This is a genomic window from Paucihalobacter sp., from assembly GCF_036825875.1.
Lineage (GTDB): Bacteria > Bacteroidota > Bacteroidia > Flavobacteriales > Flavobacteriaceae > Paucihalobacter.
The window spans coordinates 1-57,671 of the sequence record NZ_DAISXK010000016.1; the positions used below are offsets into that span (position 1 = coordinate 1).

The following is a 57,671-nucleotide window of genomic DNA, read 5'->3' on the forward strand; positions in this document are numbered from 1 at the left end:
TAAAACCCTTTTTAACTACTTTCCAAACCTTTCTCTTGATTTTTTTTAAGGTTTTTTATTATTGTTTTTAATAATCTTATTTACAATAGATTAAGGTCTAAAAATAATTTAAATATTTATTCAAATTTATATTTACACTATACATATATAATGTAATGCTAAAATAGCATGGTTTAATGCAATATTTCTAAACGATTAATATTGTAGAGCTACATTAATCATATTATATTTACACCCAAAATATTATCATATTATGATTGACATAACCCTGCCAGACGGTGCTATAAAATCAGTTGAACTTGGAAGCTCGCCTTTAGATGTTGCCAAATCCATAAGTGAAGGACTTGCGCGCAATATTATTTCTGCTAAATACAATAATACTATTGTAGAAGTATCAACTCCATTAACAGAAAATGGAACACTAACTTTATATACATGGGAACAAGCGGAAGGCAAAAAGGCCTTTTGGCATTCTTCTGCACATGTCTTGGCCCAGGCCTTAGAAGAACTATATGGAAATATTAAACTTACCATAGGCCCTGCAATTGACAATGGTTTTTATTATGATGTTGATTTTGGTGAACAGACCATATCAGAAAAGGATTTTGCCGACATTGAATCGAAAATGCTTGAAATTGCCAGAGGAAAACACGAATTCTCAATGAGATCCGTCAGTAAAGCAGAAGCCTTGAATTACTACACAGAGCAAAATAACGACTATAAAGTTGAATTAATAAGTAACCTTGAAGACGGTTCTATAACTTTTTGTGATCATTCAACTTTTACAGATTTGTGCAGAGGTGGACATATACCAAATACTGGTTTAATAAAAGCAGTGAAAATAATGAGTGTTGCCGGCGCTTACTGGCGAGGTGATGAAAAAAATAAACAACTCACTAGAGTTTACGGTATTTCCTTTCCTAAACAAAAGGATTTAACTACCTATTTAGAACTCTTAGAGGAAGCAAAAAAACGCGATCATAGAAAATTAGGAAAAGAACTCGAACTCTTTACTTTCTCAAAAAAGGTAGGACAAGGCTTACCATTATGGTTGCCTAAAGGTGCAGCACTTAGAGAACGTCTAGAAAATTTTCTAAAAAAAGCACAAAAAAAGGCAGGTTACGAAATGGTTATTACGCCTCATATTGGTCAGAAAGAACTATATGTTACCTCTGGTCATTATGCTAAATATGGTGAAGACAGTTTTCAGCCTATAAAAACACCAGCCGAAGGTGAAGAATTTCTTTTAAAACCAATGAATTGTCCACACCATTGTGAGATATATAACAGTCGACCCTTTTCATATAAAGAACTACCAAAACGCTATGCTGAATTTGGTACCGTATATAGGTATGAGCAAAGTGGCGAGTTACACGGTTTGACCAGAGTGAGAGGCTTCACCCAAGATGATGCTCATATTTTCTGTACGCCAGATCAGTTAGATCAAGAATTTAAAAATGTAATTGACCTTGTACTATATGTATTCGGCTCTTTAGGCTTTGAAGATTTCACTGCGCAAGTTTCTTTACGTGACCCAGAAAAACCAGAAAAATACATCGGATCCGCTGAAAATTGGAAAAAAGCAGAACAAGCAATCTTAAAAGCAGCCAAAGAGAAAAATCTGAATTTTGTTATTGAGACTGGTGAAGCTGCTTTTTATGGGCCAAAGCTCGATTTTATGGTAAAGGACGTTTTAGGTAGAAATTGGCAGTTAGGTACAATCCAGGTTGATTATAATCTTCCTGAGAGATTTGATTTAACCTATAAAGGCAGCGACAATGAATTGCACCGACCAGTAATGATTCATCGTGCACCTTTTGGAAGTATGGAACGGTTTATTGCCATATTACTAGAACATTCCGGTGGAAATTTCCCATTGTGGCTCGTGCCTGAACAAGCCATTATTATATCAATTAGCGAGAAATTTGAAAAATACGCTGAAAAAGTTTTAAATTTGATGGAAAATGACGAAATTCGCGCCCTCGTAGATAATCGCAACGAAACAGTAGGTAAGAAAATTCGCGAAGCCGAAATGAATAAAATACCGTATATTGTAATTGTTGGCGAGAATGAAGAGACAGAAAATAAGTTATCTGTGAGAAAGCACGGAGGAGAAGATCTCGGCTTATTAAGCCTTGAAGAATTTTCGAATCTCATAAAGGAAGAAGTAAAAGGAAGTTTAAAAACTTTTGAAGTTTAAGTTTAATTTAAATATATAAGTCATAGCAATACGTAGAACAAGAGGTACTCGCGGAAGTAGAGAAATCAAAGAAGATGCGCACAGAATTAACTCTAAAATTAGAGTTGACGAAGTAAGATTAGTTGGAGAAAATATAGAAGTTGGTATTTACCCAATTAGAAAGGCATTGGAACTTGCCGATGAACAAGGATTGGATTTGGTTGAAATTTCACCAAATGCAAAACCTCCGGTTTGCAAAATAATGGATTACAAAAAATTCCTTTACGAGCAAAAAAAGCGGGAAAAAGTACTGAAAGCGAAAGCTACCAAGGTTGTGATTAAAGAAATTAGATTTGGACCACAAACCGATGATCACGATTACGAGTTTAAAAAGAAAAATGCTGAGAAATTCCTTAAGGATGGTGCAAAGTTAAAAGCTTTCGTGTTTTTTAAAGGACGTTCAATCATTTTTAAAGAACAAGGCCAGATATTATTATTAAGATTAGCTCAAGACCTTGAAGATGTCGGTAAAGTAGAACAACTTCCTAAATTAGAAGGAAAGCGCATGACCATGTTCATTGCACCTAAAAAAGTAAAATAAGCCCAAAGAAGCATTTAGCTTTAATGGATGAAAACAATAAGCGAAACGTAAATTAAATAAATAGGAGAAATGCCTAAAATGAAAACTAAATCAAGTGCTAAGAAACGTTTCAAACTAACTGGCACGGGTAAAATTAAAAGAAAGCACGCTTTTAAAAGTCATATCTTGACTAAAAAATCTAAAAAGCGTAAGCTTGCTTTGACACATGATACATTAGTACATGAGTCTGATGAAAATAATGTTAAAATCATGTTACGTTTAAAGTAACATCGTTTTAATATTGGTTAAAACAATTTATAAACCCTGGAGTTAGGCAGTAAAAGAGTTATGAGTTTTGAGTGATGAATGACGAGGTTTGAATAAAACCGTTAGTTCAAAACAAAAAAATAAAATTAACCGCCTACTACAAAAAACAATTAAAATTATGCCAAGATCAGTAAATTCAGTTGCGAAAAGAGCCAGAAGAAAAAAGGTTCTAAAGCAAGCTAAAGGCTACTTCGGAAGACGTAAAAACGTTTGGACAGTAGCAAAAAATGCGGTAGACAAAGCGATGTTGTATTCGTACAGAGACCGCAGAAACAAAAAGAGATCATTTCGTGCTTTATGGATTATGCGTATTAATGCTGGTGCAAGACTACACGGAATGTCTTATTCAAAGTTTATGGGAAAACTTAAAGCTAACAATGTTGACTTGAACCGTAAGGTTTTAGCCGATTTAGCAATGAACCACCCAGAAGCTTTTGAAGCAATAGTTAACAAAGTTAAGTAAGGCTTTTAGCCTAATAATAACCACATTTCGCTTAGAAAATCCGATTCTTTATAGAGTCGGATTTTTTTTGTGCATTAGTGATTGCAGCAAGATCCTTTTTATTTTAAAAAAAACAAAAAGATATGGCGGAAAGCACAACCCCACCAACTTTCAAAAAAGTTGGGGGTAACGCCCTAAAATTAAAATTTATGTCTTTTGCTTTTTCTTTTTAGCCGCTGGAAACAAAACATTGTTTAATATAAGTCTGTAGCCAGGTGAAGTTGGATGCAGATCCAATTCTGTTTTTGGGTCTCCTACTCTATGAGTGTAATCTTCGGGATCATGACCGCCGTAGAAGGTAAAAAAACCTTTACCCTTTATGCCATGGATGTATCTTGCTTCACCACTAGATTTATTTTCTCCCATAACCAACACGTTCGATTTAATTTCGTCACGCGTAAAAGAAGTTGTTTGACCCATAAAACCTTTGACTAAGGCTGTGTGGTTTTGAGTAAGCATGGTTGGAATTGGATCCCATTTGGCTGAGTATTCCATTAAGGAAAAATAATCGGTCATTTTTGGTACTTGTCTTTTCTGAGTCATATCTATAGACGAAAACTCATATACATTTGGATTTCGCTCTAATGTGAAATTGGTAAAGGCAAACGTTTTATTATAATCTATTTTATTTTGATATCCGGGATCGGAGCCATCACCATCAAACATTGGTTCGCAAATATCAACACCTTCGGCGGCTAAAGCAATATCAAAACTATCCGTTGCAGAACACATCGCAAACATAAATCCACCACCCACAACATAATCTCTAATTTTTAGAGCTACAGCTAATTTTGCTTGCGAAACTTTTTCGTAACCCAATTTTTGGGCCAAGGCTTCTGCTTCTCTTTTTTCTTCAATATACCAAGCAGCCGAACGATATGCTCTGTAAAACTTTCCGTATTGACCTGTAAAATCTTCGTGATGTAAATGAAGCCAATCATAGAGCAACAACTCGTCGTTTAGAACTTCTTCGTCATAAATGGTTTCGTATGGGATTTCGGCGTAAGTTAGGACTAAAGTTACAGCATCATCCCAGGGAACATCCGATTTTGGAGTGTAAACCGCTATTTTTGGGGCCTTTTCTAATATAACGGCTTCCATGTTTTGGGATGGACTATCTATCAGTTCCAGAATTTCATTTGCTTTTGAATCAGAAATTAATTCATATGAAACGCCTCTTATTTTACATTCGCGTTCGATACTTTCAATATGCGGTAACAAAAATGAACCACCGCGATAATTGAGTAACCATTTTACTTTTAATTCTCTCTCTAAGGTCCAATATGTAATGCCATAAGCCTTTAAATGGTTTGCTTGACTATCTGCATCCATTGGGATTAGCAAATAAGATGCATGCATTTTGGTAATCATGAATACAGCAAAAATTAATAGTACTTTCTTTATCATATTATACTTTTTCAGAATTACATTTAGTTATACTCAATTATATAGAAATAATATTTGCTGGTGAACTACTTGTGTAAAATAGTTAAATATATAAATATTATAACAGGACAGTTCGTAATTTATTATTACTTTAAGAAGAATCACCAAAAAACACGACTTTAAGTGCTGTTATTTAGCGGTAATATTTAAGGGATTTTTTGTGGATTTATTGCCATTTAGTAACGTGGCAATTATCTTTGTAGATTCAAACTGTTCAGCAATTATTTTGATAAAAACAGTAATAGGAATAGCCATTATTAAACCTGCAATACCCCATATATAGCCCCAAAACATTAGCATGATTAAAATTGCAATTACATTTATAGAGAATGATTTACCCATAAAAATTGGCTCTAGAATAGCGCCAAATAACACCTGTACAGCTGTAATTGTTAGTATGAAGAACAATAAAGTTGAATAAACGTCCATTTCTACAAACGCGAAAAAGGCCAAGAGTATAACCGAAATAAAAGAACCAACCATTTGAACAAAATTGATTAGAAAGGCAAACAATCCCCAAAACAAAGGAAAACTAACTCCAAAAAAATAGCATGCCAAACCGATTCCGATTCCAGTGAAGAGACTTACGGAGAACTTCACCTTGATAAAGGTTATTAAATCTTTTTCAATTTTAATAAAGGTTTTAATGGAAGTTCGTTCTTGTTTTAATATAGTTTGATTCATTAATTTTTGAATATTAATAGATTCTACTAACCATAAAACCACAAAGAACGTGGTCATCAAAGCTCTTGTCAAAACATTATTAATAACACCTAGAGTCGTAGCTATACTACCTTGACCTATATATTCTTCAAAGGTATTTCTATTGATTTGAACATTCAATCCAAAAACTGTTTCTAAATAATCTGTGAATTGATGTAATTTCACACTGGCATTTTGCAAAAACCCATCTTTAGTAGCAACTATCTCTCTACTTGTAAGTTGAATAAGTTCAACACCTAATTTAATAGCAGCAAAAACAATTAATAAAACGATTACAACACTCACATATTTTGGCACATTTCGTTTATTAAGCCAACGCATAATAGGCAAAAATAGCAATGCAATAAACATAGAAGAAAAAAGCGGTACAAAAATAAACGCCAGTTGTTTTAGTATTATAAACATAACTGGAACTGCTATTATCAGCAAAAGAATATTAGTTGTACGGCGTTCTTGAAGCATTAAATTAAATATTTCAGTAAAAATAATTCAAAAAGCCGAAAATGAAATGATTAAAATCTAATATTAAGATTAATTTCACGTTATCAGAAAGGAACATCGTTTTCATTGTTTCCGAATGCCTCATCTGCTGATGGCAAATTATCAGGTTTAAAGGTGTCATCGTTTGCGGCAGCGTTCATTTTAGAATGAAACTCTCCGAATGGCGTTTCAAAATCATCCAAATTATCAAATTTACCTAAATGACCAATAAACTTCATTCTGATATTATCAAGCCCACCATTACGATGTTTGGCCACAATAAATTCAGCCTGGCCCTCCGTTGGCGAGCGTTCATCATCATCCCATTCATCAATTTTATAATATTCGGGACGATAGATAAACGAAACAATATCGGCATCTTGCTCAATAGCGCCCGATTCTCTTAAATCGGAAAGTAAAGGTCTTTTACTACCACCACGTGTTTCAACAGCACGCGACAACTGAGATAAGGCAATAACAGGTAGTTCAAGTTCTTTAGCCAAAGCTTTTAGGTTACGAGAAATTGTTGATATCTCTTGTTCTCGGTTTCCGCCTTTTTGGCTGCCTCCAGCAGTCATTAATTGCAAATAATCCACCACAATTAGTTTAATTCCGTATTGTGAAGACAATCGTCTAGCCTTTGCGCGCAAATCAAAAATAGATAATGACGGTGTGTCATCTATATAAAGCGGCGCTTGTTCTAAAGCTTTTACCTTAACGTTTAATTGTTCCCATTCATGTTTTTCAAGTCTACCGGTACGTAGTTTTTCTGAAGACAGTCCTGTTTCACTTGAAATTAAACGAGTTATAAGCTGAACTGAAGACATCTCTAATGAAAAAAAAGCCACTGGAATATTTGCATTCACAGCTATGTTTCGTGCCATAGACAAGGTTAATGCAGTTTTACCCATACCAGGTCTTGCTGCTATAATCACCAAGTCGCTTGGCTGCCAACCAGACGTTAATTTATCTAATTTATCAAAGCCTGACGGAATACCACTCAAACCTTCTTTATTAGCAATTTCTTCAATTTTTTTCTTGGCTTGAATTACTAAACTTTGGGCTGTTTCGGTTGATTTTTTGACATTGCCTTGCGTTACTTCGTATAATTTAGCTTCGGCATTATCTAATAAATCGAAAACATCTTTAGTTTCATCGTAAGCTTCTTCAATAATTTCGCTTGAAATTTTAATTAAACTTCGCTGGATGAATTTTTGTAAAATAATACGTGCATGAAATTCAATATGCGCAGAAGATGATACACGTTGGGTTAAAGAAATAAGGTAAAAATCGCCTCCGACGGTATCTAATTTTAAATCTTTTTTTAATTGGCTAGAAACGGTTAATAAGTCAACTGGTTGGCTATCTTGAAAGAGTTTATATATCGCTTCAAAAATATGTTGATGGGCTTCTTTATAGAATGCTTCTGGACTTAAAATATCAATAACTTCATCAACGCCTTTTTTATCAATCATCATTGCCCCAAGAACAACTTCTTCTAAATCAATAGCTTGAGGTGGTATTTTGCCTTTCTCTAAACTTATAAGCGTGCTTTTATCAACTTTATATGCAGGGGTTGGATTGGTTTGTTTCATAACAGCGAAAGTAATTAAAAGGTATCGATAAAAGGTACATAAAAATATTTAGAATCTCAACAGGTCATCAACATTTCAACTGTTAATAACTCCAATATATTGTTGATAAGCATAAAAAAAACCGAAATAAACTATTTCGATTTTTATATATCGTTAATTGAGTTTGAATTAACCTTTAAACACACCCATATTTTCATATTTATCCATACGTTGTTTAACCAAATCCTTTGGTGATAATTTATTTAGCACCTCAAAAGATTTCAGAATGGCTTTTTGAACGGATAAAAAAGTTGTTTCTCTGTCGGTATGAGCACCGCCAAGTGGTTCTTTAATGATTTCATCTACCAACTTTAGTTTTTTCATATCAGGGGCTGTCAATTTTAAAGCTTCGGCTGCCTGTTCTTTATATTCCCAGCTTCGCCATAGGATCGATGAACACGATTCAGGAGAAATAACCGAATACCAAGTGTTTTCTAACATTAAAACGCGATCACCAACACCAATGCCTAAAGCACCACCTGAAGCACCTTCACCAATAATAACCGTAATAATTGGTACTTTCAGTCGGGTCATTTCTAAAATATTTCGCGCAATGGCTTCTCCTTGACCACGTTCCTCCGCTTCCAAACCTGGATAAGCACCAGGCGTATCTATTAATGTTAAAACTGGTATTCCAAATTTCTCAGCCGATTTCATCAATCGAAGTGCCTTGCGGTAACCCTCAGGGTTTGACATTCCGAAGTTTCTATATTGTCTAGTTTTTGTATTAAAACCCTTTTGCTGACCGACAATCATAAAAGACTGTTCACCTATTTTTCCTAAACCGCCAACCATGGCTTTGTCATCTTTTACACCTCTATCACCGTGAAGCTCAAGAAACGTTTCGCCACACAAAGCTCTTATATGATCCATTGTGTATGGCCGGTTCGGATGACGCGATAATTGAACGCGCTGCCAAGGCGTTAAGTTCTTATAAATTTGGGTTTTAGTCGCGATAAGTTTCTTTTCAATTTGCTGGCAGGTCTGGGTGACATCTACATCGCTTTCCTTACCTATCACTTGACATTTTGCTAGTTGCTCTTGTAATTCTTTAATGGGAAGTTCGAATTCTAAATACTCCATCAGAAACAAATTTTAGTTATAGTTAGTGCACAAAACTACAATTTTTTAGCGTTAATTCTTAAAATTTATAATGAACTTATCAAAACCAATTTCTACTTAAATTGTATGTAATTAAGCTAAAATGTTTATGCATTTACCTTAGAATAGCCAGTTCTTTTTGATTTCAATTTAGAATTTTTCAGGATGGCATCGGCAAGAACAATAAATAAAATTAATGCAACTCCTACATAAAAAAGCGGACTCATAATTTCCTTTTCTGGAAACAAAATAACGGCTAAAATTATCCCGTAAACGGGCTCGAGATTATAACTTAGTACCACCGTGTATGGACTGATAAAGCGCATAATATGAACAGAGCCTATAAAGGCATAAGCGGTACAGATTGAACCCAAAATAAAAAGAAAAATCCAATCGGATGTGCTTAATTTAAAATATTCAACCGAAAAACCACCTTTGAAAATTAAAAGAAACAGGCTTATAAAAATGATACCACTCAAAAATTCATAAATAGAAATTGTGGTGGCATTATACTTTTCAATAAATCTGCCATTAATTACTGCAAATAAGGACGATAAAAACGCCGAAATTATTCCTAGTATGATACCGTTTATATAACGCATTTCACTTCGGGTGATTAAAATTAAACCAACCACGACAAGCAGCCCAAATAAAATTTCGTAAAATCTAATTTTTCGTTTGAAAAATATCGGTTCAATGAAGGAGGCAAAAAATGCACCTGTTGAAAAGGTTGCGAGTGTTAATGATACATTGGATTGATTGATAGCTTCAAAAAAAGTAATCCAATGCAAGGCGATAATAATGCCGGCAACTGCAAATTTTAGGATGGTGGCTTTACTAAGTTGAATACTGGTTTTAGTAAGCCATGCAAACATCAGCATCAATATCACTGCAATAAGCATTCTAAACCATACAAGTGGAATGGAGCCAATGGTGATTAATTCACCCAAAATAGCAGTAAATCCAGCAATAAATACTAAAAAATGAAGATGTAAATAATGTTTTAGCTTATCGTTTGGCATTGTATAACAGATAAATAGCTAAAATACCAAAAACTACATTTGGAAGCCATACCGCCACTAGCGGTGGGAAATCTGATTGCTCCGCCATGACTCCAAATACCTTATCGAAAAATACAAAAATCATGGCTATGGATATACCGAAAGCCAGATTAACGCCCATTCCGCCACGTCGTTTTATTGATGAAACAGCCACAGCAATAATGGTCAGAATAAATACCGAAACGGGTAAACTCCATTTTTTATATTTAACCACTTCGTAACGTCCGATATTTGAGGAGCCACGTAACTTTTCCTTTTCTATAAAATCGTTCAATTCATTATAGCTCAATGTTTCAGCCATATAAGTTACGGGTGACAAATCGTCTAAATCAAAATCAAAAATAGTGTCTTTCCTTCTGGCTACTTCAATGATATCATTGCTTTCACCAACTCTACGTTTTACATATTGAATCAACCTAAAGGTGCTGTCTTCTTCATTGTATCTTATATTGTCGGCAAATATTTTATACTCCATCACATTTCCTTTAAAATGTTCTAAAGTAAAATTATAACCTGTTTTATTCAAAGCATCAAATCGACTTACATATATAATGTCATTTTCGTTGATTTGCCTGTAAATATTTTCGGTTTCTTGTACTTTTTTACCTTTTGAAAGGTATTCATATTTAAATTCATTAAATCCTTTACTGGCAATAGGTGCTAAAATTAAACCTAATAATAATGCAAAAGCAGATACAATACTAGCTCCTATTATGTAAGGCCTTAAAAATCTAGAAAATGACACGCCCGAACTAAGAAATGCTACAATTTCAGTATTATTTGCAAGTTTTGAAGTAAACCAAATCACCGATAAAAATAAAAATAGAGGAAACAATAAATTGGCAAAATATATCGTAAAGTTCAAATAGTAGTTAGCCACAGCACCAAATGGTGCTTCATTAGCCAGAATTTTTCCTATTTTTTCAGCTAAATCTACCGTTATTCCAATAGGAATAAAAAGCAGTAGCATCATTGTAAAGGTTAAAAGATATCGCTTTAATATGTACCAGTCTAAAATTTTCAATCCTTCTAAAAATTTTTAATTATAAATAAGCTTTGAGCTGAACATTTATTTTTCAAATTAAAGTCTTTTATCCATTTGTTTCACCATCATTTCTTTCCACACTTTAAAATCACCGGCAATAATATGCTTTCTCGCTTCACGAACCAACCAAAGATAAAATCCTAAATTATGAATGGTAGCAATTTGCTTACCGAGTAATTCATTTACTGTAAATAAATGACGTAAATAAGCTTTAGAATATTCTAAATCCACAAAAGTAATATCCATTTCATCAATTGGTGAAAAATCGTCGGCCCATTTTTTATTGTTGATGTTGATGGTTCCGTGCGCTGTAAACAACATACCATTCCTGGCATTCCGCGTTGGCATCACGCAATCAAACATATCTACACCTAACGCTATATTTTCTAAAATATTGATAGGTGTGCCAACGCCCATAAGGTACCTTGGTTTTTCTTGTGGTAAAATATCGCAAACAACCTCGGTCATGGCGTACATTTCTTCCGTGGGCTCTCCTACCGATAAGCCTCCTATAGCGTTGCCTTCAGCATTTACCCCTGCAATATACTCGGCAGATTGCATACGCAAATCCTTATAAGTACTTCCTTGTACAATTGGGAAAAATGTTTGTTTATAATCGTATTTAAATGGCGTAATTTCAAGGTGTTTTAAACATCTTTCCAGCCAACGGTGGGTCATATGCATAGAACGCTTGGCGTAATTATAATAGCATGGATAGGGTGTACATTCATCAAAAGCCATGATGATATCGGCACCGATGGTTCGTTGAATTTCCATAACATTTTCGGGTGTAAAAACGTGATAACTCCCATCAATATGACTTTTGAATTTAACGCCTTCTTCCTTAATTTTTCTATTGGCAGATAAGGAGTACACTTGATAACCACCAGAATCGGTTAATATATTTCTATCCCAATTAATAAACTTGTGCAAACCACCGGCTTGTTCAAGAATATTGGTTTGTGGCCTAAGGTAAAGATGGTAGGTATTTCCTAAAATTATATCGGGATTAATGTCGTTTTTCAATTCTCTTTGGTGAACACCTTTTACAGTTCCAACGGTTCCAACTGGCATGAAAATAGGTGTTTCAATTTCACCGTGATCTGTGATTAATGTGCCCGCTCTTGCTTTAGTTTGTGCGTCTTTAGCTTTTATATTAAATATCATAATTTTTCTTCGCTCAATTGGCAAAGATAATTAACTAGAATGACTGGCGACGAGAAAAATTGAATTGTTAGCAAATGCTCGCAATTCGTTAATAACTGATAGAAATCTGTTTTTGTTTAGGGGTTTGAAAAACCTATTTTTGACCCATCTAATTTAAATAACAAATCATGCCCGATATTAAAGCATTAACGCTTCTTACCTCTCAAGTAAGAAGAGATATTTTAAGAATGGTTCACAAGGTAAATTCTGGTCATCCAGGCGGCTCACTTGGTTGTACGGAATTTTTTGTCGTACTCTATAAGGTTATTATGAATCATAAAAAAGAATTTAACATGGACGGTGTTGGTGAAGACCTATTCTTTTTATCAAACGGTCATATTTCACCGGTATTCTATAGCGTTTTAGCAAGAACTGGTTATTTTGAGGTTGAGGAGTTGAGTACTTTCAGACTGATTAACTCAAGACTTCAAGGCCATCCCACCACGTACGAAGGCTTACCTGGCGTAAGAATTGCTTCCGGGTCTTTAGGTCAAGGCATGTCGGTTGCTATTGGTGCAGCTCAAACCAAAAAGCTTAATAACGACTCTAGTTTGATATACAGTCTTCACGGTGATGGCGAACTACAAGAAGGCCAAAACTGGGAGGCGATCATGTATGCTGCTGGAAATAAAATTGATAATTTAATTGCTACTGTAGATTTAAACGGTCAGCAAATTGATGGCGCCACAGATGATGTATTACCTATGGGTAATATTAAAGAAAAATTTGAGGCTTTCGGTTGGGTTGTGGTTGAAATCAATGAAGGCAACAATATTGAAGCCATAATTGAAGGAATGAATCTTGCCAAATCTAAAACTAACCAACAAAAACCCGTTTGCGTCTTGTTAAAAACAATAATGGGCAATGGTGTAGATTTTATGATGCATACACATGCGTGGCATGGTAAAGCGCCAAACGACGAACAATTGGCGATAGGTTTAGCTCAAAATGAAGAAACTTTAGGTGATTATTAAAAACCGTTTTTGAATAAAGAATTAAGTAAAATTTAAAGATACCCATTTTCGTGGGCATATAGAATGAAAACATACACAAATACAGGAAATAAAGACACACGTTCAGGCTTCGGCGCTGGCTTAACAGAATTAGGACAAACCAATGACAATGTGGTAGCACTTTGTGCCGACTTAATTGGCTCATTAAAAATGGACGACTTCAAAAAAAATCATCCGGAGCGTTTTTTTCAGGTTGGTATCGCGGAAGCCAATATGATTGGCATTGCCGCTGGTATGACCATTGGTGGAAAAATTCCGTTCACAGGAACCTTTGCTAATTTTTCTACAGGTAGAGTTTACGACCAGATTAGACAAAGTGTAGCCTATTCCAACAAAAATGTGAAAATTTGTGCTTCTCACGCAGGTGTTACTTTAGGTGAAGACGGCGCTACGCATCAAATATTAGAAGATATTGGTTTAATGAAAATGTTGCCAGGAATGGTCGTCATTAATCCATGTGATTACAATCAAACTAAAGCTGCTACCAAAGCAATTGCGGATTATGTCGGACCCGTATATTTAAGATTTGGTAGACCAAGTGTACCAAACTTTACACCTGAAAATCAAACTTTTGAAATTGGAAAAGCATTACATCTAATCGAAGGTACTGACCTTACAATTCTAGCCACAGGTCATTTGGTTTGGGAAGCATTAGAAGCCGCAAAAGCACTTGATGCGCAAGGTATTTCTGCTGAAGTAATAAATATTCATACCATCAAACCTTTAGATGATCAAGCCATTATCAATTCAGTGCGTAAAACAGGTTGTGTGGTAACTTGTGAAGAACACAACTTTTTGGGTGGTTTAGGCGAAAGTGTAGCTAGAGTTCTTAGCGAAAATATACCAACGCCTCAAGAGTTTGTTGCTACCAAGGATACTTTTGGCGAATCCGGAACACCTGCCCAGTTAATGGACAAATATGGCTTAAATAGTAATGCAATAATTTCAGCAGCTAAAAAGGTGATATCCAGAAAATAAGTAAAGGCAATCTGCGTTATATATGTTAAACTGACTTAACTGAATTTATTTTAAGGTAGGATAAATATTAATTAAGCTGTTAAATACAAAACATAAATATGAGCAGAATAATTTTTTCTTTAGGATTAATAATGATTAGTTGCATTACATTAAATGCACAGAACGAAGGTGGATTTGGTATTAAAGGTGGTTTAAATTACAGCGGTAATGGAGATTTCTTTAATTCAGTAAGTTCAAATTCGGAAGACCCTGGTAATAACATTGGTTATCACGTAGGTATTTTCGGAAAAATAGGCAACAAGCTATATTTAAGGCCTGAGTTGGTTTACACCAAGATTAAAAGCGATTACGATAGTGGTGATTTAGACATCACCAAATTAGACTTACCAATATTGGTTGGTGTAAAAGTGGTTGGCCCTTTGCACATTTTCGCTGGCCCTTCATTACAATATCTCTTAAATACTGAATTTGAAGGTATAAGTATAGACGACATAGAAAATGACTTTTCTATTGGTTTCAACTTCGGAATTGGTTTAAGTTTTAATTCTTTCGGAATTGACTTACGCTACGAAAGAGGTTTTAATGAAAACGAAGGAACTTTTCTTGATAATAATTTAGGAATTGGTGGCAGAATAGATACGCGACCAGAACAACTTATACTCAGTTTATCCGTAAATTTACTTTAATAAAAAAAGCCACTCGAAAGTGGCTTTTTTTTTAGGAATTTTCAGGATATGTTGGATCTAAATAATCTGGTGTTTCATTACCGTTAGAATCTGGAAACACAATTGTACCGTCGGGATTGATAATGATTTCATCACGGGTTGGCACGCCGTCTCCATCATCATCAGGATCTAAATAATTTGGGATGCGGTCACCGTCTGTATCATCGTTAAATAAATTGAAATCTCCATCTAAATCTTCCATATACGAAGGAATACCATCGTTATCGTGGTCTAATACTTCGGTTTGGTATAATTCAAACTTAAAAATAAGATTGGAATAAACAGGAACTCCGAAAGGCGGTGTTGCAAAATAGGCCAATCCAGAAGGGATAAACATTACGCCAACTCCATAATCGAAGTATTGCACCGTGCCATCACCATTTATTGTGAATGAAGAAGCCACGTTGAACTTAGGCATAACTCTATTCCATCCTGGAACTACGTTTGTTAAATCGAAAACAACAGGGCTTGCAGAGCTATCAAAGACTGTTGCATTTTGTAAATTTCCAGAATAACGTACCCTTACATTATCTGAAAAATTAGGACGCGCTTCTCCTCCACCTTGATTTAAACTGAGTATATAATAAGTGTATTCTATGTCCCTAAAAGTAGTTGTGAATGCATCGACATTGCCCATTAACATTCTATTATTATCAGGATCAGGTAGCGCAAGGTAGTTGCCATCTTCATCTTTTGGCAATTCTGAAATGACAATATCATCAATCGTTAAATCTCCTTCGCCTTGTAAATCGCCCCAATTGTAATAATGCGTTTCAAAGTACCCTATTAAGGAGTCATTATCCGTCAATTGTTGCTCGGAACGGTCACGTTCTGGAACAGGAACAAAATCAGGATCATCAGGAGAACATCCTATTCCAATTACTAATATAGCAAGTGCTAAGACGGTAAATATTCTTTTCATTTTGTTCATTTTATACTGTTAGGCTAATGTTTTAGACAGAAACAGTGTCAATATTGCTTATTTTTGAGGGTGCAAGATACAATTTTATAATATTTTTGTATCATAAGATTAACGTAGTTTTTTATCTATTTTATATGCGTGTTGATAAATTTTTGTGGTGTGTTAGATATTTTAAAACAAGAAGTATCGCGACGGAAGCCGTGAAAAAAGGTCATGTTAAAATTAATGGTCAGGTGGTTAAACCCAGTAGAGAAGTTTATCCGCTTGATGAAATTGAGTTGAGAAAAGATCAGATCAATTATAAACTAAAGATTAACGATCTGCCAGAAAGCAGATTAGGTGCAAAGTTAGTAGATATTTATCGCACCGATATCACCCCAAAAGAATCATTTGAAGCTTTAGAATTATTAAAATATTCAAAAGATTACTACCGCAAAAAAGGCACGGGACGTCCAACCAAAAAAGACCGCAGAGACATTGAAGACTATAAAGAAGAAGACAAAGACGATGCAAAACTTTAACTCGCATTACTGGAACGAGCGCTACTCAAAAAATGAAACGGGATGGGATTTGGGTGTGATATCAACACCTCTTAAATCTTATATTGATCAGATTGAAAATAAAAGTTTGAGAATTTTAATTCTAGGTGCTGGGAACAGTTACGAAGCAGAATATCTTTGGTGTTTAGGATTCAAAAATATTTCTATTATAGATTTAGCGTCTAAACCTCTTGTGGAATTTAGAAACCGCTTGCCTGAATTTCCTTTTGAGCAAACTATTTTAGGTAATTTTTTTGATCTAAATGAAGCCTACGATTTGATTCTTGAACAAACTTTTTTTTGTGCTTTGTCTCCATCACAAAGAACTTTGTATGTTACCAAGTGTTCAGAATTACTTAATGTAAAAGGAAAACTTGCAGGTGTTTTATTCAATTTCGAATTGACCGAAATAGGACCACCATTTGGAGGAAGTGAAAGCGAATACCAAAGACTTTTTAGTTCGTACTTTGATTTAAAGACATTAGAGGTATGTTATAATTCAGAACCCTCAAGAAAAAACAAAGAACTCTTTTTTATATTTGAAAAAAAATAATTGATATGGGCAAAAGCAAACAAATAATATTGACACATGAGGCCATTGTTCACAAAATAAAACGCATTGCTTATCAAATTTACGAAGATAATGTTAACGAAAAAGATTTAATTTTAGCTGGTATTGAAGGCAATGGCTTATTACTTGCTGAAGAACTTAAAATAGTAATTGAAGAAATTTCTGGTATTAAGGTGCATCTTTGCCATGTTCAAATTGATAAAAAAAATCCTAGAAATCAAATAAAAACTTGTTTGCCAGAGGAATCGTACACAAATAAATCATTGGTATTAGTAGATGATGTGTTAAATTCTGGAAGCACACTTATTTATGGTATCAAGCATTTTTTAAATGTTCCCTTAAATCAATTTAAAACCGTTGTTTTGGTAAATAGAAATCATAAAAAATATCCGGTAAAAGCAGATTTTAAAGGAATTTCACTTTCAACCTCTATCAATGAGCATGTTGAAGTAGTACTAAATAAAGGGCAATTTGAGGCTTATTTAGTTTAGTATTTCTATGATATCAAGTGCTATTTGCTCTACACTTTTGCCATCAACTACAATTTTATGATGGGCTTGTTGATAGTAATAATTCCGCTCAAATAAATGTTTGCGAATAAAATCATTTAATCCGCTTTCGTTATTTAAATGATTTATTAAAGGTCTGGTTGAAATTTCTGAAGCCAAACGACCCGTGAGTGTATCCACTGAAGCCTTTAAATAAATAACCACATTGATAGATTCAATTAGTTTCTTCATATTATCACCATAGCAAGGTGTCCCACCGCCTAAGGAAACAACTGTTCTTTGAAGACCTAAAACTTCCTTAAGAAACAACTGTTCTTGAGTTCTGAAAAATAGCTCTCCTTTAGTTTTAAAAATATCAGAAATGGTTAAACCCAGCTGCTCTTCAATGTAATTATCAAGATCTAAATATTCAAATTTAAGTTTTCGGGCCAAATTTTTTCCGACAATCGACTTTCCAGAACCCATATATCCAACTAAAAAAACACTCATATTCACGTTCTTAAATATTCATAAATTTATGCTCAAAAATACTTGAAAAAAAACGAACAATTAATCAGGAAAAAACATTTGTATTATAAATTAATCGTTTTATATTTGCACCCTCGAAAGAGGAACCGACCTGGTAGCTCAGTTGGTAGAGCATCTCCCTTTTAAGGAGAGGGTCCTGGGTTCGAGCCCCAGCCAGGTCACTTAAAGTTAAGCGTTTGCTTAGCTTTTTTTTTATCTTTACTTCAGTTTTTATTGCGCACGTGGCGGAATTGGTAGACGCGTTAGGTTGAGGGCCTAATGACCGCTTAGGTTGTGGAAGTTCGAGTCTTCTCGTGCGCACTAATATCCTTTTATAAATTATTTATAAAATTTGTTAAACAAGTCCGTTATTGTTGAAAATAATGTAATTTTGTTTAACTTTTTTAATTCAACAATGAACAACGTTAAGAGTAAATTTAGCATAAAAGATCTAGAAAATCTAACGGGTATCAAAGCCCACACCATTCGCATTTGGGAAAAAAGATATAACTTACTGTCTCCCAGCAGAACAGATACCAATATTAGGTTTTACGAGCTTGCCGATTTTCAAAAATTACTTAACGTTAGCTACCTTAATAACAACGGTTATAAAATATCTAAAATTGCTACTTTAGATGAGAAAAAAATACCTGAATTGGTTAGACAAATTGCTGCAAAAAGTAATTTAGATAGTCATGCCATCAATTCGTTTAAATTGTCAATGCTTAATTTTGACCAAGTTTTGTTTTACAAAACTTACGAACGCTTAGAAAAAGAAAAATCATTTCGTGACATTTTTTTCACCATATTTATCCCGCTACTTACAGAACTCGGTTTACTTTGGCAAACTGATACCATCACACCTGCGCATGAACATTTTTTAACGTCCTTAATTCGTCAGAAAATATTAATTAATACCGAAAATATTCAGTCAAATTCCGAAACAAGTACCAGAACTTTCGTTTGTTATCTACCAGATAACGAAGTACATGAACTTGGTTTGATGTACATCAATTATGAAATTGTAGCTCACGGTCATCATTCAATATTTCTAGGTCAAAGTGTGCCGTTGGACAGCTTGGTTGACATTGTAAATTATTATGACGATGTAACCTTTGTGTCATACTTCACAGTTAAGCCCGAAAAAGAAGAAATTCACCAATATATAGAAGATGTGAAGAACAAATTACTGATTCACAATCATGTTAATTTTTATGTTTTAGGAAAGATGCTGACGGCATTAGATCTCGAAAAGCTTCCAAAAAACATCATAGCCTTTATGTCCATTGACCAACTAGTTAAAGATTTGTAAAAGTTTGATACACCTAATATTTTGTTCAACTTTTTGTTATTTTTGTTAGACATGAAAACATCAATAGCAATTATAGGTTCTGGTTTTTCGTCGTTATCTGCGGCATGTTATTTGGCTCAGCAAAACTTCGATGTTACCATATTTGAAAAAAACAGCACTACAGGTGGACGCGCCAGACAATTAATTAAAGATGGATTCACCTTCGATATTGGTCCAAGCTGGTATTGGATGCCTGATATTTTTGAAAAATTTTTCAACGACTTTGGTAAGTCCGTTAGTGACTATTATGTGCTTGACAAATTGAAGCCTGCCTACAAAATATTTTTCCATGACGAAATTATTACTATCGGAGATTGTATGGATAGTATTTGTAAAGAATTTGAACGTATAGAACCGGGAAGCTCAAAACCTTTAAGGGCGTTTATTTCAAAAGCCCAAGATAATTACAATATTGCAATAAATAAAATAGTTTTAAGACCTGGATTATCACCGTTAGAATTGGTAACTCCCGAAACAATCACGCGTGTAGACCAGTTTTTCAAAACGATCAGTTCTGAAGTTCGCAAAAATTTTAAAAACCCAAAACTAATTTCAACTTTAGAGTTTCCTGTTCTATTTTTAGGTGCAAAACCTAGCAACACACCCTCTTTTTATAGTTTTATGAATTTTGCTGATTTTGGACTAGGCACTTGGCATCCTAGAGGTGGCATGTACGAAATCATTAAAGCGATGACTAGCTTAGCAACCGAATTAGGAGTTAATATTAATACAAATAGCAATGTTGAAAAAATTGAGGTTGAAAGTGGTACAGCAAAAGCGATAAGAATAAATGGTGAAAGTTTAAATTTTGACGTTGTTTTAAGCGGCGCAGACTACCATCACTCTGAGACATTATTAGATTTAGAATACCGTCAATACTCTGAAGCATATTGGCAGAAGAAAACCTTCGCTCCATCCTCATTATTATTTTATGTTGGCTTTGATAAAAAGTTGCAAAACATAGAACATCATAATCTATTTTTTGATACCGATTTTGAACAGCATGCTGAGGAAATTTATGACAGTCCTAAATGGCCAGAAAATCCTCTTTTCTACGCAAATTTTCCATCTGTAACAGATAAAAGTATGGCACCTATAGATTGCGAAACAGGTTTTTTCCTTATCCCAATTGCGCCAAATCTCGACGATAATGAAAAGCTAAGGCAACAATATTTTGACATTATTATTAACAGATTTGAAAAACTTACAGCCCAAAATGTTAGAGGAAGTATTATATTTAAGGAATCATTCTGTGTTAATGATTTTATTGAACAATACAATTCCTACAAAGGAAATGCTTATGGCATGGCGAACACCTTGCTTCAAACGGCATTTTTAAGACCAAAATTAAAAAGTAAAAAGGTAGGTAATTTGTTTTTTACGGGGCAACTTACGGTTCCAGGACCAGGTGTACCACCATCGTTAATATCAGGGAAGTTAGTTTCAGAGTTGATAACAAAACAATTTAAACTAAATTAAAAAATTATATTGCTGCTAAAAGAAAAGATTTTAAGTCACAACTAATGAAAACACTATTCGATTCGGTTTCAAGACAATGTAGTAAGTTGGTCACCCAATCTTACAGCACGTCATTTTCTATGGCCACTAAGATGTTGTCTGAAACAATCAGGCAGGATATTTACAATATCTACGGCTTTGTAAGGTTTGCCGATGAAATAGTTGATACGTTTCACGACTTTGATAAAGAAATTTTATTTCAACGTTTTTCAGAGGATCTGGAATATGCCCTTGAGTATAAAATAAGCTTGAACCCTATTTTGAATTCATTTCAAGAAACATATCATAAATACAATATTGATAAACACCTTGTGGATGCTTTTATGAAAAGTATGCGTTTAGATTTACACAAACAAACATACCTAACTGAAGAAGAATACAGGGCATATATTTATGGTTCTGCCGACGTTGTAGGCTTGATGTGTTTAAAAGTTTTTGTAAAAGGTGATAATCAAAAATACGACGAATTGAAAGATGCCGCTATGAGTTTAGGCTCCGCTTTTCAAAAGGTTAACTTCTTGAGAGATTTAAAAGCAGATTTTGAAGATTTAAGCAGAACGTATTTTCCAAATACCGACCTTAATCATTTAGATGAGGCCGCAAAATCACTCATAATAAAAGATATTGAAGCAGATTTTGAAAAAGGTTTAGCTGGCATCAAAAATCTTCCTTTAGACGCGAAATTCGGTGTTTTTATGGCATATAGATATTACAGCAAACTGTTAGAAAAGCTTAAAAACACACCAGCTTTGGAAATTAAATCTACCCGAATTAGAGTTCCAAACTATAAAAAGGTTGAACTTCTTACTAGGAGTTATGTAAAATATCAATTAAATTTAATGTAAAATTGCAACATGCAAACAGTACTTTGGATAGTCATCTTTTTTAGCACGTTTTTAATAATGGAATTTAATGCGTGGTTTACTCATAAATATATTATGCATGGGTTTTTATGGACTTTACACCGAGACCACCATCACAAAGATCACAAAAGCTGGTTTGAACGTAACGATGCTTTTTTTATTTTTTATGCCGTTGTTAGTATGAGCTGTTGGTATTTTTGGTCTACCTATAGTTTGTGGTATTTCTTGCCCATTGGAATAGGTATCATGGCTTACGGTTTAGCTTATTTTATTGTTCATGATGTCTTTATTCACCAACGTTTTAAATGGCTTAGAAATATTGATAATGCCTATGCACGTGGCGTAAGACGTGCACATAAAATTCATCACAAACATTTGGGAAAAAACAAAGGTGAAAATTTCGGCATGCTGATTGTTCCTTTTAAATATTTCAAAAACTAATCTGAAATTAACTTTTCAAGTTCCTCTTTAAAATTGTCACTAAACCAATTAGCGGCACCAGTTTTATTAACCACTACTCTACCCTTTTTATCTATTACAAAAGTTCTTGGAATTGAAGTTACGTCAAATTCTGAAGGCAAATCAGTTACTGAATGATACACTGGGAAGTTATAATCGTTTTTCTCCTTGAATTTTAATAGAGTTTCGTTAGCTTCATCTGAAATATAAAGCAAAATTACTTTATCATCATAAGCCTCATACAGTTTGTTTAAACTTGGCATTTCAGCTATACATGGCGGGCACCAAGTCGCCCAAAAATTAACCAAGACTACCTTGTTTTTTGCATCGTTAAAATCAAATTGTTCGCCCCGATCATTTATTAATTGCCAATTATAGCTCTCTAAAACAACAGAATTTTTTGCAGATTTTACTGATGGACCAAACGCACCAACCACTTTGTGTAAGGCAATTTGAATTGGCATTCTAGTTTGTGGTACAATTAGTAATACTATTACAATTAAAAATATAATATTGCTAAGTCGTAATTTTTTCTTTTCTGGATTGTCTTTTACATTCATACCTTTGGGTTCTATAATTTCTTTAGACGCAATTTTCAATTTTAATATACACTTTACATAAAAAAAGCCCTTAACTGTAATTAAGAGCTTTTAGACATTTTTATTTAAATGCTTTTAAACTAACTATGCGTTATTTTGCCTTTTAATTAAATTTAAAGCCGATCCTTCCTTATACCAAGCAATTTGAGCTTCATTATAAGTATGATTTGTTACAATAATCTCCTTACTTCCATCCTTGTGCACCACTTCAATGGTAAGAGGTTTGTTTGGAGCAAATTTGTTTAAATCTAAAAAGTTGAAAGTATCATCTTCTTGAATTAATTCATAATCGCTTTCCTTCGCAAAGGTTAAACCCAACATACCTTGTTTTTTAAGATTAGTTTCGTGAATACGCGCGAAAGATTTTACCAATACAGCCGCGACACCTAAATGTCTTGGTTGCATAGCAGCATGCTCTCTTGAAGAACCTTCACCATAATTATGATCACCCACAACGATGGTTTTTATACCCGCTTTTTTGTATTCGCGCTGTACATCAGGAACACCACCATATTCGCCGGTAAGTTGGTTTTTTACAAAATTAGTTTGCTTATTATATGCGTTAACAGCACCAATTAAAGTGTTATTTGCAATATTATCTAAATGACCACGATAGCGTAACCAAGGGCCAGCCATAGAAATATGGTCGGTTGTACATTTTCCGAAAGCTTTTATCAATAATTTAGCACCTGTAATGGTATCTCCAAGTGGTAAAAAAGGCTCTAATAATTGCAGTCTTTCTGATTCTGTAGATACTTTAACAACTACGTCGCTTCCGTCTTCTTTCGGTGCTAAATAACCATTGTCTTTAACTTCGAAACCTTTTGGAGGTAATTCCCATCCAGTCGGCTCGTCTAACATTACTTCTTGACCGTCTTCGTTTATTAATTTATCCGTCATCGGATTAAAATCTAAACGCCCTGCAATGGCAATAGCAGCTGTAATTTCAGGAGAAGCTACAAATGCGTGCGTGTTTGGATTTCCATCAGCACGCTTGGCAAAATTTCTGTTGAAAGAGTGCACAATACTATTTTTTGGAGCATTTTTAGGATCGCTGTAGCGCGCCCATTGACCAATACAGGGTCCGCAAGCATTGGTGAAAATTGTAGCACCTAATTTTTCAAAAACTTGAAGAATCCCATCGCGATCGGCGGTGTATCTTACTTGTTCTGAACCTGGATTGATGCCAAATTCAGCTTTAGTTTTTAAGCCTTTATCTAATGCTTGTTGCGCAATTGAAGCCGCACGCGATAAATCTTCATAAGAAGAATTGGTACAAGAACCAATTAACCCCCATTCTACTTGCATTGGCCATTTGTTCGCTGTTGCTTTCTCTGTCATTGATTTACCAACCGTTGTGGATAAATCTGGGGTAAATGGTCCGTTTAATAAAGGTCCTAACTCTGATAAATTAATATCAATAACCTGATCAAAATATGCTTCTGGGTTTGCGTACACCTCAGGATCTGCTGTTAAATATTCTTTTACTTTATTAGCAGCGTCAGCAACATCTTCACGATCAGTTGCACGTAAATAACGCTCCATCGATTCGTCATATCCGAAGGTTGAAGTTGTAGCACCTATTTCGGCACCCATATTACAAATAGTACCTTTTCCAGTACAAGACATAGATGTAGCACCTGTACCAAAATATTCAACAATAGCTCCCGTTCCACCTTTAACGGTGAGAATCTCAGCCACTTTAAGAATTACATCTTTTGGGGCAGTCCATCCTGATAATTTTCCCGTTAATCTTACACCTATTAATTTTGGAAACTTCAGTTCCCAAGCCATTCCCGCCATTACATCTACAGCATCTGCACCACCAACCCCAATAGCAACCATACCAAGTCCACCAGCATTTACTGTATGAGAATCGGTACCTATCATCATTCCGCCAGGGAATGCATAATTTTCTAACACAACCTGATGAATGATACCTGCACCTGGTTTCCAAAAACCAATACCATACTTATTTGATACAGACTCTAAGAAATTAAATACCTCACTACTTACACTGTTGGCATGTTTTAAATCGGTTACTGCACCATCCTTAGCTTGAATTAAGTGATCACAATGTACAGTTGTTGGTACTGCAACTTTATCTTTTCCAGCTTGCATAAATTGCAATAACGCCATTTGCGCTGTAGCATCTTGACAAGCGATACGGTCTGGAGCAAAATCTACATAATCCTTTCCTCTTGTAAATGCCTTGTCGGTTACCCCATCCCAAAGATGTGAGTATAAAATTTTCTCTGAAAGTGTTAATGGTTTACCAACCACATTACGTGCTTTATCTACGCGTTCTGCAATTTGGCTATAAACCTCTTTTATCATGTCGATATCAAATGCCATATATTATAAGTTAGAGTTATTTTTTTAGTGTTGCAAAGGTACGAAATCCAAAATAAAATTTAAAATATGTAACGAAAACTAAATTTCATTGCATTATATTCAAATAATTATAGCTTATTGAAGTTAAATTAATGTATTTCGCATTTTTTAGGGTGTATATTTTTTAAATTGTCAAAATAAGGTGGTCAAGATTTTTCATTGTTACTACTTGTTAAGCAGTATATATGTTCAAAAAATCAATTTAATTAAGACTTTAATTTTGATATAACTAAAACAAGCTTTCGATTATATGTTCATCTGAAATACCTTCGGCTTCGGCTTTGTAATTTTTAATAATCCTATGTCTTAACACACTTTTAGCGATGGCTTGAATATTTTCAATATCAGGCGAAAATTTACCATTAATCGCTGCATGCGTTTTAGCCGCCAATATCAAATTTTGAGAAGCTCTTGGTCCGGCACCCCAATCAACGTATTCTTTTATAAGTTCAGTTTTATTCTTAGAATCAGGCCTTGTTTTACTTACCATTCTTACGGCATATTCTATAACGTTATCAGCGACAGGAATACGACGTATCACATTTTGAAAATCTATAATTTCTTGAGCATTAAAAAGTGGATTTACCTGAGCTTGAACATCGGTTGTAGTTGATTTAACCACTTGTACTTCTTCCTCAAAGGTTGGATATTCTAAATTAATGGCAAACATAAATCTGTCCAATTGTGCTTCAGGTAGAGGATATGTTCCTTCTTGTTCAATTGGGTTTTGAGTTGCCAGTACAAAATACGGATGGTCTAACTGATATCGATGCCCAGATACAGTAACTGAGCGCTCTTGCATTGCCTCAAGTAGTGCCGCTTGGGTTTTTGGAGGTGTTCTGTTAATTTCATCCGCCAAAATAATATTAGCAAAAATAGGTCCTTTGATAAATTTAAAGTGTCTGTTTTCGTCCAAAATTTCGCTCCCCAAAATATCACTAGGCATTAGATCTGGCGTAAACTGAATGCGTTTAAAGTTTAAACCTAAGGCATGCGAAATCGTATTTACCATTAAGGTTTTTGCCAAGCCTGGAACACCAATAAGTAAAGCATGACCTCCTGAAAAAATTGCAATTAATATTTGATCTACAACCTCTTCCTGACCAATGATTATCTTTGAAATTTCCTTTTTTAGCTCGTTATATTTTTTTACAAATTGTTCAATTATGACAACGTCAGACATAAATTATTTATTTTTTAACCAATTTCCAGTATAGTCACATTTTCTATGATCACCGTTAATTTTGATATAAGTATCAGTTATTTTTTCATCTTGCCATTTAGCTATTGCGTCTAATTGTTTTTCTTGAAGCGCTAAACGTTTGATTTTTAGGTAGTCTTTTGAGAAATCGGCATCATGTTCATCAATTCTATTGGTCACCATTAAAATTTTAAACTTGATTTCGTTTATTCTGTCTTCGTCTTGTAATACAGGACTCACCTCGTCATCTTTTAAGTTTTGAATTTCGGTATACATTTGTGTATCCATTTTAGTCAACTCAAAATTAAAATCCTGTGTCATTGGATTGATTAACTTTCCGCCTTCGAATTTGGTTTCGGTCTCATCGCTATATTCTAGCGCCGCTTCTGCGAAAGTTAGTTCCCCACTAATAATGCGTTGGCGCGCAGTTTCAATTTTGTCTTTAGCTGCCTTTATGGCGTCGGGCGTTAATTTTGGACGCAATAAGATATGTCTAACATCAATTTCTTGACCACGTTCTTTTTCCTTAAAAATAATGTGGTAACCAAAATCTGTTTTAAAAGGTTCAGAAATTTCTCCCTCTTGCAAGGAAAATGCAACGTCTCTAAACTCTTTGACCATTTGTGGACGCTTTCGATTCAGAATATACTTTCCTCCTGATCTTTTTGAAGCAACGTCATCCGTGTACAAAACTACCTTAGAAGTAAAACTAGCGCCGTTATCTTCAACGTCGGCCTTAAATTGTTTTAATTGATTAATGGCTTTTTCTACTTCTTCGTCAGTTACTTTAGGTATCACAACAATTTGAGCTACATGTAATTCTGTTCCAAATCGCGGTCTTTCATCTTTAGGGATATCATTGAAAAACTGTCGAACCTCTTCAGGTGTAACTTCAATATCGTCAACAATTTTACGTTGCATATCAACTGAAAGCTTCATGTTTTTATTAATTTCAACCATTTCTTCGCGAAGTTCAGCTTCGGATGATTTATTGTAAAATTTTAAAAGTTCATCGATGGTTCCACCAGATTGTGCCAAAAAACTCTCGATTTGCTGATCAACACCAGAGCGAATTTCTAACTCATTTATCATGATACTATCTTGAATGGCGTGGTGTGCGTAAAGTTTATCCTCCATAAGTTTGCCAAAAAGTTCACATCTGGTAAAATCTTTAACAGAACCTCCAGCAGCTCTAATTTGAGCGTATTCCTTATCAATATCAGAATCGAGTAAAATAAAATCTCCAATAACGGCAGCCACACCGTCAATTTTTTGTTTAGATGTGTTTCTTACAGTATCAACTAATACCTCCTTCACTTTATCTTCAATAATTTCCTGCGCAGTTAACGAAGTAAATCCTACGAAACACAAGGTAAAAGCAAAAAGTATTTGTTTTTTAATTGAAGACTTCAAATTGTTTGTTTCTGTTTGCATCTTTAATGATATCATTTTCGAGTTGCTTGATGAGTTCAAGCTTTCTTTTATTAATAACTATTTGATTGACCGTTGGTTGAACGTATTCTAATGGTGCATAATCATTTGGAGCTAAAACATCATTAATCTGCATCAAATATAGGTTTAATGAATCTTTGAGTTGCACGAAATTAGATTTTTTTAACAGTTCGTTTTTGTTGTTTATATTCACAACTGGTATTTTCTCAATGGCTTGACTAAAACGAATCCAAACTGAATCATTAAGCGAGTAAGCATTGAACTGAACTGCTACAGAGTCTAAATAGCGACGATCTTCCAAATTGAAAGTTTTAAACCGTTTGGTTACCTCATTTAAGTTGAGCGCGTTTTTGGGTATTTTAATGTATCTGAATTTTAGTAAATCTTCATTTAGCTTGAATGATTCTTTATTTTGCTCGTATACTTCTTGTGATTCTGATTCGCTTACAGTTTCATCAATATTTTGCCTTACCAAGGCTTCAATATATGCTTTTGTGTATAAATCATTTTTATATTGAGCGACTAGTTTATTGAATTCTTCTTGTTTTTTATCCGGTAAATTTCGTTCCGCACCGGTTTGCAACAAAATTTGCAGTGCCCATTTGTTGATATAGTTTGAAACCATTACCAAACTATCATCTTGTGAGATACCCTCAGGTATTACACCTTGCAAATCCTTTTGATACAAATAGCTTTCATTAACTCTGGCAATGGCTTCACCCGGTGATGCAGGTTTGAAAAACTGACACGAGGTAAAAACTGCTAAGAAAACTGACAGTATGAAAATGTTATATTTCAAAAAATTATTTTAATTGTGATTTTACCTTTTTCAGCATCTTATCGTTTACCGTGACCTTAAAACGCGAGCGAAGTTCTTCAATCCATTGGTTTTCAATTTGATTTTGGTAATCATTAACCACTTTACCCCTAGCCTCTTCAAAGGTTTTCGCAGTTGCTGGCAAAATATCATTGATTAAAAATACATGATAAGCATCGTTGTGATTGTAGATTTTTGAAATGCCTTTGGTGATTTTTAAATCCGATGGTAGTTTTTCATGGTCTGTAGTGTAAACCCCTTTTGTAAGAATTACCTTTTGCTGATTGTTATTGTTCAATTTGGTATTAATATCATCAACAGAAATGCTATCATCAAGCATTTTTAAAACGAGCTCAACGTCATTTTTATTAGCTGAAGTTGCTATTACCACGTCTAATCTATCATCCCAGTTGTAGTCTGATTTATGGTTTCGGTAATAATTGAGTAAGCCAACAGAATCTTTCATGGCTTTGTTCCAAACTTCCTTTTCCATTAAATCAAATAGTAACAATCCATCTCTGTACTCATTTAAAATGCTCGCAAATTCAGGATTTGTGAATTCTAAATTATCTTCATGATACTTTAATATACTATTATCTCTAAAATTGTTGTATTCTGTCTCAATCAAATAATTATAATCAGTTGTTTTACCGAAATAATTTTTTTGGTTTGTTTCAAGATGTTGTGCAAAGTCTTTTGAAGTATAGTTGATACTATCAATTTGAAACATCACATTATCTGCAATAGTTTCGGGAACGCGCCATGTTCTTGCAAAAAAATCGGGCGTTAAAATAGTTTCAAAATAGCTTAATTTTTTAGATTTTTCTTTTATGGCGTATTTAGATTTTAGTTTATTAACCAAAGCCTTATTGATTAATTTTGAACGAGAATCGCGTTGCACACGGCTTTGCAATTCAGGTTTTAATTCTTCATATGATTGCAGTGGTTTTTTGTCAATTAACCTAACAATGTGCCATCCGTATTGCGTTTTAAAAGGTTTTGATACCTCGTTTTTTTGCTGAAGTGAAAATGCCACGTCTTCAAATTCTATCGCACTTAACTGTCCGCCTTTAAACGGCGCCAGAGCACCACCTTTGTTAGACGAACTTTTATCGTCGGAAAATTGTTTAGCCAAGGCTTCAAACGATTCACCTTGGTTTAATTTTTTATATATTTCATTAATTCTAACTTCTGGATCTACGGAATTATCTGTTTGATTTAAAGAAACCATAATATGAGCCACCGTTACTTCACCTCTAGAAGCACGCTTATCCTTAACATTTACAATATGATAACCAAACTGCGTTCGGAACGGTTGAGAAACTTCACCAACCTTTGTGTTGTAGGCTACGGATTCAAATTCGTACACCATTTTAAAAGCAGAAAAATAACCCAACTGTTCTCCGTAAATGGTTTGACCGTCGTGCACCAAAGCTCGCACGTTTTCGAATCCTTCGGTTAAAGCTCTTTCTCTAAAGGTTTTTATTTTATTGTAGGCTAAAGTTGTATCTCTTTCCGATGGGTCTATTCGCACTAAAATATGCGAAGCGTCAATATCAAAAGCTGTTCTGTCGTAAGCTTCTCTTACCAATTCATCGGTAACCTCAGCATCTGAGCTATAATTTTTTAGTAATTGCTTTTTATAAGACTCAAATTCTCTTTTATAGGAAGCGTCTTCATCCAATTTTAAGCGCTTGGCTTCTTTTAATTTGAGCTGATAATTTATGTAAAGTTGTAAGTAATTATCAATATCCTTCTGACTTTCATCCTTGACCAAATCTAAATTTTTGTTATAAACTCTCTTGAATTCAGAAATGGTAATTGGTGTATTTTCAACAGAGAAAAGAACTTCATCGTTGTTTATTTGAGCGTTGCCGACAACTGAGATAAACAACCAAATTACAATACAGATTTTTTTAAACATAACAATACAAGTTTTTATAAACGCAAAAATAACATAATTACACTTTAGCACAACAATTGAAGATCCCGATTCATTGTTTGATTTACGAACCTCTAAATTCTAAATTTATTGTGTTCAAGCTAATTTGCGAACTAAACTTATAAACACGAAAACGTTTTCGTATCTTTGAAATATTGGAAAAACGCAGTATTTAATTATATTTATATTCTAAAAATACTTTTTATGATGAAAAAACTACTTATTCTACTAATATTATTAACACTTATATCCGTCGGAGCCAGAGCACAAACCAATTACAATGGCAACGGTAACGGTGGATTTGGCGAACCAGTTGGTGGTAGTAATATGACAATTTCCGACGACGGTGATATTGTAACAATTTCCTTTAATAAAGGAATTGGTGATTTTAATAACGAAATGGTGATTTATATCGACAGCCGAGCCGGAGGATTTGCTTCTACAGCTAATTTTGCCGATCCCGATGCTGGCGATAAACTTAGACGAGCCATAACTGGTGCTGGTATTTTTGATGGCGGCACACGATCAGTTGTTAACTTTCCTTCTGGATTTGAACCTGATTTTGCTATTGCGGTTAATACTTCTTTCGGCGGATTATGGGAATTAGTTGATAATGCTGCCTTTCCATTTATTACCGGAGTAGGTAATCCTGCAAATACAACAGACGCTAATTTCATAATGTCTTTTAATAAAACCGATCTTGGCATCGGTGCTGGAGACAATATTACATTTAATTTTGTAGTTACTTATATGGATGCTTTTGGTGGTAATGGCGTTTTTAGATCGGATGAAGGTTATGGCGCTGGACTTCCATTAGGAAACCCAGGAACTGATGATGTAACGTTTAGTTCTTTTGAAATTTATGATTCTACCTTAAGCTTTGTCGAAAATACTTTTGATAACATAAAAACAAGTATTCGCGACAACATTTTAGTAGTTGCAGGTTTAAATGGAAATGCCTCTATTGAATTGTATAATCTGTTAGGTCAAAATGTGCTTCAGGTTAAAAATGTTACCATTAGTAACAGTGCGAGTTTCAATTTAGGAAATGTAAGTAAAGGAATTTATCTTGCTCGTGTGTCTTTTGAAGGCCAAGTAAAAACCTTTAAACTGATAAATAGATGATTTTTTAATACATATTTAGATAAAAGCACCTTAAATTTGGGTGCTTTTTTATTTAAATGAACTACAGCACGGAAATATTAATCGATTTACCAAGAGCCGAAGTACTTAAAATGTTGACCAGCGTTGACAATTTAAAACATTGGCAGACAGGCTTTATTTCTGCCGAACATCTCTCTGGTGAACTAGGAAAATTTGGTGCAAAAATGAAGCTTCAATACAAGTTTGGAAGTCGCACCATGGTAATGCTAGAAACCATCACGAAAAAAGATTTACCTTTCGAAATTCATTACAGCTATTCAACCGTGGGAATGCATAACGTTCAGCGAAATATTTTTCAAGAAAATGCACGTGGCGTAACTAAATGGATTTCTAAAAATGAGTTTATTCCAACTTCATTTAAAATGCGTTTTTTCTTGTGGTTAATGCCAAATATATTCAAAAAACAAAGTTTAAAATACATGATCGATTTTAAAAATTTTGCCGAACAAAACATATCATTGGCCAATGCGTAAACTAAAATTAATTTGGGATTTTCGAGGTCCCGATGCTAAACAAATTGCGCTTCATCACCTTGTTCACCTTAAAGAATATGTTGCGATAAATAACCTAGACATTAATATTTTTGAAACAGAATCCATAAACGACATGCATTGGATAGCCTTCCTTGTTGTTGATGAAGCAAACATGAAACCAATAAGGGACGCACTTAAGCCACATCGCGGGCAGGTTTATCAAACACCATAAATCATTCGTTTCAACAAAGCTTTTACAAAACGTATAGGCGGCACAGCCGTAACGATTCGTAAATCTTCCGCAAAAGTGGATTCTTCATCTAAGAATTTAAAAATGGTTTGAATTTTAGTTTTTCTGAAGAGACTTGAAAATAACTTTGGCCCGTCTTCATTGTACTTTGCCAATACATCTAGAAGCAGTAAATCATAAAACCAAAATTTTGTTAGTTTTGTAAACTTCCGTAAATCATTTTCGGATTTCAAAAATTCAGTTAATTGTTTTGTTTTTTTGGTGGTATTCATGAAAGTATAACCGGTGCTGGCTTTAGTCCAACCACCAGAAGTGCCAATATTTAAAACATGACGGGTATTTTGTTTATGAAACTTATAGGAAGTCATAGGTATCGCACCACGCTCAGATTCTTCGATGGTGTAATTTTTAATGCCTTTTTTGTTTAAATAATCAATTATCGCATTTTCGTAGGCATCATTTGTCAATAATTTTTCAGAAAATAATGTGTACTCAAACAATGCCTCAGTTTTTGAAGTTGGTAATACATACATAAACGCGGTATTCCCGTTTTGAGGAATTTCAAAATCCATAAACGTTGCGATGTCATCATCAAATGCTTCGCTATCTGTTTTAATAAACCAACCAATAAAATGTTGTTGTAAAATCGGATATTTTTTTTGATTTAAATAGTCTCGGTTTAAAACAATACTATTAAGTATTTTTGCTCCAGTAAAAGTGCCTTTATCTGTAATGACTTCAGCTTGATTATCGTGTTCGACAATAGAATTGACACTCGCTTTCAAGAATTTTATATGCTCCTTCTTATCTATAATCTTCCATAGTGCTTGATAAAATTTGGCACTTCTTATCATTTTATAGTGGTAGGGATCTGCATCAATAACTTGTGAATAATCATCACTTCCGAAGTAAATTTTTGGCCAAATTTTATGTAAAAGGTGATCCCATTCGCCCGTACCATCTTCCCAAAAACACCACGTACGATTGTTAGTGATGTTTTTCTCTTTATCAAGAATTAAAATAGACTTATCGTCAAAAAAAGTATCTTGCGCCATCCTGTATGCCAACATAAGTCCAGAAGCGCCGGCGCCTGTAATGATATAATCGTATTGTTCCATTTAAATAAATAAGAAGGCACCAAAAAATACCACTATTGATACATAAATGTGCCAAGAGAGATTTGCATTGGTTTTTACCTTAAAATGCTGATAGGCCAAATGCGCTACAAATGCCGTTGCCAACCAACCTATATAATTTTGTAATGGCACGATGCCATTTTCAAATTCCCAGAAATCAAATTTAGGCGCCGAAACTTCGATAATTAAGTCCAAACCAGTCATTAAAATAGACCCAACCAATGCCGAAACCCAAATATTTTTAAAAAAATATTTTGCAATATCTGCAGTAATCGCCGTTAATACTGCCCAATTTATGCAAATTAATAATGGAACACCTACAACTTTAAACCCTAAATTTTCACCATAGGCATAATTGCCATAAACCAATCCATAATTAACACCCAGCGCTTCAGTCACAAAACCTAGGAAAAAAGGTATGAACAGCGCTAGTAAAACTTTGGGGCTAAACTCCTCAATATTTATAACAAGAACAATAAAGGTAAGTAAAAGATTGACGTATGTAAGCGATAAGAACCAATCAGAATTGTCTGAGTTGATACCAATAATTCCCGAAATGGTAAACAACCAAATCAAAAAAATACCAATCCAAAGCTTATATTTTGGTTGCCAACTCATATTAACTAGCTTTTTCAATAAGTTCAGAAACAATTTTTCCGGAAAGCAAACACAGCGGAATCCCACCACCAGGATGTACACTTCCACCGCAAAAATAAAGATTGTTTATATTACTTTTGAAATTAGGGTGACGTAAAAATGCTGCAAATTTATTGTTTGAAGAAGCTCCATAAAGCGCTCCTTGATAGCTTTGTGTATTGGCTTCTATGGATCTAGGGTCTAAAATAGATTCGTACACTATAAGTGGTTCAATATCTTGTTTTAATAGTTTACTCACTTTTTTAATAACATTCTCTCTAGTTCGTGAGATAATTTCGTCCCAGTCTTGACCGGTATTGCTGGGTACATTAACCATCGTAAACCAATTTTCACATCCGTTTGGCGCATCAGTTGGCTCTTCTTTGGAAGTGATATTGACGTACACCGTTGGATCCAGATGGACGTTATTGCCTTTAAAAATAGTGTCAAATTCAGTTTTATAATTTTCTGAAAAGAAGATGTTATGTAAATCCAATTGCGGGAACTCTTGAGAAATTCCCCAGTAAAATATCAATGCCGAACTACTTCGAGGCTGCGAAAGAATTTTTTCAGGAGCCTTGTGTTTGGGCAATAACTTTCTGTAGGTTGGTACCACATCGGCATTGGAAACGACAGTGTCAAAAGGTAAAAATACATTATTTACCTTAATACCGTCTACCTGATTGTTTGCTGCTATAATTTCCTCGACTTTACTATTAAAGTAAAATTGTACACCAAGATCTTTTGCTAACTCAAACAGACTTAAAGTTATCTGATGCATACCACCTTTTGGGAAATAGGTACCAAAATATTGCTCTAAATGTGGAATCATAGACATAATTCCCGGTGTTTGGTAAGGATTTGAACCATTATAGGTGGCAAACCGATTAAAAAACTGAACAAGTTTATCGCTGTTTAGAACTTTGCTATTATAATCTGCCAAGGTTGTATTAATATCTAAACTGGAAATATTGAAAATTGCTTTTAATGTGTCTTGGCTGAAATAGGTTAAAAATTTATGCAATGATTTTCCCAAGAACAAACTTGCGGTAAGATCGTACTTTTTCTTGCTTCTATTAAGGTAATCTATTAAGCTCTGTTCGTCAACATCAAATACTTTTGAAGCCGATTTGGCAAATTTTGCAATGTCAGCCTCCGCTGAAAAAGTTGTACCATCTTCAAAAAAGTAATTACAGATAGTATCTTTGCGCTTATAACTAAAATAAGAATGCATGGGTTTATTGGCCAGCGCAAATAACTCCTCTATATATTGAGGCATGGTGAACAAGGACGGACCCATGTCAAATCGGTAGCCATCTGCAGTAAACGCCGTAAGTTTTCCTCCAGGATATGAATTAGCTTCATAAACTGATACCTTATTTCCTGAAGCTTGCAAACGTATGGCAGTTGCCAGACCTGCAATTCCTGCACCGACAATAGCAATGTTTTGTGTAGCGTTTTTCGATTTCATTAGCATTAACGAATATACTTTTTTTACTTATAAAATTGATGCCTAATTTTATTAAAAATTTCGTAAAAAACTGAAATGGTATCACCGATTTAAATGTAACAATACTAACCCTCAATTTTAGTTATATATTTAAAAAACAGCATTTAATAACTAATTCTTATATTCATTTTTAACTTGTATGGCTTTTGTATAGGTTAATCACTTTCGTTTGCCCTTTAATATTGATATCTTACAAAAAATTAAAAAACATGATTAGGTCAAGTTTAAAAATTATATTTATATACTTATTATCCTGTAGTCTAAATGCTCAAACGGTTGAAGACGATTTTGAAGGTAATGGCAGTATTACTACTTGGTATGGAGATGATTGCGCTATTGATATTAGTTATCCGAATCCCTTTCAAGAAAGTATAAATAACTCAAATACAGTACTGCGTTATAATGATGTTGGTGGCCCTTATGCCAATGTAAGATTTGACGTTCTAGCCAATTTTGATTTATCGGTAAATCGCACCTTTTCTTTTAAAATATTTGTACCCTCTGAAAGTATTACAGGAAACCAACCAAATGAGGTTGCATTAAAACTTCAAAATCGTTTTTTAGGCGCACCGTGGAGCACACAAACTGAAATTAAAAAAGCCATTGTTTTGGACGAATGGCAGGTAGTAACCTTCGATTTTGCAAATGATAATTATATCAATTTAGATCCTAACTCTGGAAACCCAGTTAACAGAGACGATTTAAACCGTGTTTTAATTCAAGTGAATGGGGAAAACAATAACGATTTGGTGACCGCGTACATTGACGATTTTTTGTATGACGGAACTATAGATGCACCAGGAATTCCTAATTTTGATTATTTGGTTTGGTCGGATGAATTTAATGGTTCTGGTGCAATTGATGGTTCTAAGTGGTTTCATCAAACCTTATTGCCCAACGGTGTAAGTTGGTATAACAACGAAATTCAACACTATACCAACCGATTAACAAACACATTTGAAAGTGACGGTAATCTTAACCTTGTAGCTAAAAAAGAAACTTTTACCGACCAAGGTGTTACCAAAGAATACACTTCGGCAAGGCTTAATTCTAAATTTGCATTTACCTATGGAAAAGTAGAAGTAAGAGCTAAATTACCAAGCGGCGTTGGCACCTGGCCGGCCATTTGGACTTTGGGTAAAAATATTACTGAACCAGGTGGGTATTGGACAGACGATTTTGGAACAACCCCATGGCCAGCGTGCGGAGAAATTGACATAATGGAGCATTGGGGAAGTGATCAAAATTTTGTTCAAAGCGCCATGCACACACCTTCAAGCCATAGCGGTACAATAAATAAAGGTGGACAAATCGTCCCAACCGCGTCCACAGAATTTCACGTTTACACTTTAGTTTGGACTGAAGAACAAATGATATTTAGTGTTGATGATAATGTACATTACATTTACAATCCCGAAGTTAAAAATGCCGATACTTGGCCTTTTGACGATGAACAGTATTTACTTTTAAATTTCGCTATCCAGCCATCTATCGACCCGAATTTCACAGAAGATGCCATGGAAATTGATTATGTGCGTATCTATCAGGAAACACCACTTTCAATTGACAATCAAGTCGCTAATGATGTTACTATTTACCCTATTCCTGCAAGAGATTCAGTTAACATAAGAATTGACAACCAATTAATAGGCACCAATCTAAAAGTTTATTCGATGTTAGGACAGAAACTTGTAGATACTTCGCTTGATAGTATTGATTTTAATTTGAATATATCAGCATTCACTAAAGGAATTTACATTCTAAGTATTGAAAATGAAACACATACAATTGTAAAAAAAATCATTAAAAACTGAATGATTCTAATTTTTATCTCGAATAATTTGGTGATTCTTTCGTAATCGTCACATTATGCGGATGACTTTCGTTTATGCCACTTGCTGTGATTTTTACAAACCTTCCTGTTTCTTTCAAAGTAGCAATATCTTTAGCGCCGCAATAGCCCATACCAGCTCTTAAACCGCCGATAAATTGATGGATACTTTCTTCTAAATCCCCTTTATAAGGTACACGACCAACAATGCCTTCAGGAACTAATTTCTTGATATCGTCTTCAACATCTTGAAAGTAACGATCTTTACTTCCTTGTTTCATGGCTTCAACCGAACCCATTCCACGGTAAGATTTGAACTTTCTTCCTTCGTAAATAATAGTTTCACCTGGACTTTCTTTCGTACCAGCTAATAAGGAACCCAACATTACGCTGTCGGCTCCTGCAGCGATGGCCTTAGGAATATCGCCCGTGTAACGAATACCACCATCAGCAATTACAGGTACTCCTGAACCTTTTATGGCTGCAGCGACTTCTAATACTGCTGAAAACTGCGGAAATCCAACACCCGCAACCACACGTGTTGTACAGATGGATCCAGGTCCGATACCTACTTTAACGGCATCAGCACCTGCTTCAACTAAATATTTGGCGGCAGCGGCTGTTGCTATATTTCCAACAATCACCTCCAATTTAGGAAACTTGCTTTTTATTTCTTTTAAAACAGATACAACACCTTTGGTATGGCCGTGCGCTGTATCGATAACTACGGCGTCAACGCCCGCTTTTACTAAGGCAGCAGCACGCTGAACAGCATCGGGAGTCACGCCTATTGCGGCTGCAACACGTAACCTTCCATAAGTGTCTTTATTGGCAATTGGTTTTTGTGTAACCTTCGTAATATCTCTAAACGTAATAAGTCCAGCTAACTTAAAATTATCATCAACAATCAATAATTTCTCAATTTTATTTTGCTGAAGGATAATTTCAGCATCGCTTAAAGATGTTCCGACGGCTGCAGTAACTAAATTTTCTTTGGTCATGACTTCCACAATCGGACGATCATTTTCATGCTCAAAACGTAAATCTCTATTGGTAACGATACCTTTTAGAATCCCTTTTTCGTTAACTATCGGAATGCCGCCAATACTATGTTCGGCCATGTTGCGTTTCGCATCTAATACGGTTGCTGTGAGCGGCAAAGTAACTGGGTCTAGAATCATCCCACTTTCAGCACGTTTTACCTTTCTCACTTTGGTGGCTTGCTCTTCAATAGTCATATTTTTATGAAGCACACCTATTCCACCTTCTCGCGCCATGGCAATGGCCATTTTACTTTCAGTAACAGTATCCATGGCAGCAGACACTATAGGTACATTAATGGTAATATTTCTCGTAAATTTTGTTTGAATGTTAACCTCTCTAGGAAGTATTTCTGAGTAGTTTGGTACTAAAAGTACGTCGTCGTAGGTTAAGCCTTCGCCTACTATTTTATTTTCATGTGCTGTCATGCTGCAATTACTTTGAATTGCGTGCAAAGATACTGCTTTTTTTTATGCTATTATGAAAGGCTATTCTTTTTAAAAAGTCAAGTCCGAAAATAATTTTAATAGTAAATATTTCACACACATTTTGTTGTAAATTTTATTTTTATTTATTCTAAATAAGCTTTGAAAATTAATAATTGCATAATACATTTGCAGTCGAAAAAATAAAACTATTTATATTAAGTCTAAATTAATGAAGAAGCTACTAACATCAATTTTATTATCGTTCTGCGCAATTGCATATTCTCAAAACGATGAAACTAAAACCGCCAAAGCACAAGATTCAATTCAGAAACTAGATGAAGTAATTTTAAATGCCAATGTTATTTTTGGTAATAAATATGTCGCTAAAAATCGAACAGGTTCCTCTTATTACATTTCACCTGAAGAATTAAAAAAATTCAATTACACCGATATCAATCGGGTATTGCGATCGGTTCCGGGCGTTAATTTTTACGAAGAAGACGGTTTTGGTCTTAGACCTAATATTAGTTTAAGAGGTACATCTCCAGAAAGAAGTGCGAAAATTTCGATTATGGAAGATGGTGTACTCATCGCACCTGCGCCCTATAGCGCTCCTGCTGCCTACTATTTCCCATCAGTTGCCAGAATGCAGGCTGTTGAAATTTTAAAAGGAAGTAGTCAAATACAATACGGACCATTCACCACAGGTGGCGCCATTAATTTTGTTTCTGCCCAAATACCAAACACCTTTCAAGGACAAGTGAGAGCAAGTTATGGTTCTTTTGAAACTTCGCAATTACATGCAAGAGTTGGAGATCAAAAGGAAACTGTCGGCTATATGGTTGAGTTTTTAAACCATGCATCTAACGGATTTAAAAATTTACCTTCGGGTGCGAATACTGGCTTTGATATCAATGATGTAGTAGCGAAGTTTAGAGTAAATAGTCGCAAGGAAGCGTCCTTACAACAATCGCTTGAAGCCAAATTTCAATATTCCAATCAAGATTCTAACGAAACCTATTTAGGTTTAACGGATGCAGATTTTGCAAACGCACCATTTGATAGATACGCAGCGTCGCAAGTTGATAACATTACAACAGAGCATGTTCAATTGATGTTAACGCATACCGTAGATTTCACAAAAGATTTGAGATTGACCACCCAAGCTTACCACAATAAATTTTCAAGAAATTGGTACAAACTAAATGACGTAAGCGCCAATGGTGAAAAAGTAGGTATCACAGATATTTTAACAAATCCAGAGCAGTTTAGTTCTCATATGGCTATCATTAGAGGTGATGAAGACTCCGCCAACGATGCCTTTTTTGTGCGTGCCAATAACAGAGCGTATTATTCTCAAGGTATTCAATCTAAGTTTGATTATCATTTTTATGGTAATGAAACCTTTCATGATATAGAAGTTGGTGTGCGTTATCATTACGACGAAGAAGATCGATTTCAGTGGGACGATCGTTATAATATCGTAAATGGCATCATGAACCTAACTTTTGATGCGATAGAAGGATCAGGTGCGAATCGTATTAGCAGCGCCAATGCTTTAGCTGCCTTTGCGATGTACAAATTTAAATACAAAAACTTAACTGTTTCTCCAGGTTTACGGTATGAAAATATTTTACTTGACCGCATAGATTTTGGCAGCAACAATCCAGGAAGAAATCCCGGAGCGGCGTCCGAAAGAGAAAATCGCGTTGAAGTTTGGATACCTGGAATTGGTTTCAATTATGCTTTCGCCAATGATATTTCCGTATTCGGTGGCGTTCACAAAGGCTTTTCACCACCGAGTAACCAACCGGGACAGAAAGCCGAAGAAAGTATCAATTACGAACTAGGTTCACGATTTGTATTGGGAGAAATTCGTGGTGAAGTTATCGGATTTTACAACGATTACAGCAATTTACTAGGTAGTGATTTAGCAGCAACAGGTGGTTCTGGCTCACTAGAACAGTTTAATGCTGGAGGCGTTTTAGTTAATGGTTTGGAATTATTATTGAATTACGACCTATTGTCAAAAAATGATAATTTGAGTCTTCCAATTACAGTTGGTTACACTCTTACAAACACCGAATTCCAATCCAGCTTTAGCAGCAACGAAGGTTTATGGGGTGAAGTAACCGAAGGTGATGAATTACCATACATCCCAAAGCATCAATTTAATATGATGATTGGTTTAGAGCACGCCAAATTCGACCTTAGCTTAAGCGGCAGATTTAATGGCGAATTCCGAACCATGGCTGGCACAGGTAGCATTCCTCAAAATGAATTGGTTGAATCGAATTTTATTGTAGATTTTGCGGCTAAATATCATTTATTGAAGCAACTGAGTTTAACTGGCCATGTTATCAATTTACTTGACGAAACGTATGCTGTATCAAGAGTACCATCAGGATTAAGGCCTGGACATCCGTTTGGCGTTTATGGTGGTTTAGAATTTAGGTTTTAAGTTGATTTGAGTGATTTTTTTTAAGTGTGAAAGGTTTGTCATTGATTTGGCAAACCTTTTTTATTATTAACAAACTCTAATGATACACCGAAAATATCTTGGTTGCTTCATTATAAGCACTTTCAAAACTTAAAGCATTCAAATTATTTAATTTTTGCTGGGTAAAATACGAGAGTAATCTTTCGGTTGGCATATTGCCTGTAAGTTCATCTTTGGCCATCGGACAGCCACCAAAGCCTTGAATAGCGCCATCAAAACGCATGCATCCTGCTTTATGGGCGGCGTCTACCTTTTCAAACCAAGTGCTTTGCGTGGTGTGCAAATGGGCACCAAATTCTATATGCGGATATTTAGGTATTAAATTCGAAAACAAATAGTCGATGGTTTCAGGATCGGAAGTGCCAACGGTATCACTCAATGATAAAATCTTTACACCCATGGTTGCTAATTTTTCAGTCCATTCCCCTACGATATCCACATTCCATGGATCGCCATAAGGATTGCCAAAACCCATCGAAATATACACAACGACTTCCTTAGCAGTGGTGTTCGCTATCTCTAAAATTTCATTTAAAGTCACTATAGATTCTGCTATCGTTTTATGCGTATTTCGCATTTGAAAGTTCTCAGAAATCGAAAATGGAAATCCTAAATAATTAATTTCTTTATGTTGGGCCGCATCTTGTGCACCTCTGGTATTGGCAATAATGGCCAATAATTTACTACTGGTTTTACTTAAATCGAGTTTGGCTAAAACTTCTGCCGTATCTACCATTTGCGGAATTGCTTTGGGCGATACAAAACTGCCAAAATCAATAGTATCAAACCCAACGCGTAATAAGGATTGGATATACTGAACCTTTTTTTCGGTAGGAATAAACATCTTGATGCCTTGCATGGCATCGCGCGGACATTCTATAATTTTCAATGATTGCTTCATTTGAATTCAAATATAAGAAAGAATTTTGCGTTGACTGTAGTCAATTTTCCGAATGAAGAATTAATTTTTATTTTCGAATAAAATGTATTTACTTTGTAATCACATAAAATAAATTATGGAAACATCAATTATAAAAATAGGAAATTCTAAAGGGCTGCGATTAAGTAAAACAATTTTAGAAAAATATAATATTAAGGATAAAGTCGAACTCATTCTTGAAAAAGGACATATCATTTTGAAACCGATAGTTAGCCCTAGAAAAAACTGGGATAAGGAATTCAAAAAAATGAGTGAAAATGGTGACGACCAATTGTTGATGAATGATATTTTTGAAGATGAAAACCTAGACGAATGGAGTTAAACCAGTACACCATAGTTCTTGTAAATCTTGATTCAACTATTGGAAGCGAAATAAAAAAAACAAGACCTTGTGTTATAATTTCTCCTAACGAAATGAACTTTTATTTAAACACCATCGTTCTAGCACCAATGACCACTAATCTTAAAAAATACCCAACCAGGGTTGCGGTTAATCACGACGGAAAAAAAGGTATGATTGCAATTGATCAAATTCGTACAGTTGATAAATCACGAATCATAAAAACATTCGAAAAGTTAAGCGTCTCCGAAATTAATACGTGTAAAGAAATAATCAAAGAAACCTATGTTGATTAGCGTATTCTACAGCAGAATATAAACCGCAATACCAACAAATACAACGATTTGCAACCATTTAAAAAACTGATTCACCCCTGAATTTCTCGAGGTGAATTTAGAAATACTTCCCGATGCAAAGGCAATACCTGAAAAAATCACAAAGGACACCAACATAAAAATAAATCCAAGAACGTAAAACTGAATTTCGGTACTCAAACTGTCACTAAATAAAAATCCAGGGAAAAAGGCCAGGAAGAAAATAGTCACCTTCGGGTTCAACACATTCATAATAACGCCTTGCTTAAATAATTGCAGCATACTCTTTTTTGGTGCATCTCCAGAAAGGCTAATCTTTGAATCGCTTCTAAAAACTTTATAAGCGAGGTACAGCAAGTAAGCAGCTCCAAATATTTTTAAGGCCGTGTAAATATGATCGTTGGTTTTAATAATAGCCGATAAACCAAAAGCCAATAAAGTAGTGTGCACGATGCAACCTGAAATAAGTCCGGCAACCGTTGCCATGCCGTATTTTACACCATTGGTAATACTTTGTACCAGCACATAAATATTATCGGGTCCGGGGGAAATTGCCAAGGCCGAAGTTGCCAATGCAAATGAAATAAGCGTTTCGTAGTTCAAAATTACAAGTTGCTTTTGGCTAAAATTGCTTTGTTAATGGACTTAATAAGTGAAGGACCTTCATAAATAAAACCCGTATAAAGTTGCACCAAAATCGCACCAGCATCTAATTTATCAATGGCATCTTGCGCTGAATGGATTCCGCCAACCCCAATAATGGGGAAAGCTTTATTGCTTTTTTCAGATAAAAACTTGATCACCTCTGTTGACTTATGCGTTAAAGGTTTTCCGCTTAAACCACCAATTTCATCTTTGTCATCACTTTCCAAGCCATCTCTGTTAATTGTTGTATTAGTGGCAATAACACCAGCTATTTTAGTCGACTTAACAATATCGATGATATCTAAAAGTTGATCGTTTGTTAAATCAGGTGCAATTTTTAATAAAATAGGTTTTAGCTTCTTTTTTTTATGGTTTTCAACCTGAAGTGCATTCAAGAGTTTTGTTAACGGTTCTTTGTCTTGAAGTTCTCGTAAGTTAGGCGTGTTAGGCGAGCTGACATTCACTACAAAATAATCTACATAATCGTAAAGCACTTCAAAACACAACTTATAATCATCAACGGCGTTTTCATTCGCGGTTACTTTATTTTTTCCGATGTTACCGCCGATTAAAACATTTTTATTATTCTTTAACCGCTCGACCGCAGCATACATGCCACCATTGTTAAAACCCATTCTATTGATGATGGCTTGGTCCTTTTTCAATCGAAATAGGCGCTTTTTGGGGTTACCTTCTTGCGGTTTTGGCGTAATGGTTCCAATTTCTATAAACCCAAATCCGAATTGGGATAACTCATTGTATAATTTAGCATCTTTATCAAATCCTGCAGCCAGGCCAACAGGATTTTTAAATGTCAAACCAAATACTTCACGCTCAAGCAATTTGTTTTCAGAATTGTACACTAATTTTAAAATGTACTTCACTCCAGGTATTTTACATAGGTTTTTTATGAGCGAAAACGTGAAATGATGAACCTTTTCGGGGTCGAAGTAAAACAAAATTGGTTGAACGAAATACTTATACATAAAAGAATTATTGCCCTGCAAAAATAACTTAAAAGCACACAACAAAAAAGAATCTACAAGATGTCTTGTAACTTAAAATTGTGTTCAATACTTTTGGGTAAATAATTCAAAAATGATTTCAAAACAAGCCATTATAGATAGGTTTATTAGCTATGTAACCATAGACACTGAATCTGACCCAAATTCGGATACCACACCAAGCACACAAAAACAATGGAATTTAGCCAACAAGCTTTTTGAAGAGCTAAAAACCATGGGAATGCATGATGTTAGCATTGATAAAAATGCCTATGTTATGGCTACCTTGCCTAGCAATGTGGATGTTGATGTACCAACCATTGGTTTTATTTCACATTTTGATACCTCACCCGATTTCACTGGAGCCAATGTAAAACCTCAAATTATTGAAAATTATGATGGCAAGGACATTGTTTTAAATTCTGAAAAAAATATCGTTTTATCACCCAACTATTTTGATGATTTACTTCAATATACAGGTCAAACTATCATCACCACTGACGGCACTACCCTTCTTGGTGCAGATGACAAAGCTGGAATTACCGAAATTATGTCGGCCATGGAATACCTCATCAACCATCCCGAAATCGAACACGGCAACATTAGAGTGTGTTTTACACCTGATGAAGAAATTGGTCGCGGCGCCCATAAATTTGATGTAAAAAAATTTGGAGCCGACTGGGCTTACACCATGGATGGAAGTCAAATAGGTGAACTAGAATATGAAAATTTTAATGCCGCTGGTGCCGTGATCACTATAGAAGGGAAAATAGTACATCCTGGTTATGCCAAAGGTAAAATGATCAATTCGATGTACATTGCAACCGACTTTATAAATGCCTTACCAAGACTCGAAACACCTGAGCATACCGAAAAATATCAAGGCTTTTTTCATTTGCATGAAATAGATGGAAAAGTAGACGAAACCAAATTACACTACATTATTAGAGACCACGACCGGGATAAATTTGAGGCAAGAAAAGAAATGATGCACAAATTAGCAAAGGAATTAAATAGCCAATATGGTAAAACTATAATTTTAGTAACTATTACCGATCAATATTTCAATATGAAAGAAAAGATTCTACCAGTTATGCATATTCTTGATATTGCAGAAGAAGCTATGAAACAACTAAGTATTAAGCCTTTAATTAAAGCTATTCGTGGTGGTACCGATGGTTCACAATTATCGTTCATGGGCTTACCATGTCCGAATATTTTTGCTGGAGGCCATAACTTCCATGGGAGATACGAATACGTTCCTGTGGAAAGCATCCTAAAGGCAACGGAAGTGATTTGTAAAATTGCCGAGTTAACCGCCAAAAAACACAAGAAGCAATAAAAAAACCGCTTCAAATAATTGAAACGGTTTTTTTAATATGTTATTTTTCAACTAAGAAATTAAGCTTCGGCCGTTGACTGAAGTTTGGTGCTCATTTCCATAGAAATAGCAGACCTGTCGAACTTAATTTTACCAGCGAGCGTTTCAATTACGCAGCTGTTATCTTTATCGTTAAGTTCTATAATTTTGCCATACATACCGCTTTTGGTGATAATTCTATCACCTTTTTTAATTTCACTAGCGAACTTCTTTTCTTTCTTTTGTCGCTTAAGTTGTGGTGCAATCATAAAGAAATATACAACTGCAAACATGGCCACAAATGGCAAAAACGAACCTATTCCTTCACCCATATCTTGTTATTGAATTGGTGTAATTGAAGCAGAACCAGCATTAGCACTTGGATTGATGAAAGCTTTTATTTTCACACTTTCATTTCCTTTTTCAGTGTTGGTTGTAAGATTAACTGATTTTTGTACTTGGTTAGCACCTTTACCGTTAAACTTCACGTTAAACTCACCAGTTTCACCAGGAGCAACTTCTCTTGTCCAGTTAGAAGGCACAGTACATCCACAAGTACTTTTAATATCACTTACCACTAACATAGAGTTACCAGTATTGGTGTATTTAAAAGTAGTTTCAACAGGTGTTCCATCTTCTAGCGTACCGAAATCATGCTCTATTTTATCAAAAGATAGAATTGGAAAATTACCCGCATTGGCATCTCTATCCGCCGCCTCAGCAACATTTTCTGATTTAATTTTTACGGTAGCGTCTTCTTTACATGAAGTTGTGATTACTAAACACAAAGCACTTAATCCTAAAATTACTTTTTTCATTACTTAAATTTTTTAATTATTGTATTTGATTTGTTGCATTAAAAGTCAAATGTAGTAATTATTTTGTAGTTGTTAAAACATTTATAGGTCTCTTAACGCTTTAAACAGATTAACTAATACTACATTAAACCTCTACCAACCTTGTTTAATGAACCACTATTTTGATATTCTTTAGCCAAATTATCTAACACGCCATTTATAAAAGTGCTACTTTTTGGTGTGGAATATTCTTTTGCAATTTCCAAATATTCGTTAATAGTTACCTTAATGGGAATAGATGGAAATCTCTGAAATTCGCAAATAGCCATGGTAATAAGCAGCGAATCAATATTAGCCAATCTATCTGAATCCCAATTGGTTGTTTTACCAACCATCGCTTGGGAAAGTTCAGATTTATTCAAAATTGTTTTTTGGAAAAGTTGAATGGCAAACTGTTTATCGTCATCATCCTTATAGAGTTCTGGAAGAAAATAGCTGTCTGCAGAATTAGATTTTACTTGCTTTAAAAGCTTAAGTAAGTTTGTGTTTATTATTGGTAAATCGTCAATCCAGGTGATTTTTTTATCTTCTAGATAATCGTATAATTTATCGTTGGATGCGATGATTGTTTTGAAAATTTCTACAATGAAATATTTATCATCTTCAAAACTCGGATATTGTTTTTTGGTATAAGTGGAAAACAAATCGCTTTTAACGATGTTTTTATAAATAATATCGACATATTCAAAATCTAAATCCCAAAGATTGATTTTTCTTTTAGCAATGGTTTCTAAAAGTGCTTTATTCTCTGATAATTTTAACAACAACTGATTATCAATCAAATGCTTGGTTGGTTTTATCTTGTTAGCATCAACCGACAGTCTATTTTGAAGTTTTTTATATTGATCTTCAGACTTTTTATGAATTTCAATGAGTAGAGACATCATCAATAAATACAAATCGTACATACCATCCATGCTGTCAATTAAAAATTTTTGATCGGAATTAAAGTTACTCGCCTCGTTGCCATCAAAAGCAAAGAGCGTCTGCATTACCTTAATTCTGATATGTCTTCTATTTAACATTGTTAAAGAACTTATTTATTCCTAATTACAACACCAACGTCATGGTGTTTTTTAGTTAACTAATAATTTACAAAAGTAACCCAATACTTTTTAAAATCTTATAGGGTATTTAATTTTTCTGCCTTGCGTTGCGCAATTCGTTCTTTTGCAATATTTACGGCGGCATGATTGGTAGTGACATTATTTTGCTGAGCACGTTCCAATATTTCTAAGGTGGTATTGTAAATATTTTCAGTTTTGCGCATTATTTCTTGTTTGTTATAATGCTCGAGTTCCGCATAAACATTAATTATACCGCCAGCATTGATGAGAAAATCTGGAGCGTAAATGATACCGCGATCTTGTAATATTTTTCCGTGTTTATTTTCCTCAGCCAATTGGTTGTTCGCAGCGCCAGCAATGATGCTAGCTTGAATATTATAAATGGTATCGTCATTTATGGTCGCACCCATAGCACATGGTGCATAAATATCGATTTTTTGAGAGAACAAATTTTCACCTCTAAAAATACTGGCACCATACTTATTACTAACCTTTTCTAACCGCTCCTCGCTGATATCAGCAATAATAACATGCGCGCCTTCATTTGTTAAATGTTCAACCAACGCTTCACCAACATGACCAACGCCTTGTACGAGTACAATTTTATCTTCCAATAAATCAGAACCATATCTGAATTTCGCAGCCGCTTTCATTCCCATAAACACGCCATACGCAGTTATTGGTGATGGATTTCCTGCGCCGCCATTGCTTTCAGATATTCCAGTAACATAAGGTGTTACCTCACGTACTGTATCCATATCCGCCGTTTCCATACCAACATCTTCAGCTGTGATGTACTTTCCACTTAATGAATGGACAAACTCACCAAATTTACGCATTAATTCGGGTGTTTTCTGTGTTTTGGAATTACCAATAATCACCGCTTTTCCACCACCTAAATTTAAACCGGTAATGGCCGACTTAAATGTCATACCTCTGGAAAGTCGCAACACATCATTTAAAGCTTCCCATTCGCTGGCATACTGCCACATTCTAGTGCCACCTAAGGCAGGTCCTAAAATAGTGTTATGGATTCCTATTATTGCCTTTAAACCGGTATCTTTGTCGTTGCAAAAAACAATTTGTTCGTGCTCATCAAATGATGCTTGACCAAAAACCGGGGCAACTTTGTTAAGTTCAGAAGAACTTAAAATTTCTGTAGTCATACTAAAAGGTTAAAACCCTATTTTGAAATATCCTCAAAAAAGTTGCGCAAAAGTAAATTATTATTAGACTACTTTTGACAAATAATTTGATAAATCGATTAGTTGTTAATAAAATTGATGCAACGCTACGTTTTAAATGAAAGAATTAAAGCACATAAATAAATACTTTTACAAGTACCGTTACCGACTCATTATAGGCATTATAATAACCGTCGCCGCCAAAATATTCACATTATATACCCCTAGGTTTTTAGGGGCTTCTATTAATGTTGTGGCGGCGAGACTCGAAGGTAAGATTTCTCAAGAAGATTTTGCTTCAGAGCTGGCATTGAATATTTTATTACTGATTGGTGCGGCTATTGTGGCAGGTATATTCACCTTCTTAATGCGTCAAACTATCATAAACGTATCACGATTTATTGAATACGATTTAAAAAACGAAATTTACCAACAATACCAACGACTTTCACTTAGTTTTTACAAATCAAACCGCACAGGTGATTTGATGAATAGAATAACCGAAGACGTTAATAAAGTTCGCGATTATGCTGGCCCAGGCATCATGTACACCATAAATATGATTAGTTTATTTGCGGTGGCATTGATTTATATGTTCAGTACGGCTCCAAAATTGACATTTTACACCATATTACCGCTTCCATTTTTGTCAATTTTTATCTATTATATCAGTGCTATTATTCATAAAAAAAGCACCATTGTTCAAGAGCAACTTTCAAAATTATCAGCCTTTACGCAGGAAGCTTTTAGTGGTATTTCAGTAATAAAATCCTACGCCATTGAGCCACATACACAGGCTAATTTTCGAACCTTATCAATAGAAAGCCGACAAAAACAAATAGATTTAGCCAAAATTCAAGCATTGTTTTTTCCGCTTATGCTTTTATTAATCGGTATAAGTAATATTTTAGTAATTTACATTGGTGGTAATCAATATATCAATGGAGAAATAAAAGAAATTGGAACCATTGCCGAATTTATAATTTACGTCAATATGCTAACTTGGCCAGTTGCCACACTGGGTTGGGTAACATCGTTGGTTCAACAAGCCGAAGCTTCTCAAAAACGTATCAATGAGTTTCTTAAGCAAAAACCAGAAATAAAAAATCTGGTAAACAACCGCACACATATAGAAGGCAATATCACTTTTCAAGATGTTCATTTCACCTATCCAGACACAAATATTACAGCTTTAAAAGGCATAAGCTTTACTGTGTATCAAGGACAAACATTGGCCATTATGGGAAAAACGGGCTCTGGGAAATCGACGATTCTGGATTTGATAGGGCGATTGTATGATGTTGAAAAAGGAAAAATTCTAATAGATAAAACCCCTATTGAAGACCAAAATCTACACGATTTAAGAAAAGAAATTGGATACGTGCCTCAGGAAGCTTTTTTATTTAGTGATACCATTCAAAATAACATACGTTTTGGAAAGGAAGATGCTACTGACGAAGAAGTCGTAACAGCAGCAAAAAACGCCAACGTACATAAAAACATTGTGAAGTTTAAAAAAGGCTACCAAACCATTTTAGGTGAACGTGGCATAACACTTTCAGGCGGACAAAAACAGCGCCTTTCAATTGCACGCGCTATTATAAAATCGCCAAAAATATTTCTTTTCGATGATTGTTTGTCTGCGGTAGATACTGAAACGGAAGAGAAAATATTGAACAGTTTGTTTGAAATCTCAAAAAGCAAAACCACTATTATTGTTACGCATCGAATTTCTTCAGCTAAAAATGCCGATAAGATAATTATTTTAGAAGACGGTAAAATTATTCAAGAAGGCACACACGATAAGCTAGTAAACTCAGAAGGTTTTTACCAAAACATGTATTTGAACCAACTTACAAAAAAAGAAATAGAGTAAATTGTTGGTTACTATTCTTTTTTTTTAGATTTTTGAAATCGAATTAATAAAAATAAAGCGCATGAGTGATAACGGAATGATGGAGAAAGAAGAAATTTTCTCGAAAGTATTAAGAGCAGGACGCAGAACTTATTTTTTTGATGTAAGATCTACAAAAGCAGGTGATTATTATCTTACCATAACCGAAAGCAAAAAGTTTACCAACGACGACGGTTCTTTTCATTACAAAAAACACAAAATTTACCTCTACAAAGAAGATTTTAGTGAATTCAAGGAGATTCTAGAAGAAATGGTCAATTACGTTTTTGAAGAAAAAGGTGACGAAGTAATTAGCGAAAGACATCAAAAGGATTTCAAAAAAGAAGAGGTGAATTTAAATGGTGAAGATGATACTATTAAAAGTGACGCACCTGAGCGATTTACAGACATCAGTTTTGACGACATATAAGTGACTTTTCTGTTAAAATAAGTACAAAAACCGCTAGGAAACTGAGCGGTTTTTTATTTTTATGACTTAAATTAGAAATCCTAATTCATTTCCAAAAGCCATTAAAACCAACTGTCAATATGAGAATTTTAATTACAATATTTTGTTTTATTTCTTGTCACGCCTTTTCACAAACCAATTTCGATTTAAATTATTATCTGCCCCAAAACATAAGTTACAATCCTAATGTACCCAAACCACGAGAGGTCATCGGACACGAAGTTGGAAAATGGCATGTTACTCACGATAAATTGGTGCAATATATGTATGCTGTGGCCAATGCAAGCGATCGAATATCTATTGAAAACAGAGGATTTACTTTTGAAGATCGACCACTTTTGCTATTAACGGTTAGCGCTCCTAAAAACCTAAATAACCTAGAAAATATCAAACAAGAACACATAGCTGCCACCGATAATGACACACAAGATTTTAACCGACCAACCGTGGTTTATCAAGGTTTTTCAATTCACGGCAATGAACCAAGTGGCTCTAATGCTGCGCTGGTTTTAGCTTATTATTTGGCAGCCGCACAAGGTGAAGCTATTGACAATTTACTAGAAAACACCGTAATTCTTTTAGACCCAAGTTTCAATCCTGACGGCCTGCAACGCTTTGCTTATTGGGCCAATACAAATAAAAACATCAACCTTACAGCCGATTCAAACGATCGTGAATACAGTGAAATCTGGCCTGGAGGCCGCACCAATCACTATTACTTTGATATGAATAGAGATTGGCTTCCTGTGCAGTTGCCCGAATCCCGCGCCCGGTTAAAAACCTATCACCAATGGTTGCCCAATATTTTAACCGATCATCATGAAATGGGTACCAATTCAACGTTTTTCTTTCAACCAGGTATACCATCAAGAACACATCCATTAACACCACAAAAAAATCAAGATCTGACCAAAGCTATTGGTAAATTTCATGCGAGAGCGCTCGATAAAATTGGTTCTTTTTATTATTCTGAAGAAAGTTTTGACGATTTTTATTACGGTAAAGGCTCAACTTTTCCGGATATTAACGGAGGTATTGGAATCCTGTTTGAACAAGCCAGCTCTAGAGGTCATGTTCAAGAAAGTGATAATGGACTTTTAACATTTCCGTTTACTATTAGAAATCAATTTACCACAGCACTGTCTACCTTAGAAGCTGCTGTTAGCATGCGGGAGGAATTGTTGGTTTACCAACATTCTTTTTTTAAAAATGCGCGACAAGAAGCTCAAAAAGAATCTAACAAAGGCATTGTTTTTGGCGATGAAAAAGACGCGGCTAAAAGTTTTCATTTAGCTGAAATTTTAAAAAGACATCAAATAGAAGTTTTCAAGCTTACCAAAGATGTAAAACTAAACGGTAAAAATTTCGCAGAAAATCACAGTTATTACGTTCCGAAAAATCAAAAAAATACACGGCTCATTAACGCCATGTTTGAAAAGCGTACAAAATTTCAAGACAGTTTGTTTTATGATATTTCGGCTTGGACTTTCCCATTAGCTTTCAACTTAGATTACGAAGAAAACGTTTCAAAACCAAGTAGTGATATGCTTTCAGATTTAATTGAACTACCCAAAGGTGGCGTTGACAAATCAAGTGATTACGCCTATTTAATGGAATGGCATGAGTACTACACTCCGAAAGCATTACACAAAATTTTGTCGGCCAATTTGAGAGCAAAAGTAGCCATGAAGTCATTTAAAAGTAATGGCAAACATTATGATTATGGTACTATCTTGATTCCGATTCAAAATCAAGAATTATCCGGTGCAGAAATTAAATTACTTTTAGATCGCATTGCTACAGAATCTTATGTGAATTTCAGTGCTGTGAGTACAGGCTTAACCGAAGGTGTAAATTTAGGCAGTAATGAATTTAAAAGTCTATCAAAACCCAATATTGCCGTGTTGGTAGGTGATGGCATCACGTCTTACGATGCTGGCGAAATATGGCATTTAATGGATACACGTTATGACATTAATATTACCAAATTAGATACTAGAAACCTAAGCCGTAGTGACTTGACTAAATATGATGTAATTATTGTCGCAAATTCAAACAGTTTATCAAAGCCAAACTCTGATAATTTGAAAAAATGGGTTGAAAGCGGCGGCACCTTAATAGGTTATCGCAATGCATTAAGATGGATGAATACCAATGAATTTATAAAATTAGACTTTAAAACCAACAGTTTAACAGCCAAAAACATCAATTTTGAAGAGCGTAGAGATTTTAGCGGTGCCCAAGTAATTGGTGGTGCAATTTTTGAAGCTAAATTAGACCGATCGCATCCTATAAATTTCGGATATAAAAACAACAATTTAGCGCTGTTTAGAAATACCACATTATTTATAGAAGCGGATAAACAAAGCTACAACAATCCTATTCAATACACTTCAAAACCGTTATTAAGTGGCTATATTTCAAAACCTAATTTAGATAGCTTGGCAAATACAGTACCGTTCAAAGTAAACAGGCTGCAACGAGGAAAAGTAATTGTGTTTACTGATAATACCAATTTTAGAGCCTTTTGGTATGGCACCAATAAACTATTGATGAATGCTGTGTTTTTTGGAAAGTTCATGTAAATTCAGGAAACCACTGCCCCATTTGGGATGTTCGTTTCAGGATTGAGTAAAATAACTTCAGCGCCACTAACAGCTCCAATTATTAGACATTCGCTCATAAAATTGGCTATTTGCTTGATAGGAAAGTTTACAACAGCCACAACTTGTTTGTTTATTAAATCGTCTTTAGAATACACAGCAGTTATTTGCGCTGAAGATTTTTTAATACCGAGCGCACCAAAATCAATTGTTAATTGATAAGCTGGTTTTCTTGCTTTAGGAAAATCACTGATTTCTATTATGGTACCAACGCGTAAGTCTACCTTATGGAAATCATCGAAAGAAATTAATCTATTCATTTTTTAAAAATACGAAAAATCACGATATTGATAGCTTAAAGAAAAACTTATGGCACAAACACCATCCAATATGTTAGCGCTCGGTACCATAGCACCCGATTTTAATCTATTAAATGTTGTTGATAACAACTATGTTTCCTTGAAGGATTTAAAAGGTGAAAAAGTAACAGTCATCCTATTTATTTGTAACCATTGTCCCTTTGTAAAACATTTAAATGAAGCCATTTCAAAAACAGCGAAAATCTATGATTCAAAAGGTGTCAACTTTATTGCTATTTCAAGTAATGATGTTGAAAATTACCCTCAAGATGCCCCGAAATACATGAAGGAACTAGTTAAAAACGAAGACTTTATTTTTCCGTATTTATACGATAAAGACCAAGAAGTTGCAAAAGCTTATGATGCTGCTTGCACCCCAGATTTTTATGTATTTAATAAGAATTTAACTTTAGAATATCGCGGACAATTTGACGACTCAAGACCTGGTAATAATATCCCTATTACTGGAAAAGATTTGATCGCGGCCATAGATGCTATTTTAAATAACAAAGCAGTAAATCCTAATCAAAAACCCAGCATTGGTTGTAATATTAAGTGGTTAAATTAAAAAAAACAGAATAAACACATGGCTCATTCCGTTTCTTTAAGAAGATAATCTATTTAGTTATTTAGTACCAATTTAAAATTAATTGGTATACTATACGGAACAGCTACAGGTTTATTACGTTGCTTACCAGGTTCCATTTTAGGAAGTAAGCTAATAATACGTTCGGCTTCGGCTTCTAAAATTTTATCTGGCCCACGAGATTGTATTTTAGTAACCGTTCCGGTTTTGTCAATTTGAAATAACACAAATACTTTTCCATATATTCCAAGTTCTGAAGCAACTTCAGGATATTTAAAATGTTTTTTTAAGTGTTCTTGCATTTTTTCTTGAAAACAGGCTTTTAATTCTTCATTATTGCCTTTACAGCCAGGGAAAACTGGTACTTTTTCAATCACCGAAAATGGCACAACGATGTCCTCTTCTACTTCTTCAACAACCACATCTTCAACAGCTACCGCTTCAATAACATCGTCCATATTAATTTCGGTACTTCGTACAATGGTTTCTTTAACCTCTTCAACATCTTCTATTACCGTAATCGCTTCAGTAATTTGAGGCGGTGGTGGTGGTGGCGGAATATTAATTGTAGTAATCGGAATATCTTCTTCTATCTGATCACTTAATTGAAGTATATCAATTTGTGTAATGGCTCTGTCGTAGGATTTATGTTCTAATGCCATCCATGTTAGCAACAACATAACGTTTAATCCAACAGCGAAATAAATACTGCTGTTTCGACCTACGTCTACATTTGTGTTTTTCTTTGATTCCATGACCTTAAAATTTATAGCATGAAATTATACCAATTCAACAGGAATAACTATGATATAAATCAGTTTAATAAATTGACATACTGCACTATTTATTTCAAAGATTTAGTGCAAAATTTTCAAGCAAATTTAAAATGTGTTTTATTTTGTAACATAAAGCTTAAATTGAATACTGATAGTCACTAACCAAACAGAAACTTTGAACACCGAATTAGAACATAGTTTTGTAGGCTTGCTCGGAGAAAACCAAAACATCGTGCACAAGATTTGCAGGTTATATACCAATAATCAAGATGCGCATAATGATTTGTTTCAGGAAATCACCATACAGTTATGGAAAGCCTTTCCCAACTTTAGAGGCGATTCAAAGTTTAGTACATGGATGTATCGTGTGGGATTAAATACAGCTATTACACTGTATAGAAAATCTAAGCGAACCATACATACACAAGAATTTGACAATATACAATACAAAATAACGGCTGAGCCTTATGATGATACCGAAGAGCAACAATTGAAGCTTATGTACGACGCCGTGCACCAATTAAATGATATTGAAAAAGCCTTGGTGTTTTTGTATTTAGAAGATAAAAATTACACTGAAATAAGCGATACTTTGGGAATTTCTGAGGTTAATGCAAGGGTGAAAATGAACAGAGTGAAAACAAAATTGAAAACCATATTAAATCCGTAAGATCATGGATGAATTAGATTTATTAAAGAGAAATTGGAATAAGAAAAGTGAGAACGAACCTATACTAACGTATGCTGAAATATACAAATTAATCAAATCAAAGTCGTCCAACATAGTAAAATGGATTTATTATATAAGTTTATTTGAACTTTTTTTAGGTTTTGCATTAATTGTTATCAACCCGAAGATTGAAACAAAATTTACCTATCCTTTATGGCTTGACGCGTCATTATATTTTACTATTCCAGTAATATTATTTTTTATTTTTAGGTTTTACAAAAGCTATAAAACCATAAAGGCAACTGATACTGTTAAAAATCTTATAAAAACAATTTTAAATACAAGACAGATTGTTAGGTATTATATTTTATTTAATTTAATTTATGTGGGAATTTATTCTTCATTTGCATTATTTTACGCTTATGTAGAAACTTCTGGCGGATTAAAAAAATTTAATGAATTAGCCCATTTCAAGGAATATTTAATTTTATTTCTAATTATAATTGTATTTTCAACAATTATGATTGGAATTGTTTATTTTATTTATTTCCTACTATATGGTATCCTACTTAAAAAACTACAAAAGAATTACAATGAACTAAAAAAACTAGAAATGTAATTCAACTTTTTTCTAAAAGTCTTGATTTAGAATACTCAATTACGGAATTATCTTTATCTTTTAAACCAATTTCCCAAACATCGTTATAATCTTCAATTGCTGCCAATACTTCGAGAGACTCTTTTCTAACTTGGGTTATACCACAATTAGTCGCAAGTGAATGTAAAATATCAATTGTTTTTAAATTATGTGAATATTTAGCAATTTGAATTAATCCAAATTTAGAAGCGGCTGAACCATATAGAATTTTTTTTATCCTACTTCTATTAATGTCAAACTTATATTGTCTATTATCAAATTGCTTTAAAGATTTTAAAATGATATTTATTGCTAAGGAATCCTCTTTAATAGGCGGGAATTGAGCGTGAATG

The 57,671-nt window shown here is 34.5% G+C and carries 57 protein-coding genes and 2 tRNA genes (1 of these 59 running past the window's edge); 30 read left to right on the forward strand and 29 right to left on the reverse strand.

Features of this window, described 5'->3' with window-relative positions:
• The first annotated feature begins 253 nt into the window (after positions 1-253).
• The 4 genes from thrS to rplT all read left to right on the forward strand — a co-directional run bounded on the left by thrS (position 254) and on the right by rplT (position 3,549).
• Positions 254-2,200 (forward strand): threonine--tRNA ligase, encoded by a 1,947-nt coding sequence (gene thrS, locus V7Z48_RS06400; RefSeq protein ID WP_334112572.1) that lies wholly within the window; start codon positions 254-256, stop codon positions 2,198-2,200.
• Between the two features lie 64 nt (positions 2,201-2,264).
• On the forward strand, positions 2,265-2,780 hold the full coding sequence (gene infC, locus V7Z48_RS06405) for a translation initiation factor IF-3 (protein ID WP_334112628.1): 516 nt from the start codon (positions 2,265-2,267) through the stop codon (positions 2,778-2,780).
• Positions 2,781-2,849: 69 nt separating this feature from the next.
• Entirely contained in the window at positions 2,850-3,047 is a 198-nt protein-coding gene (gene rpmI, locus V7Z48_RS06410; RefSeq protein WP_334112573.1) for a 50S ribosomal protein L35, read from the forward strand.
• Between the two features lie 157 nt (positions 3,048-3,204).
• Positions 3,205-3,549, forward strand: a complete 345-nt coding sequence (rplT, locus tag V7Z48_RS06415; RefSeq protein WP_334112574.1) for a 50S ribosomal protein L20 — start codon at positions 3,205-3,207, stop codon at positions 3,547-3,549.
• Positions 3,550-3,735: 186 nt separating this feature from the next.
• Here the strand turns inward: rplT and V7Z48_RS06420 are convergent, their stop codons facing one another.
• The 7 genes from V7Z48_RS06420 to tgt all read right to left on the reverse strand — a co-directional run bounded on the left by V7Z48_RS06420 (position 3,736) and on the right by tgt (position 12,245).
• A complete protein-coding gene (locus tag V7Z48_RS06420; protein WP_428850308.1) occupies positions 3,736-4,920 on the reverse strand; it encodes an asparagine synthetase B in 1,185 nt (394 codons plus the stop codon).
• A gap of 243 nt (positions 4,921-5,163) precedes the next feature.
• Positions 5,164-6,219: an AI-2E family transporter gene (locus V7Z48_RS06425; RefSeq protein ID WP_334112576.1), complete on the reverse strand. Its 1,056-nt coding sequence runs from the start codon at positions 6,217-6,219 to the stop codon at positions 5,164-5,166.
• Positions 6,220-6,302: 83 nt separating this feature from the next.
• Positions 6,303-7,832, reverse strand: coding sequence for a replicative DNA helicase (dnaB, locus tag V7Z48_RS06430; RefSeq protein WP_334112577.1), 1,530 nt, complete (start codon positions 7,830-7,832; stop codon positions 6,303-6,305).
• Between the two features lie 168 nt (positions 7,833-8,000).
• Positions 8,001-8,954, reverse strand: a complete 954-nt coding sequence (locus V7Z48_RS06435; protein ID WP_334112578.1) for an acetyl-CoA carboxylase carboxyltransferase subunit alpha — start codon at positions 8,952-8,954, stop codon at positions 8,001-8,003.
• A gap of 125 nt (positions 8,955-9,079) precedes the next feature.
• Positions 9,080-9,994 (reverse strand): DMT family transporter, encoded by a 915-nt coding sequence (locus V7Z48_RS06440; RefSeq protein ID WP_334112579.1) that lies wholly within the window; start codon positions 9,992-9,994, stop codon positions 9,080-9,082.
• Positions 9,981-11,057: an LptF/LptG family permease gene (locus V7Z48_RS06445; protein ID WP_334112580.1), complete on the reverse strand. Its 1,077-nt coding sequence runs from the start codon at positions 11,055-11,057 to the stop codon at positions 9,981-9,983. Before V7Z48_RS06445 ends, V7Z48_RS06440 begins: the two co-directional genes overlap by 14 nt.
• A gap of 57 nt (positions 11,058-11,114) precedes the next feature.
• Positions 11,115-12,245, reverse strand: coding sequence for a tRNA guanosine(34) transglycosylase Tgt (gene tgt / locus V7Z48_RS06450; RefSeq protein ID WP_334112581.1), 1,131 nt, complete (start codon positions 12,243-12,245; stop codon positions 11,115-11,117).
• A 167-nt stretch (positions 12,246-12,412) separates the two neighbouring features.
• Here tgt and V7Z48_RS06455 point away from each other — a divergent pair, with 167 nt between their 5' ends.
• The 3 genes from V7Z48_RS06455 to V7Z48_RS06465 all read left to right on the forward strand — a co-directional run bounded on the left by V7Z48_RS06455 (position 12,413) and on the right by V7Z48_RS06465 (position 14,961).
• Positions 12,413-13,258: a transketolase gene (locus V7Z48_RS06455; RefSeq protein WP_334112582.1), complete on the forward strand. Its 846-nt coding sequence runs from the start codon at positions 12,413-12,415 to the stop codon at positions 13,256-13,258.
• 63 nt (positions 13,259-13,321) lie between these two features.
• On the forward strand, positions 13,322-14,275 hold the full coding sequence (locus V7Z48_RS06460) for a transketolase family protein (RefSeq protein WP_334112583.1): 954 nt from the start codon (positions 13,322-13,324) through the stop codon (positions 14,273-14,275).
• A 98-nt stretch (positions 14,276-14,373) separates the two neighbouring features.
• Positions 14,374-14,961, forward strand: a complete 588-nt coding sequence (locus V7Z48_RS06465; RefSeq protein ID WP_334112584.1) for a porin family protein — start codon at positions 14,374-14,376, stop codon at positions 14,959-14,961.
• A gap of 31 nt (positions 14,962-14,992) precedes the next feature.
• Here V7Z48_RS06465 and V7Z48_RS06470 read toward each other — a convergent pair whose 3' ends face one another.
• Positions 14,993-15,922, reverse strand: coding sequence for an FKBP-type peptidyl-prolyl cis-trans isomerase (locus V7Z48_RS06470; RefSeq protein ID WP_334112585.1), 930 nt, complete (start codon positions 15,920-15,922; stop codon positions 14,993-14,995).
• A gap of 134 nt (positions 15,923-16,056) precedes the next feature.
• Between V7Z48_RS06470 and V7Z48_RS06475 the strand changes: the two genes are divergently transcribed.
• From V7Z48_RS06475 to V7Z48_RS06485, 3 genes are read left to right on the forward strand one after another with little or no spacing between them, the layout of a single operon-like run.
• A complete protein-coding gene (locus V7Z48_RS06475; protein ID WP_334112586.1) occupies positions 16,057-16,443 on the forward strand; it encodes an RNA-binding S4 domain-containing protein in 387 nt (128 codons plus the stop codon).
• Positions 16,430-17,014, forward strand: a complete 585-nt coding sequence (locus V7Z48_RS06480; protein ID WP_334112587.1) for an SAM-dependent methyltransferase — start codon at positions 16,430-16,432, stop codon at positions 17,012-17,014. The genes V7Z48_RS06475 and V7Z48_RS06480 overlap by 14 nt, the downstream gene beginning before the upstream one ends.
• 5 nt (positions 17,015-17,019) lie before the next feature.
• Positions 17,020-17,523, forward strand: coding sequence for a phosphoribosyltransferase family protein (locus tag V7Z48_RS06485; protein ID WP_334112588.1), 504 nt, complete (start codon positions 17,020-17,022; stop codon positions 17,521-17,523).
• Here V7Z48_RS06485 and V7Z48_RS06490 read toward each other — a convergent pair.
• On the reverse strand, positions 17,515-18,030 hold the full coding sequence (locus V7Z48_RS06490; RefSeq protein WP_334112589.1) for a shikimate kinase: 516 nt from the start codon (positions 18,028-18,030) through the stop codon (positions 17,515-17,517). The two genes, V7Z48_RS06485 and V7Z48_RS06490, sit on opposite strands and share 9 nt — an antisense overlap.
• Positions 18,031-18,157: 127 nt before the next feature.
• Here V7Z48_RS06490 and V7Z48_RS06495 point away from each other — a divergent pair.
• The 6 genes from V7Z48_RS06495 (at position 18,158) to V7Z48_RS06520 (ending at position 22,221) form a co-directional block, all read left to right on the forward strand.
• Positions 18,158-18,230 (forward strand) — tRNA-Lys (locus V7Z48_RS06495).
• A 54-nt stretch (positions 18,231-18,284) separates the two neighbouring features.
• Positions 18,285-18,369: transfer RNA gene (locus tag V7Z48_RS06500), tRNA-Leu, on the forward strand.
• Between the two features lie 94 nt (positions 18,370-18,463).
• Positions 18,464-19,360 (forward strand): MerR family transcriptional regulator, encoded by an 897-nt coding sequence (locus V7Z48_RS06505; RefSeq protein WP_334112590.1) that lies wholly within the window; start codon positions 18,464-18,466, stop codon positions 19,358-19,360.
• A gap of 51 nt (positions 19,361-19,411) precedes the next feature.
• Complete coding sequence (locus V7Z48_RS06510) at positions 19,412-20,878, forward strand: phytoene desaturase family protein (RefSeq protein WP_334112591.1); 1,467 nt, start codon at positions 19,412-19,414, stop codon at positions 20,876-20,878.
• Between the two features lie 44 nt (positions 20,879-20,922).
• Positions 20,923-21,762: a phytoene/squalene synthase family protein gene (locus V7Z48_RS06515; protein WP_334112592.1), complete on the forward strand. Its 840-nt coding sequence runs from the start codon at positions 20,923-20,925 to the stop codon at positions 21,760-21,762.
• A gap of 9 nt (positions 21,763-21,771) precedes the next feature.
• Positions 21,772-22,221 (forward strand): beta-carotene hydroxylase, encoded by a 450-nt coding sequence (locus tag V7Z48_RS06520; RefSeq protein WP_334112593.1) that lies wholly within the window; start codon positions 21,772-21,774, stop codon positions 22,219-22,221.
• Here V7Z48_RS06520 and V7Z48_RS06525 read toward each other — a convergent pair.
• The 6 genes from V7Z48_RS06525 to V7Z48_RS06550 form a co-directional block, all read right to left on the reverse strand.
• A complete protein-coding gene (locus V7Z48_RS06525) occupies positions 22,218-22,838 on the reverse strand; it encodes a TlpA family protein disulfide reductase (protein ID WP_334112594.1) in 621 nt (206 codons plus the stop codon). The genes V7Z48_RS06520 and V7Z48_RS06525 overlap by 4 nt on opposite strands.
• Positions 22,839-22,922: 84 nt before the next feature.
• A complete protein-coding gene (locus V7Z48_RS06530; protein ID WP_334112595.1) occupies positions 22,923-25,193 on the reverse strand; it encodes an aconitate hydratase in 2,271 nt (756 codons plus the stop codon).
• Positions 25,194-25,461: 268 nt separating this feature from the next.
• On the reverse strand, positions 25,462-26,415 hold the full coding sequence (locus V7Z48_RS06535) for an AAA family ATPase (RefSeq protein ID WP_334112596.1): 954 nt from the start codon (positions 26,413-26,415) through the stop codon (positions 25,462-25,464).
• Positions 26,416-26,418: 3 nt separating this feature from the next.
• Positions 26,419-27,867, reverse strand: coding sequence for a peptidylprolyl isomerase (locus V7Z48_RS06540; RefSeq protein WP_334112597.1), 1,449 nt, complete (start codon positions 27,865-27,867; stop codon positions 26,419-26,421).
• Positions 27,830-28,684 carry a peptidyl-prolyl cis-trans isomerase gene (locus tag V7Z48_RS06545; protein ID WP_334112598.1) on the reverse strand — a complete coding sequence of 285 codons (855 nt, stop codon included), beginning with the start codon at positions 28,682-28,684 and terminating at the stop codon, positions 27,830-27,832. The genes V7Z48_RS06540 and V7Z48_RS06545 overlap by 38 nt, the downstream gene beginning before the upstream one ends.
• 4 nt (positions 28,685-28,688) lie before the next feature.
• Positions 28,689-30,626, reverse strand: coding sequence for a peptidylprolyl isomerase (locus tag V7Z48_RS06550; RefSeq protein WP_334112599.1), 1,938 nt, complete (start codon positions 30,624-30,626; stop codon positions 28,689-28,691).
• Between the two features lie 222 nt (positions 30,627-30,848).
• On the opposite strand from V7Z48_RS06550, the gene V7Z48_RS06555 reads away from it, so the two are divergent.
• The 3 genes from V7Z48_RS06555 to V7Z48_RS06565 are packed head-to-tail and all read left to right on the forward strand — an operon-like array spanning position 30,849 to position 32,513.
• Positions 30,849-31,769, forward strand: coding sequence for a T9SS type A sorting domain-containing protein (locus V7Z48_RS06555; RefSeq protein WP_334112600.1), 921 nt, complete (start codon positions 30,849-30,851; stop codon positions 31,767-31,769).
• A gap of 56 nt (positions 31,770-31,825) precedes the next feature.
• Positions 31,826-32,281, forward strand: coding sequence for an SRPBCC family protein (locus tag V7Z48_RS06560; RefSeq protein ID WP_334112601.1), 456 nt, complete (start codon positions 31,826-31,828; stop codon positions 32,279-32,281).
• Positions 32,274-32,513, forward strand: a complete 240-nt coding sequence (locus V7Z48_RS06565; RefSeq protein ID WP_334112602.1) for a hypothetical protein — start codon at positions 32,274-32,276, stop codon at positions 32,511-32,513. The genes V7Z48_RS06560 and V7Z48_RS06565 overlap by 8 nt, the downstream gene beginning before the upstream one ends.
• Here V7Z48_RS06565 and V7Z48_RS06570 read toward each other — a convergent pair.
• The 3 genes from V7Z48_RS06570 to crtD are packed head-to-tail and all read right to left on the reverse strand — an operon-like array spanning position 32,501 to position 35,774.
• Positions 32,501-33,649 carry a lycopene cyclase family protein gene (locus V7Z48_RS06570; RefSeq protein ID WP_334112603.1) on the reverse strand — a complete coding sequence of 383 codons (1,149 nt, stop codon included), beginning with the start codon at positions 33,647-33,649 and terminating at the stop codon, positions 32,501-32,503. The genes V7Z48_RS06565 and V7Z48_RS06570 overlap by 13 nt on opposite strands.
• Positions 33,650-34,285 (reverse strand): carotenoid biosynthesis protein, encoded by a 636-nt coding sequence (locus V7Z48_RS06575; RefSeq protein ID WP_334112604.1) that lies wholly within the window; start codon positions 34,283-34,285, stop codon positions 33,650-33,652.
• A 1-nt stretch (position 34,286) separates the two neighbouring features.
• Entirely contained in the window at positions 34,287-35,774 is a 1,488-nt protein-coding gene (gene crtD, locus V7Z48_RS06580) for a 1-hydroxycarotenoid 3,4-desaturase CrtD (RefSeq protein ID WP_334112605.1), read from the reverse strand.
• Positions 35,775-36,022: 248 nt separating this feature from the next.
• Here crtD and V7Z48_RS06585 point away from each other — a divergent pair, with 248 nt between their 5' ends.
• Positions 36,023-37,627, forward strand: coding sequence for a family 16 glycosylhydrolase (locus tag V7Z48_RS06585; protein ID WP_334112606.1), 1,605 nt, complete (start codon positions 36,023-36,025; stop codon positions 37,625-37,627).
• Between the two features lie 13 nt (positions 37,628-37,640).
• Here the strand turns inward: V7Z48_RS06585 and guaB are convergent, their stop codons facing one another.
• Positions 37,641-39,113, reverse strand: coding sequence for an IMP dehydrogenase (guaB, locus tag V7Z48_RS06590; protein WP_334112607.1), 1,473 nt, complete (start codon positions 39,111-39,113; stop codon positions 37,641-37,643).
• A 229-nt stretch (positions 39,114-39,342) separates the two neighbouring features.
• Between guaB and V7Z48_RS06595 the strand changes: the two genes are divergently transcribed.
• Positions 39,343-41,574 (forward strand): TonB-dependent receptor family protein, encoded by a 2,232-nt coding sequence (locus tag V7Z48_RS06595; RefSeq protein WP_334112608.1) that lies wholly within the window; start codon positions 39,343-39,345, stop codon positions 41,572-41,574.
• A 76-nt stretch (positions 41,575-41,650) separates the two neighbouring features.
• Here V7Z48_RS06595 and V7Z48_RS06600 read toward each other — a convergent pair whose 3' ends face one another.
• Positions 41,651-42,514 carry a hydroxymethylglutaryl-CoA lyase gene (locus V7Z48_RS06600; protein ID WP_334112609.1) on the reverse strand — a complete coding sequence of 288 codons (864 nt, stop codon included), beginning with the start codon at positions 42,512-42,514 and terminating at the stop codon, positions 41,651-41,653.
• A 115-nt stretch (positions 42,515-42,629) separates the two neighbouring features.
• On the opposite strand from V7Z48_RS06600, the gene V7Z48_RS06605 reads away from it, so the two are divergent.
• Entirely contained in the window at positions 42,630-42,875 is a 246-nt protein-coding gene (locus tag V7Z48_RS06605; protein WP_334112610.1) for an AbrB/MazE/SpoVT family DNA-binding domain-containing protein, read from the forward strand.
• Complete coding sequence (locus V7Z48_RS06610) at positions 42,866-43,189, forward strand: type II toxin-antitoxin system PemK/MazF family toxin (RefSeq protein ID WP_334112611.1); 324 nt, start codon at positions 42,866-42,868, stop codon at positions 43,187-43,189. The genes V7Z48_RS06605 and V7Z48_RS06610 overlap by 10 nt, the downstream gene beginning before the upstream one ends.
• 6 nt (positions 43,190-43,195) lie before the next feature.
• On the opposite strand, the gene V7Z48_RS06615 is transcribed toward V7Z48_RS06610, so the two are convergent.
• Both V7Z48_RS06615 and V7Z48_RS06620 read right to left on the reverse strand, forming a co-directional pair.
• The gene (locus tag V7Z48_RS06615) at positions 43,196-43,810 is read right to left on the reverse strand and encodes a LysE family translocator (RefSeq protein ID WP_334112612.1); all 615 of its coding nucleotides are present in this window, start codon (positions 43,808-43,810) and stop codon (positions 43,196-43,198) included.
• A 2-nt stretch (positions 43,811-43,812) separates the two neighbouring features.
• A complete protein-coding gene (locus V7Z48_RS06620; protein ID WP_334112613.1) occupies positions 43,813-44,838 on the reverse strand; it encodes a quinone-dependent dihydroorotate dehydrogenase in 1,026 nt (341 codons plus the stop codon).
• 112 nt (positions 44,839-44,950) lie between these two features.
• On the opposite strand from V7Z48_RS06620, the gene pepT reads away from it, so the two are divergent.
• Positions 44,951-46,198, forward strand: a complete 1,248-nt coding sequence (gene pepT, locus V7Z48_RS06625) for a peptidase T (RefSeq protein WP_334112614.1) — start codon at positions 44,951-44,953, stop codon at positions 46,196-46,198.
• A gap of 59 nt (positions 46,199-46,257) precedes the next feature.
• Here the strand turns inward: pepT and yajC are convergent, their stop codons facing one another.
• From yajC to V7Z48_RS06645, 4 genes are all read right to left on the reverse strand, one after another.
• Positions 46,258-46,548, reverse strand: a complete 291-nt coding sequence (gene yajC, locus V7Z48_RS06630) for a preprotein translocase subunit YajC (protein WP_334112615.1) — start codon at positions 46,546-46,548, stop codon at positions 46,258-46,260.
• 6 nt (positions 46,549-46,554) lie between these two features.
• On the reverse strand, positions 46,555-47,034 hold the full coding sequence (locus V7Z48_RS06635) for a DUF1573 domain-containing protein (RefSeq protein ID WP_334112616.1): 480 nt from the start codon (positions 47,032-47,034) through the stop codon (positions 46,555-46,557).
• Positions 47,035-47,153: 119 nt separating this feature from the next.
• The gene (nusB, locus tag V7Z48_RS06640) at positions 47,154-48,065 is read right to left on the reverse strand and encodes a transcription antitermination factor NusB (protein ID WP_334112617.1); all 912 of its coding nucleotides are present in this window, start codon (positions 48,063-48,065) and stop codon (positions 47,154-47,156) included.
• Positions 48,066-48,196: 131 nt separating this feature from the next.
• Complete coding sequence (locus tag V7Z48_RS06645; RefSeq protein ID WP_334112618.1) at positions 48,197-49,306, reverse strand: Glu/Leu/Phe/Val family dehydrogenase; 1,110 nt, start codon at positions 49,304-49,306, stop codon at positions 48,197-48,199.
• 136 nt (positions 49,307-49,442) lie between these two features.
• Here V7Z48_RS06645 and V7Z48_RS06650 point away from each other — a divergent pair, with 136 nt between their 5' ends.
• The 3 genes from V7Z48_RS06650 (at position 49,443) to V7Z48_RS06660 (ending at position 54,272) form a co-directional block, all read left to right on the forward strand.
• Positions 49,443-51,200, forward strand: coding sequence for an ABC transporter ATP-binding protein (locus tag V7Z48_RS06650; protein ID WP_334112619.1), 1,758 nt, complete (start codon positions 49,443-49,445; stop codon positions 51,198-51,200).
• 61 nt (positions 51,201-51,261) lie between these two features.
• On the forward strand, positions 51,262-51,648 hold the full coding sequence (locus V7Z48_RS06655; protein WP_334112620.1) for a PUR family DNA/RNA-binding protein: 387 nt from the start codon (positions 51,262-51,264) through the stop codon (positions 51,646-51,648).
• 119 nt (positions 51,649-51,767) lie between these two features.
• Positions 51,768-54,272 carry a M14 family metallopeptidase gene (locus tag V7Z48_RS06660; protein WP_334112621.1) on the forward strand — a complete coding sequence of 835 codons (2,505 nt, stop codon included), beginning with the start codon at positions 51,768-51,770 and terminating at the stop codon, positions 54,270-54,272.
• 2 nt (positions 54,273-54,274) lie between these two features.
• Here the strand turns inward: V7Z48_RS06660 and V7Z48_RS06665 are convergent, their stop codons facing one another.
• Positions 54,275-54,610: a tRNA-binding protein gene (locus V7Z48_RS06665; RefSeq protein ID WP_334112622.1), complete on the reverse strand. Its 336-nt coding sequence runs from the start codon at positions 54,608-54,610 to the stop codon at positions 54,275-54,277.
• A 49-nt stretch (positions 54,611-54,659) separates the two neighbouring features.
• Between V7Z48_RS06665 and V7Z48_RS06670 the strand changes: the two genes are divergently transcribed.
• On the forward strand, positions 54,660-55,217 hold the full coding sequence (locus tag V7Z48_RS06670) for a thioredoxin family protein (RefSeq protein WP_334112623.1): 558 nt from the start codon (positions 54,660-54,662) through the stop codon (positions 55,215-55,217).
• 53 nt (positions 55,218-55,270) lie between these two features.
• Here V7Z48_RS06670 and V7Z48_RS06675 read toward each other — a convergent pair whose 3' ends face one another.
• Entirely contained in the window at positions 55,271-55,990 is a 720-nt protein-coding gene (locus V7Z48_RS06675) for an energy transducer TonB (RefSeq protein ID WP_334112624.1), read from the reverse strand.
• 196 nt (positions 55,991-56,186) lie between these two features.
• Between V7Z48_RS06675 and V7Z48_RS06680 the strand changes: the two genes are divergently transcribed.
• Both V7Z48_RS06680 and V7Z48_RS06685 read left to right on the forward strand, forming a co-directional pair.
• The gene (locus tag V7Z48_RS06680; RefSeq protein WP_334112625.1) at positions 56,187-56,681 is read left to right on the forward strand and encodes an RNA polymerase sigma factor; all 495 of its coding nucleotides are present in this window, start codon (positions 56,187-56,189) and stop codon (positions 56,679-56,681) included.
• Positions 56,682-56,685: 4 nt separating this feature from the next.
• A complete protein-coding gene (locus V7Z48_RS06685) occupies positions 56,686-57,300 on the forward strand; it encodes a hypothetical protein (protein WP_334112626.1) in 615 nt (204 codons plus the stop codon).
• Position 57,301: 1 nt separating this feature from the next.
• Here V7Z48_RS06685 and V7Z48_RS06690 read toward each other — a convergent pair.
• The coding region annotated (locus tag V7Z48_RS06690; protein WP_334112627.1) for a hypothetical protein crosses the window boundary (this coding region is incomplete at its 5' end): on the reverse strand, positions 57,302-57,671 show 370 of its 554 nt. The annotated region continues 184 nt past the right edge of the window.

Excerpts from the sequence above, each read along its gene's own strand:
- thrS (WP_334112572.1), top strand. The coding sequence starts at position 254 with ATGATTGACATAACCCTGCCAGACGGTGCTATAAAATCAGTTGAACTT.
- rpmI (WP_334112573.1), top strand. The coding sequence starts at position 2,850 with ATGCCTAAAATGAAAACTAAATCAAGTGCTAAGAAACGTTTCAAACTA.
- rplT (WP_334112574.1), top strand. The coding sequence starts at position 3,205 with ATGCCAAGATCAGTAAATTCAGTTGCGAAAAGAGCCAGAAGAAAAAAG.
- V7Z48_RS06420 (WP_428850308.1), bottom strand. The coding sequence starts at position 4,920 with ATGGATGCAGATAGTCAAGCAAACCATTTAAAGGCTTATGGCATTACA.
- V7Z48_RS06425 (WP_334112576.1), bottom strand. The coding sequence starts at position 6,219 with ATGCTTCAAGAACGCCGTACAACTAATATTCTTTTGCTGATAATAGCA.
- dnaB (WP_334112577.1), bottom strand. The coding sequence starts at position 7,832 with ATGAAACAAACCAATCCAACCCCTGCATATAAAGTTGATAAAAGCACG.
- V7Z48_RS06435 (WP_334112578.1), bottom strand. The coding sequence starts at position 8,954 with ATGGAGTATTTAGAATTCGAACTTCCCATTAAAGAATTACAAGAGCAA.
- V7Z48_RS06440 (WP_334112579.1), bottom strand. The coding sequence starts at position 9,994 with ATGCCAAACGATAAGCTAAAACATTATTTACATCTTCATTTTTTAGTA.
- tgt (WP_334112581.1), bottom strand. The coding sequence starts at position 12,245 with ATGATATTTAATATAAAAGCTAAAGACGCACAAACTAAAGCAAGAGCG.
- V7Z48_RS06455 (WP_334112582.1), top strand. The coding sequence starts at position 12,413 with ATGCCCGATATTAAAGCATTAACGCTTCTTACCTCTCAAGTAAGAAGA.
- V7Z48_RS06460 (WP_334112583.1), top strand. The coding sequence starts at position 13,322 with ATGAAAACATACACAAATACAGGAAATAAAGACACACGTTCAGGCTTC.
- V7Z48_RS06465 (WP_334112584.1), top strand. The coding sequence starts at position 14,374 with ATGAGCAGAATAATTTTTTCTTTAGGATTAATAATGATTAGTTGCATT.
- V7Z48_RS06470 (WP_334112585.1), bottom strand. The coding sequence starts at position 15,922 with ATGAAAAGAATATTTACCGTCTTAGCACTTGCTATATTAGTAATTGGA.
- V7Z48_RS06475 (WP_334112586.1), top strand. The coding sequence starts at position 16,057 with ATGCGTGTTGATAAATTTTTGTGGTGTGTTAGATATTTTAAAACAAGA.
- V7Z48_RS06480 (WP_334112587.1), top strand. The coding sequence starts at position 16,430 with ATGCAAAACTTTAACTCGCATTACTGGAACGAGCGCTACTCAAAAAAT.
- V7Z48_RS06485 (WP_334112588.1), top strand. The coding sequence starts at position 17,020 with ATGGGCAAAAGCAAACAAATAATATTGACACATGAGGCCATTGTTCAC.
- V7Z48_RS06490 (WP_334112589.1), bottom strand. The coding sequence starts at position 18,030 with ATGAGTGTTTTTTTAGTTGGATATATGGGTTCTGGAAAGTCGATTGTC.
- V7Z48_RS06505 (WP_334112590.1), top strand. The coding sequence starts at position 18,464 with ATGAACAACGTTAAGAGTAAATTTAGCATAAAAGATCTAGAAAATCTA.
- V7Z48_RS06510 (WP_334112591.1), top strand. The coding sequence starts at position 19,412 with ATGAAAACATCAATAGCAATTATAGGTTCTGGTTTTTCGTCGTTATCT.
- V7Z48_RS06515 (WP_334112592.1), top strand. The coding sequence starts at position 20,923 with ATGAAAACACTATTCGATTCGGTTTCAAGACAATGTAGTAAGTTGGTC.
- V7Z48_RS06520 (WP_334112593.1), top strand. The coding sequence starts at position 21,772 with ATGCAAACAGTACTTTGGATAGTCATCTTTTTTAGCACGTTTTTAATA.
- V7Z48_RS06530 (WP_334112595.1), bottom strand. The coding sequence starts at position 25,193 with ATGGCATTTGATATCGACATGATAAAAGAGGTTTATAGCCAAATTGCA.
- V7Z48_RS06535 (WP_334112596.1), bottom strand. The coding sequence starts at position 26,415 with ATGTCTGACGTTGTCATAATTGAACAATTTGTAAAAAAATATAACGAG.
- V7Z48_RS06540 (WP_334112597.1), bottom strand. The coding sequence starts at position 27,867 with ATGCAAACAGAAACAAACAATTTGAAGTCTTCAATTAAAAAACAAATA.
- V7Z48_RS06550 (WP_334112599.1), bottom strand. The coding sequence starts at position 30,626 with ATGTTTAAAAAAATCTGTATTGTAATTTGGTTGTTTATCTCAGTTGTC.
- V7Z48_RS06555 (WP_334112600.1), top strand. The coding sequence starts at position 30,849 with ATGATGAAAAAACTACTTATTCTACTAATATTATTAACACTTATATCC.
- V7Z48_RS06560 (WP_334112601.1), top strand. The coding sequence starts at position 31,826 with ATGAACTACAGCACGGAAATATTAATCGATTTACCAAGAGCCGAAGTA.
- V7Z48_RS06565 (WP_334112602.1), top strand. The coding sequence starts at position 32,274 with ATGCGTAAACTAAAATTAATTTGGGATTTTCGAGGTCCCGATGCTAAA.
- V7Z48_RS06570 (WP_334112603.1), bottom strand. The coding sequence starts at position 33,649 with ATGGAACAATACGATTATATCATTACAGGCGCCGGCGCTTCTGGACTT.
- V7Z48_RS06575 (WP_334112604.1), bottom strand. The coding sequence starts at position 34,285 with ATGAGTTGGCAACCAAAATATAAGCTTTGGATTGGTATTTTTTTGATT.
- crtD (WP_334112605.1), bottom strand. The coding sequence starts at position 35,774 with ATGAAATCGAAAAACGCTACACAAAACATTGCTATTGTCGGTGCAGGA.
- V7Z48_RS06585 (WP_334112606.1), top strand. The coding sequence starts at position 36,023 with ATGATTAGGTCAAGTTTAAAAATTATATTTATATACTTATTATCCTGT.
- guaB (WP_334112607.1), bottom strand. The coding sequence starts at position 39,113 with ATGACAGCACATGAAAATAAAATAGTAGGCGAAGGCTTAACCTACGAC.
- V7Z48_RS06595 (WP_334112608.1), top strand. The coding sequence starts at position 39,343 with ATGAAGAAGCTACTAACATCAATTTTATTATCGTTCTGCGCAATTGCA.
- V7Z48_RS06600 (WP_334112609.1), bottom strand. The coding sequence starts at position 42,514 with ATGAAGCAATCATTGAAAATTATAGAATGTCCGCGCGATGCCATGCAA.
- V7Z48_RS06605 (WP_334112610.1), top strand. The coding sequence starts at position 42,630 with ATGGAAACATCAATTATAAAAATAGGAAATTCTAAAGGGCTGCGATTA.
- V7Z48_RS06610 (WP_334112611.1), top strand. The coding sequence starts at position 42,866 with ATGGAGTTAAACCAGTACACCATAGTTCTTGTAAATCTTGATTCAACT.
- V7Z48_RS06620 (WP_334112613.1), bottom strand. The coding sequence starts at position 44,838 with ATGTATAAGTATTTCGTTCAACCAATTTTGTTTTACTTCGACCCCGAA.
- pepT (WP_334112614.1), top strand. The coding sequence starts at position 44,951 with ATGATTTCAAAACAAGCCATTATAGATAGGTTTATTAGCTATGTAACC.
- yajC (WP_334112615.1), bottom strand. The coding sequence starts at position 46,548 with ATGGGTGAAGGAATAGGTTCGTTTTTGCCATTTGTGGCCATGTTTGCA.
- V7Z48_RS06635 (WP_334112616.1), bottom strand. The coding sequence starts at position 47,034 with ATGAAAAAAGTAATTTTAGGATTAAGTGCTTTGTGTTTAGTAATCACA.
- nusB (WP_334112617.1), bottom strand. The coding sequence starts at position 48,065 with ATGCAGACGCTCTTTGCTTTTGATGGCAACGAGGCGAGTAACTTTAAT.
- V7Z48_RS06645 (WP_334112618.1), bottom strand. The coding sequence starts at position 49,306 with ATGACTACAGAAATTTTAAGTTCTTCTGAACTTAACAAAGTTGCCCCG.
- V7Z48_RS06650 (WP_334112619.1), top strand. The coding sequence starts at position 49,443 with ATGAAAGAATTAAAGCACATAAATAAATACTTTTACAAGTACCGTTAC.
- V7Z48_RS06655 (WP_334112620.1), top strand. The coding sequence starts at position 51,262 with ATGAGTGATAACGGAATGATGGAGAAAGAAGAAATTTTCTCGAAAGTA.
- V7Z48_RS06660 (WP_334112621.1), top strand. The coding sequence starts at position 51,768 with ATGAGAATTTTAATTACAATATTTTGTTTTATTTCTTGTCACGCCTTT.
- V7Z48_RS06665 (WP_334112622.1), bottom strand. The coding sequence starts at position 54,610 with ATGAATAGATTAATTTCTTTCGATGATTTCCATAAGGTAGACTTACGC.
- V7Z48_RS06670 (WP_334112623.1), top strand. The coding sequence starts at position 54,660 with ATGGCACAAACACCATCCAATATGTTAGCGCTCGGTACCATAGCACCC.
- V7Z48_RS06675 (WP_334112624.1), bottom strand. The coding sequence starts at position 55,990 with ATGGAATCAAAGAAAAACACAAATGTAGACGTAGGTCGAAACAGCAGT.
- V7Z48_RS06685 (WP_334112626.1), top strand. The coding sequence starts at position 56,686 with ATGGATGAATTAGATTTATTAAAGAGAAATTGGAATAAGAAAAGTGAG.